General features: G+C 58.1%; 69 protein-coding genes and 1 pseudogene (1 of these 70 only partly in view). 46 read left to right on the top strand and 24 right to left on the bottom strand.

Translation table 11 applies throughout. From position 1 onward, the window contains the following. The 5 genes in view from FHS72_RS15110 to FHS72_RS15090 are tightly spaced (at most 28 nt apart) and all read right to left on the bottom strand, a layout consistent with a single transcriptional unit that may run on beyond the window. A protein-coding gene (locus tag FHS72_RS15110) for an SCO family protein (RefSeq protein ID WP_183530511.1) crosses the window boundary here: on the bottom strand, window positions 1-440 show its 5' portion. It extends 187 nt beyond the left edge of the window; only the first 440 of its 627 coding nucleotides appear in the window; the start codon lies at window positions 438-440; its stop codon lies beyond the left edge, outside the window. Continuing rightward, the gene (locus FHS72_RS15105; RefSeq protein WP_183530510.1) at window positions 440-907 is read right to left on the bottom strand and encodes a copper chaperone PCu(A)C; all 468 of its coding nucleotides are present in this window, start codon (window positions 905-907) and stop codon (window positions 440-442) included. The genes FHS72_RS15110 and FHS72_RS15105 overlap by 1 nt, the downstream gene beginning before the upstream one ends. A gap of 28 nt (window positions 908-935) precedes the next feature. Further along, window positions 936-1,595: a DsbA family protein gene (locus FHS72_RS15100; protein WP_009824436.1), complete on the bottom strand. Its 660-nt coding sequence runs from the start codon at window positions 1,593-1,595 to the stop codon at window positions 936-938. Beyond that, complete coding sequence (locus FHS72_RS15095) at window positions 1,592-2,014, bottom strand: disulfide bond formation protein B (protein ID WP_009824437.1); 423 nt, start codon at window positions 2,012-2,014, stop codon at window positions 1,592-1,594. The genes FHS72_RS15100 and FHS72_RS15095 overlap by 4 nt, the downstream gene beginning before the upstream one ends. 5 nt (window positions 2,015-2,019) lie before the next feature. After that, the gene (locus FHS72_RS15090) at window positions 2,020-2,586 is read right to left on the bottom strand and encodes an SCO family protein (RefSeq protein ID WP_037953551.1); all 567 of its coding nucleotides are present in this window, start codon (window positions 2,584-2,586) and stop codon (window positions 2,020-2,022) included. Between the two features lie 213 nt (window positions 2,587-2,799). On the opposite strand from FHS72_RS15090, the gene FHS72_RS15085 reads away from it, so the two are divergent. From FHS72_RS15085 to FHS72_RS15060, 6 genes are all read left to right on the top strand, one after another. Beyond that, window positions 2,800-3,228 carry a MerR family transcriptional regulator gene (locus tag FHS72_RS15085; RefSeq protein WP_007803476.1) on the top strand — a complete coding sequence of 143 codons (429 nt, stop codon included), beginning with the start codon at window positions 2,800-2,802 and terminating at the stop codon, window positions 3,226-3,228. A gap of 82 nt (window positions 3,229-3,310) precedes the next feature. Continuing rightward, entirely contained in the window at window positions 3,311-3,931 is a 621-nt protein-coding gene (locus tag FHS72_RS15080; protein ID WP_074637764.1) for a cation efflux transmembrane domain-containing protein, read from the top strand. 69 nt (window positions 3,932-4,000) lie between these two features. Then, window positions 4,001-4,771 (top strand): transglutaminase domain-containing protein, encoded by a 771-nt coding sequence (locus tag FHS72_RS15075; protein ID WP_183530509.1) that lies wholly within the window; start codon window positions 4,001-4,003, stop codon window positions 4,769-4,771. Next, complete coding sequence (locus tag FHS72_RS15070; RefSeq protein ID WP_007803480.1) at window positions 4,761-5,726, top strand: cation diffusion facilitator family transporter; 966 nt, start codon at window positions 4,761-4,763, stop codon at window positions 5,724-5,726. The genes FHS72_RS15075 and FHS72_RS15070 overlap by 11 nt, the downstream gene beginning before the upstream one ends. Then, window positions 5,698-6,060 carry a SpoIIAA family protein gene (locus tag FHS72_RS15065; RefSeq protein ID WP_050532584.1) on the top strand — a complete coding sequence of 121 codons (363 nt, stop codon included), beginning with the start codon at window positions 5,698-5,700 and terminating at the stop codon, window positions 6,058-6,060. The genes FHS72_RS15070 and FHS72_RS15065 overlap by 29 nt, the downstream gene beginning before the upstream one ends. Before the next feature lie 302 nt (window positions 6,061-6,362). Continuing rightward, window positions 6,363-7,058 (top strand): hypothetical protein, encoded by a 696-nt coding sequence (locus FHS72_RS15060; RefSeq protein WP_183530508.1) that lies wholly within the window; start codon window positions 6,363-6,365, stop codon window positions 7,056-7,058. Between the two features lie 187 nt (window positions 7,059-7,245). Here FHS72_RS15060 and FHS72_RS15055 read toward each other — a convergent pair whose 3' ends face one another. Beyond that, entirely contained in the window at window positions 7,246-7,596 is a 351-nt protein-coding gene (locus FHS72_RS15055; protein ID WP_183530507.1) for an ArsR/SmtB family transcription factor, read from the bottom strand. Window positions 7,597-7,659: 63 nt separating this feature from the next. On the opposite strand from FHS72_RS15055, the gene FHS72_RS15050 reads away from it, so the two are divergent. Beyond that, a complete protein-coding gene (locus tag FHS72_RS15050; RefSeq protein WP_038068544.1) occupies window positions 7,660-8,511 on the top strand; it encodes a cation diffusion facilitator family transporter in 852 nt (283 codons plus the stop codon). Between the two features lie 452 nt (window positions 8,512-8,963). Here the strand turns inward: FHS72_RS15050 and FHS72_RS15045 are convergent, their stop codons facing one another. Continuing rightward, window positions 8,964-9,440, bottom strand: a complete 477-nt coding sequence (locus FHS72_RS15045; protein ID WP_183530506.1) for an Lrp/AsnC family transcriptional regulator — start codon at window positions 9,438-9,440, stop codon at window positions 8,964-8,966. A gap of 94 nt (window positions 9,441-9,534) precedes the next feature. On the opposite strand from FHS72_RS15045, the gene FHS72_RS15040 reads away from it, so the two are divergent. From FHS72_RS15040 to FHS72_RS15025, 4 genes are read left to right on the top strand one after another with little or no spacing between them, the layout of a single operon-like run. Beyond that, the gene (locus FHS72_RS15040; protein WP_183530505.1) at window positions 9,535-10,734 is read left to right on the top strand and encodes a methionine gamma-lyase; all 1,200 of its coding nucleotides are present in this window, start codon (window positions 9,535-9,537) and stop codon (window positions 10,732-10,734) included. Window positions 10,735-10,747: 13 nt separating this feature from the next. Then, complete coding sequence (locus FHS72_RS15035; RefSeq protein WP_183530504.1) at window positions 10,748-12,070, top strand: trans-sulfuration enzyme family protein; 1,323 nt, start codon at window positions 10,748-10,750, stop codon at window positions 12,068-12,070. Continuing rightward, window positions 12,063-12,614, top strand: a complete 552-nt coding sequence (locus FHS72_RS15030) for an OsmC family protein (RefSeq protein ID WP_183530503.1) — start codon at window positions 12,063-12,065, stop codon at window positions 12,612-12,614. The genes FHS72_RS15035 and FHS72_RS15030 overlap by 8 nt, the downstream gene beginning before the upstream one ends. Before the next feature lie 48 nt (window positions 12,615-12,662). Next, on the top strand, window positions 12,663-15,032 hold the full coding sequence (locus tag FHS72_RS15025) for a 1-deoxy-D-xylulose-5-phosphate synthase N-terminal domain-containing protein (RefSeq protein WP_221235442.1): 2,370 nt from the start codon (window positions 12,663-12,665) through the stop codon (window positions 15,030-15,032). A 191-nt stretch (window positions 15,033-15,223) separates the two neighbouring features. On the opposite strand, the pseudogene FHS72_RS15020 reads toward FHS72_RS15025, so the two are convergent. From FHS72_RS15020 to FHS72_RS15010, 3 genes and pseudogenes are all read right to left on the bottom strand, one after another. Further along, a pseudogene (locus FHS72_RS15020) lies at window positions 15,224-15,855 on the bottom strand (tyrosine-type recombinase/integrase). Between the two features lie 233 nt (window positions 15,856-16,088). Beyond that, window positions 16,089-16,445, bottom strand: coding sequence for a response regulator (locus tag FHS72_RS15015; RefSeq protein WP_183530502.1), 357 nt, complete (start codon window positions 16,443-16,445; stop codon window positions 16,089-16,091). 34 nt (window positions 16,446-16,479) lie between these two features. After that, window positions 16,480-17,709: a sensor histidine kinase gene (locus tag FHS72_RS15010; protein ID WP_183530501.1), complete on the bottom strand. Its 1,230-nt coding sequence runs from the start codon at window positions 17,707-17,709 to the stop codon at window positions 16,480-16,482. A gap of 582 nt (window positions 17,710-18,291) precedes the next feature. Between FHS72_RS15010 and FHS72_RS15005 the strand changes: the two genes are divergently transcribed. Continuing rightward, window positions 18,292-19,368: a Hint domain-containing protein gene (locus FHS72_RS15005; RefSeq protein ID WP_183530500.1), complete on the top strand. Its 1,077-nt coding sequence runs from the start codon at window positions 18,292-18,294 to the stop codon at window positions 19,366-19,368. Between the two features lie 117 nt (window positions 19,369-19,485). Here the strand turns inward: FHS72_RS15005 and FHS72_RS15000 are convergent, their stop codons facing one another. Beyond that, entirely contained in the window at window positions 19,486-20,334 is an 849-nt protein-coding gene (locus FHS72_RS15000; protein ID WP_183530499.1) for a cation diffusion facilitator family transporter, read from the bottom strand. 63 nt (window positions 20,335-20,397) lie between these two features. On the opposite strand from FHS72_RS15000, the gene FHS72_RS14995 reads away from it, so the two are divergent. Next, window positions 20,398-20,748 carry an ArsR/SmtB family transcription factor gene (locus FHS72_RS14995; RefSeq protein ID WP_074637868.1) on the top strand — a complete coding sequence of 117 codons (351 nt, stop codon included), beginning with the start codon at window positions 20,398-20,400 and terminating at the stop codon, window positions 20,746-20,748. Between the two features lie 4 nt (window positions 20,749-20,752). Here FHS72_RS14995 and FHS72_RS14990 read toward each other — a convergent pair whose 3' ends face one another. Next, window positions 20,753-21,688: a cation diffusion facilitator family transporter gene (locus FHS72_RS14990; RefSeq protein ID WP_074637867.1), complete on the bottom strand. Its 936-nt coding sequence runs from the start codon at window positions 21,686-21,688 to the stop codon at window positions 20,753-20,755. A gap of 74 nt (window positions 21,689-21,762) precedes the next feature. Between FHS72_RS14990 and FHS72_RS14985 the strand changes: the two genes are divergently transcribed. The 4 genes from FHS72_RS14985 to FHS72_RS14970 all read left to right on the top strand — a co-directional run bounded on the left by FHS72_RS14985 (window position 21,763) and on the right by FHS72_RS14970 (window position 23,663). Next, window positions 21,763-22,188 (top strand): MerR family transcriptional regulator, encoded by a 426-nt coding sequence (locus FHS72_RS14985; protein WP_074637865.1) that lies wholly within the window; start codon window positions 21,763-21,765, stop codon window positions 22,186-22,188. A gap of 114 nt (window positions 22,189-22,302) precedes the next feature. Continuing rightward, the gene (locus tag FHS72_RS14980) at window positions 22,303-22,614 is read left to right on the top strand and encodes a hypothetical protein (RefSeq protein WP_183530498.1); all 312 of its coding nucleotides are present in this window, start codon (window positions 22,303-22,305) and stop codon (window positions 22,612-22,614) included. A 93-nt stretch (window positions 22,615-22,707) separates the two neighbouring features. Then, window positions 22,708-23,202 (top strand): DUF411 domain-containing protein, encoded by a 495-nt coding sequence (locus tag FHS72_RS14975; protein ID WP_074637863.1) that lies wholly within the window; start codon window positions 22,708-22,710, stop codon window positions 23,200-23,202. Then, window positions 23,199-23,663 carry a c-type cytochrome gene (locus FHS72_RS14970; RefSeq protein ID WP_074637861.1) on the top strand — a complete coding sequence of 155 codons (465 nt, stop codon included), beginning with the start codon at window positions 23,199-23,201 and terminating at the stop codon, window positions 23,661-23,663. Before FHS72_RS14975 ends, FHS72_RS14970 begins: the two co-directional genes overlap by 4 nt. Window positions 23,664-23,757: 94 nt before the next feature. Here the strand turns inward: FHS72_RS14970 and FHS72_RS14965 are convergent, their stop codons facing one another. Beyond that, window positions 23,758-23,997, bottom strand: coding sequence for a metal-sensitive transcriptional regulator (locus FHS72_RS14965; RefSeq protein ID WP_281378337.1), 240 nt, complete (start codon window positions 23,995-23,997; stop codon window positions 23,758-23,760). Between the two features lie 80 nt (window positions 23,998-24,077). Here FHS72_RS14965 and FHS72_RS14960 point away from each other — a divergent pair, with 80 nt between their 5' ends. Beyond that, window positions 24,078-24,629, top strand: a complete 552-nt coding sequence (locus tag FHS72_RS14960; RefSeq protein ID WP_229836946.1) for a DUF305 domain-containing protein — start codon at window positions 24,078-24,080, stop codon at window positions 24,627-24,629. Window positions 24,630-24,646: 17 nt separating this feature from the next. After that, entirely contained in the window at window positions 24,647-25,435 is a 789-nt protein-coding gene (locus FHS72_RS14955; protein ID WP_183530497.1) for a MauE/DoxX family redox-associated membrane protein, read from the top strand. Between the two features lie 139 nt (window positions 25,436-25,574). On the opposite strand, the gene FHS72_RS14950 is transcribed toward FHS72_RS14955, so the two are convergent. Both FHS72_RS14950 and FHS72_RS14945 read right to left on the bottom strand, forming a co-directional pair. Further along, complete coding sequence (locus FHS72_RS14950; RefSeq protein WP_183530496.1) at window positions 25,575-26,459, bottom strand: ArdC family protein; 885 nt, start codon at window positions 26,457-26,459, stop codon at window positions 25,575-25,577. 625 nt (window positions 26,460-27,084) lie between these two features. Next, complete coding sequence (locus tag FHS72_RS14945; protein WP_050525650.1) at window positions 27,085-27,426, bottom strand: ArsR/SmtB family transcription factor; 342 nt, start codon at window positions 27,424-27,426, stop codon at window positions 27,085-27,087. Between the two features lie 56 nt (window positions 27,427-27,482). Here FHS72_RS14945 and FHS72_RS14940 point away from each other — a divergent pair, with 56 nt between their 5' ends. From FHS72_RS14940 to FHS72_RS14930, 3 genes are all read left to right on the top strand, one after another. Further along, window positions 27,483-28,331: a cation efflux transmembrane domain-containing protein gene (locus tag FHS72_RS14940; protein ID WP_050525651.1), complete on the top strand. Its 849-nt coding sequence runs from the start codon at window positions 27,483-27,485 to the stop codon at window positions 28,329-28,331. Then, entirely contained in the window at window positions 28,328-28,837 is a 510-nt protein-coding gene (lspA, locus tag FHS72_RS14935) for a signal peptidase II (RefSeq protein ID WP_050525652.1), read from the top strand. The genes FHS72_RS14940 and lspA overlap by 4 nt, the downstream gene beginning before the upstream one ends. Before the next feature lie 101 nt (window positions 28,838-28,938). After that, window positions 28,939-29,406: a DUF411 domain-containing protein gene (locus FHS72_RS14930; RefSeq protein ID WP_050525653.1), complete on the top strand. Its 468-nt coding sequence runs from the start codon at window positions 28,939-28,941 to the stop codon at window positions 29,404-29,406. 343 nt (window positions 29,407-29,749) lie between these two features. On the opposite strand, the gene FHS72_RS14925 is transcribed toward FHS72_RS14930, so the two are convergent. The 3 genes from FHS72_RS14925 to FHS72_RS14915 all read right to left on the bottom strand — a co-directional run bounded on the left by FHS72_RS14925 (window position 29,750) and on the right by FHS72_RS14915 (window position 30,787). Then, on the bottom strand, window positions 29,750-29,977 hold the full coding sequence (locus tag FHS72_RS14925) for a hypothetical protein (RefSeq protein WP_183530495.1): 228 nt from the start codon (window positions 29,975-29,977) through the stop codon (window positions 29,750-29,752). Window positions 29,978-30,144: 167 nt separating this feature from the next. Beyond that, entirely contained in the window at window positions 30,145-30,402 is a 258-nt protein-coding gene (locus FHS72_RS14920) for a helix-turn-helix domain-containing protein (RefSeq protein WP_183530494.1), read from the bottom strand. A gap of 124 nt (window positions 30,403-30,526) precedes the next feature. After that, window positions 30,527-30,787: a hypothetical protein gene (locus FHS72_RS14915; protein WP_183530493.1), complete on the bottom strand. Its 261-nt coding sequence runs from the start codon at window positions 30,785-30,787 to the stop codon at window positions 30,527-30,529. Window positions 30,788-30,989: 202 nt separating this feature from the next. On the opposite strand from FHS72_RS14915, the gene FHS72_RS14910 reads away from it, so the two are divergent. The 15 genes from FHS72_RS14910 to FHS72_RS14840 all read left to right on the top strand — a co-directional run bounded on the left by FHS72_RS14910 (window position 30,990) and on the right by FHS72_RS14840 (window position 42,557). After that, complete coding sequence (locus FHS72_RS14910) at window positions 30,990-31,358, top strand: hypothetical protein (protein ID WP_183530492.1); 369 nt, start codon at window positions 30,990-30,992, stop codon at window positions 31,356-31,358. Between the two features lie 43 nt (window positions 31,359-31,401). Beyond that, complete coding sequence (locus FHS72_RS14905; RefSeq protein WP_183530491.1) at window positions 31,402-32,016, top strand: lytic transglycosylase domain-containing protein; 615 nt, start codon at window positions 31,402-31,404, stop codon at window positions 32,014-32,016. Window positions 32,017-32,087: 71 nt separating this feature from the next. Then, window positions 32,088-32,408, top strand: coding sequence for a TrbC/VirB2 family protein (locus FHS72_RS14900; RefSeq protein ID WP_134016936.1), 321 nt, complete (start codon window positions 32,088-32,090; stop codon window positions 32,406-32,408). Beyond that, window positions 32,401-32,679 carry a VirB3 family type IV secretion system protein gene (locus FHS72_RS14895; RefSeq protein WP_183530490.1) on the top strand — a complete coding sequence of 93 codons (279 nt, stop codon included), beginning with the start codon at window positions 32,401-32,403 and terminating at the stop codon, window positions 32,677-32,679. Before FHS72_RS14900 ends, FHS72_RS14895 begins: the two co-directional genes overlap by 8 nt. Further along, window positions 32,669-35,032 carry a VirB4 family type IV secretion/conjugal transfer ATPase gene (locus FHS72_RS14890; RefSeq protein ID WP_183530489.1) on the top strand — a complete coding sequence of 788 codons (2,364 nt, stop codon included), beginning with the start codon at window positions 32,669-32,671 and terminating at the stop codon, window positions 35,030-35,032. The genes FHS72_RS14895 and FHS72_RS14890 overlap by 11 nt, the downstream gene beginning before the upstream one ends. Next, window positions 35,029-35,196 (top strand): hypothetical protein, encoded by a 168-nt coding sequence (locus FHS72_RS14885; protein WP_170317860.1) that lies wholly within the window; start codon window positions 35,029-35,031, stop codon window positions 35,194-35,196. The genes FHS72_RS14890 and FHS72_RS14885 overlap by 4 nt, the downstream gene beginning before the upstream one ends. Then, window positions 35,186-36,340, top strand: coding sequence for a lytic transglycosylase domain-containing protein (locus FHS72_RS14880; RefSeq protein WP_183530488.1), 1,155 nt, complete (start codon window positions 35,186-35,188; stop codon window positions 36,338-36,340). Before FHS72_RS14885 ends, FHS72_RS14880 begins: the two co-directional genes overlap by 11 nt. Then, on the top strand, window positions 36,340-37,149 hold the full coding sequence (locus FHS72_RS14875) for a type IV secretion system protein (protein ID WP_183530537.1): 810 nt from the start codon (window positions 36,340-36,342) through the stop codon (window positions 37,147-37,149). The genes FHS72_RS14880 and FHS72_RS14875 overlap by 1 nt, the downstream gene beginning before the upstream one ends. Before the next feature lie 14 nt (window positions 37,150-37,163). Then, entirely contained in the window at window positions 37,164-37,820 is a 657-nt protein-coding gene (locus FHS72_RS14870) for a VirB8 family type IV secretion system protein (RefSeq protein WP_183530487.1), read from the top strand. Window positions 37,821-37,822: 2 nt separating this feature from the next. Continuing rightward, window positions 37,823-38,518 (top strand): TrbG/VirB9 family P-type conjugative transfer protein, encoded by a 696-nt coding sequence (locus FHS72_RS14865; protein WP_183530486.1) that lies wholly within the window; start codon window positions 37,823-37,825, stop codon window positions 38,516-38,518. Continuing rightward, complete coding sequence (locus FHS72_RS14860) at window positions 38,515-39,894, top strand: TraB/TrbI/VirB10 family type IV secretion system protein (protein ID WP_057821935.1); 1,380 nt, start codon at window positions 38,515-38,517, stop codon at window positions 39,892-39,894. Before FHS72_RS14865 ends, FHS72_RS14860 begins: the two co-directional genes overlap by 4 nt. A 4-nt stretch (window positions 39,895-39,898) precedes the next feature. Beyond that, complete coding sequence (locus FHS72_RS14855; RefSeq protein WP_183530485.1) at window positions 39,899-40,885, top strand: ATPase, T2SS/T4P/T4SS family; 987 nt, start codon at window positions 39,899-39,901, stop codon at window positions 40,883-40,885. Further along, window positions 40,882-41,070 carry a hypothetical protein gene (locus FHS72_RS14850; RefSeq protein ID WP_183530484.1) on the top strand — a complete coding sequence of 63 codons (189 nt, stop codon included), beginning with the start codon at window positions 40,882-40,884 and terminating at the stop codon, window positions 41,068-41,070. The genes FHS72_RS14855 and FHS72_RS14850 overlap by 4 nt, the downstream gene beginning before the upstream one ends. Then, complete coding sequence (locus tag FHS72_RS14845; RefSeq protein ID WP_183530483.1) at window positions 41,067-41,471, top strand: hypothetical protein; 405 nt, start codon at window positions 41,067-41,069, stop codon at window positions 41,469-41,471. The genes FHS72_RS14850 and FHS72_RS14845 overlap by 4 nt, the downstream gene beginning before the upstream one ends. Before the next feature lie 6 nt (window positions 41,472-41,477). After that, window positions 41,478-42,557, top strand: a complete 1,080-nt coding sequence (locus tag FHS72_RS14840; RefSeq protein WP_183530482.1) for a TrbL/VirB6 family protein — start codon at window positions 41,478-41,480, stop codon at window positions 42,555-42,557. A 328-nt stretch (window positions 42,558-42,885) separates the two neighbouring features. Here FHS72_RS14840 and FHS72_RS14835 read toward each other — a convergent pair whose 3' ends face one another. The 3 genes from FHS72_RS14835 to FHS72_RS14825 all read right to left on the bottom strand — a co-directional run bounded on the left by FHS72_RS14835 (window position 42,886) and on the right by FHS72_RS14825 (window position 44,410). Continuing rightward, window positions 42,886-43,749 carry an ImmA/IrrE family metallo-endopeptidase gene (locus tag FHS72_RS14835; RefSeq protein ID WP_221235439.1) on the bottom strand — a complete coding sequence of 288 codons (864 nt, stop codon included), beginning with the start codon at window positions 43,747-43,749 and terminating at the stop codon, window positions 42,886-42,888. Window positions 43,750-43,766: 17 nt separating this feature from the next. After that, window positions 43,767-44,108: a helix-turn-helix domain-containing protein gene (locus FHS72_RS14830; protein WP_183530480.1), complete on the bottom strand. Its 342-nt coding sequence runs from the start codon at window positions 44,106-44,108 to the stop codon at window positions 43,767-43,769. Between the two features lie 122 nt (window positions 44,109-44,230). Then, window positions 44,231-44,410 (bottom strand): hypothetical protein, encoded by a 180-nt coding sequence (locus FHS72_RS14825; protein WP_183530479.1) that lies wholly within the window; start codon window positions 44,408-44,410, stop codon window positions 44,231-44,233. 119 nt (window positions 44,411-44,529) lie between these two features. Between FHS72_RS14825 and FHS72_RS14820 the strand changes: the two genes are divergently transcribed. The 5 genes from FHS72_RS14820 to FHS72_RS14800 all read left to right on the top strand — a co-directional run bounded on the left by FHS72_RS14820 (window position 44,530) and on the right by FHS72_RS14800 (window position 47,387). Next, window positions 44,530-44,793 (top strand): DUF3892 domain-containing protein, encoded by a 264-nt coding sequence (locus FHS72_RS14820; protein ID WP_047997948.1) that lies wholly within the window; start codon window positions 44,530-44,532, stop codon window positions 44,791-44,793. A 102-nt stretch (window positions 44,794-44,895) separates the two neighbouring features. After that, window positions 44,896-45,183 (top strand): DUF3892 domain-containing protein, encoded by a 288-nt coding sequence (locus tag FHS72_RS14815; RefSeq protein WP_183530478.1) that lies wholly within the window; start codon window positions 44,896-44,898, stop codon window positions 45,181-45,183. An 840-nt stretch (window positions 45,184-46,023) separates the two neighbouring features. Further along, window positions 46,024-46,338 (top strand): hypothetical protein, encoded by a 315-nt coding sequence (locus FHS72_RS14810; protein WP_183530477.1) that lies wholly within the window; start codon window positions 46,024-46,026, stop codon window positions 46,336-46,338. A 96-nt stretch (window positions 46,339-46,434) separates the two neighbouring features. Further along, window positions 46,435-46,929 (top strand): DUF411 domain-containing protein, encoded by a 495-nt coding sequence (locus tag FHS72_RS14805; protein WP_183530476.1) that lies wholly within the window; start codon window positions 46,435-46,437, stop codon window positions 46,927-46,929. After that, on the top strand, window positions 46,926-47,387 hold the full coding sequence (locus FHS72_RS14800; protein WP_343042700.1) for a c-type cytochrome: 462 nt from the start codon (window positions 46,926-46,928) through the stop codon (window positions 47,385-47,387). The genes FHS72_RS14805 and FHS72_RS14800 overlap by 4 nt, the downstream gene beginning before the upstream one ends. 31 nt (window positions 47,388-47,418) lie before the next feature. On the opposite strand, the gene FHS72_RS14795 is transcribed toward FHS72_RS14800, so the two are convergent. After that, window positions 47,419-47,691: a metal-sensitive transcriptional regulator gene (locus FHS72_RS14795; RefSeq protein WP_183530475.1), complete on the bottom strand. Its 273-nt coding sequence runs from the start codon at window positions 47,689-47,691 to the stop codon at window positions 47,419-47,421. Window positions 47,692-47,778: 87 nt separating this feature from the next. On the opposite strand from FHS72_RS14795, the gene FHS72_RS14790 reads away from it, so the two are divergent. From FHS72_RS14790 to copM, 3 genes are read left to right on the top strand one after another with little or no spacing between them, the layout of a single operon-like run. After that, the gene (locus tag FHS72_RS14790) at window positions 47,779-48,303 is read left to right on the top strand and encodes a DUF305 domain-containing protein (RefSeq protein WP_246414757.1); all 525 of its coding nucleotides are present in this window, start codon (window positions 47,779-47,781) and stop codon (window positions 48,301-48,303) included. Window positions 48,304-48,326: 23 nt separating this feature from the next. Continuing rightward, entirely contained in the window at window positions 48,327-49,142 is an 816-nt protein-coding gene (locus FHS72_RS14785; protein ID WP_246414755.1) for a MauE/DoxX family redox-associated membrane protein, read from the top strand. Beyond that, window positions 49,139-49,666, top strand: a complete 528-nt coding sequence (gene copM / locus FHS72_RS14780; protein ID WP_281378336.1) for a CopM family metallochaperone — start codon at window positions 49,139-49,141, stop codon at window positions 49,664-49,666. The genes FHS72_RS14785 and copM overlap by 4 nt, the downstream gene beginning before the upstream one ends. A gap of 84 nt (window positions 49,667-49,750) precedes the next feature. Here the strand turns inward: copM and FHS72_RS14775 are convergent, their stop codons facing one another. Then, window positions 49,751-50,299 (bottom strand): methyltransferase family protein, encoded by a 549-nt coding sequence (locus FHS72_RS14775; RefSeq protein ID WP_246414753.1) that lies wholly within the window; start codon window positions 50,297-50,299, stop codon window positions 49,751-49,753. A 5-nt stretch (window positions 50,300-50,304) separates the two neighbouring features. Next, window positions 50,305-52,545 carry a heavy metal translocating P-type ATPase gene (locus FHS72_RS14770; protein ID WP_246414751.1) on the bottom strand — a complete coding sequence of 747 codons (2,241 nt, stop codon included), beginning with the start codon at window positions 52,543-52,545 and terminating at the stop codon, window positions 50,305-50,307. Between the two features lie 81 nt (window positions 52,546-52,626). Here FHS72_RS14770 and FHS72_RS14765 point away from each other — a divergent pair, with 81 nt between their 5' ends. Beyond that, window positions 52,627-53,043, top strand: coding sequence for a MerR family transcriptional regulator (locus FHS72_RS14765; RefSeq protein ID WP_183530474.1), 417 nt, complete (start codon window positions 52,627-52,629; stop codon window positions 53,041-53,043). Window positions 53,044-53,304 lie beyond the last annotated feature (261 nt).

Genomic DNA, 53,304 nt, shown 5'->3' with positions numbered 1-53,304 from the left:
CCTTCTGCAGCGCGGGCAACCTGGTTTGCCGGCCCCGTCCAGCCGCGAATAGCCGGATGAAAATAGCCGACATATTCGGCCATGGCCTCGACCGTGTCCCGCTCCGGATCGACTGTGATGAAGACCACGTTCATCTGCGCGGCTTCGTCTCCGAGATCTTCAAGCCAACCTGAGATATCCGATAACGTCGTGGGGCAGACATCCGGGCAGTAGGTGAACCCGAAGAACACCATGGTCGGGCGTCCAATCAGGGTTTCTGGGCCCACTTCATTGCCTTCGTGATCGGTCAGTCGGAAATCCATCGCCGACAGGGGGAGAGGCCTTTGGCCGGCCGGTTTTGGTGCACCGGGACCATCCGCCCGCCACCAGCCGACCCCGAGCATCAGAGCGACAGCGCCTACACCGGCTGCACCGTATTGGACCACATGCCGACGTTGCATCAGCTCTCCGGCCCGCGCGCGGCGATCCCCAGAATTGGGACCTCGACAGCCACTTCACCACCGTCCGAGAACGTCAGTGTCAGCGGGAAGGTCTCGCCTTCGATCATCAGATTTTGCAGCATCATGAGCATGGCGTGCAATCCGCCCGGTTCCAATGCTACGCTTTGGCCCGGTTCAATCGTGATCTCGCCTGCAGGCGCCATTGAACTGACGCCATTGGAGTTGGTTTTCGACTCATGGATCTCGGGCATCATTGCTAGCGGTGTCGCAAGTCCGGTCAACGTCACAGCGTATTCGCCCGTGTTGCGCACGGTCATATAGACGGCACCAGGGCGGTTTACCCCGATTGAAGCACGGGACCACGCGTTTTCGACGACCACATCCTCCGAACCGGCAAATGCCGGAGACGACATGCCCGAGAGTAGCAAGACAAGGGGCAAACCATTGATGTAAGATAGTTTGGTCATGAAGAATTCTCCTGTATCTGGCCGAGCATCAACTTTGGCTGGCCGCAACTTCCGCCCCCACCAGTCGCCGCAGTTCCGCCTCACCGAACGGGTCTAACGGCTTGGCGTTGACGAAGAACGTGGGCGTTTGTCGCACGCCTACCGCTTCGACATCAGCGCGGTCTTGATTGAGCACCGCCACGACACCGGGGGCCAGCATCTGTGTCCGAGCAGCTTCGACATCCAGACCACCGCTTGCGGCAATCTCAAGGATCAAACCCGGTGCCGGAGTGCCATGGGACGCCCATCGTGGCTGCTCGCGCAAGACCGCTTCCAGCACGGGTTCGAACACATCCTGCATCCGCGCAGCTTCGAGAACACGGATCGCTTCCACCGAAGCTTCACCGTGAAAGGCAGTGTATCGAATGACGACACGGACCGCATCACCGTGCTCAGCCATGATATCCTTGACCACGGGATAGAAGGCGCGGCAGGCCTCGCAAGCTGGATCGAAAAACTCGACAATCGTGACAGGTGCCGTTCCGGGGCCAAGGATTGGGGAATAGGACCGGATCAGCACATCGTTCACTTCGGGCGCGACAGGGACTGCCTCTGCCACGGGTTGGGGGCGGGTGGCATACCAGGCCGCGCCGCCAAAACCTACGGCACCAACAGCCAGAACGGATAGAACGAGACCGCGTCGATTCATGTTTGTTTTTCCTTCAGTGAAATGGCCGCCAGCACCCCGATCATCGTGAAGGCGACAAGCGCCATCAGCGGAATCGGAATGCCGAAGACCACCTGGTTGTCGTCGGTACAAGAGGGACCGGTCGCAGTGCAGGGCTGAATCGCCTCGGGGATCAGCCCGACATAGAGGCCGAGGTGATACAACGCCACTGCCGCCCCCCCAAGCGCCAGCGCAACGCCATAGCGCCCCACGCGGGGATCCTGCCACCACAGCCCGAGCCCAAGAACAATAGCCAAGGGAAACATGAAGGCGCGCTGGAACCAGCAAAGGATGCAAGGCGTTTGACCCAGTACCTCGCCAATGAAGAGCACGGCAAGCGATGCGCTAAGCGCAATGATCCAAGCAAAAACAAGGGCCGTTTCTCCGGAAAGTCGGGTCATGGCGATCAGATCCTCTCTCTCAGATCCGCAAGGATCTCTTCGGCAGGTGTGCCGTAGGGCCAGGAATTAGCGAAGCCCGCCTGCGGATCAAAAAGAAACAGGTTTGATGTGTGCCCCATTGTATAGCCATCCGGCGCGCTGGCCTCGTCGATTTGTTCGTAGTAGATCGGAAAGGTTTCAGCGGTCTCAGCGATCTGATCGGATGTTCCGGTCAGACCCATGATACCTGCATCAAAGCGCGGCACAAAGTCGGCAAGAGCCATTGGCGTATCACGTTCGGGATCAATCGAGATGAAGATCGGCTGCACTTTTGCGGCATCCTCGCCAAGTCCGTCCATCACGGCCGCGACTTCGGCCAGTGTTGTCGGACAGACGTCAGGGCAATTGGTGAAGCCAAAGAAGACCAGCATCCAGCGCCCTGCGAAATCTTCCTCCGTTTGGACCATGCCGCGATGATCCGTGAGTTCGAACTGCGCAAAGAAAGGTTGTTCGTCTTCGGTTTGGGCACGGTCGGCGCGGTAGTCCGCCCACAGTAACAGCCAGATGAAAACGAACGCCGCCGCGCCCGCCAACACCCACAATACCTTCTGAAGACCTAAAAGCCTCACGCCGCTCCGCCCGAACTTGATTCTATATTTTGAGTGCGTCTACATCCTCTAGCTACTGTAGGTTCAAGCGTGATTGTCATTGATTGGCCAACAATCACCGATTTGTGAAGCTCAGGTGAAACTTGTGATGCGCACCGCATAAAGCTACACCCACTGTAGGTAATGTGGGGAGCGGAAATGCTGACGATTGGGACGCTGGCGAAGAAGACCGGAACAAAGGTGCAGACCATCCGGTATTACGAGCAGATCGGACTTATGCCTGAGCCCGGCAGGACCGAGGGGGGCCAACGACGCTATGGCGACGCCGAACTCGACCGCTTGTCATTTGTCCGGCACGCACGGCAATTGGGATTCTCGTTGGACGCGATCCGTGAGCTCCTCGATCTCAGCGATCATCCGGGAAAGTCCTGCGCGGAGGCGGATGCAATAGCCCGTCGGCAACTCAAACAGGTCGAGCAACGATTGGCGCGGCTCGAGGCGCTGCGGACGGAATTGAAGCGGATGGTGCATGAGTGCAGCGGCGGGCAGACTTCAGACTGCCGTGTGCTCGAGGTACTGCGCGACCATTCCGAATGCCTGACCGACCATGAAGAGATCGGCGCCTGAGCAATTTCGACGACCTTTGATCGGAACGCAAAAAGCCCGACGTTAGTTACTCATTGGCAATTCACTAATTTGGATACCTGACATGGCGGAGCAGAGAAACGCAACGGAAAGACGCACACTCTGGATCGTGCTGGGTCTCAACATCGGGCTGGCAATCGCTTTCTTCGCCTCGGGCGCATTCGGCGATTCAAGCGCGCTTATCGCCAATGGCCTCGACAATCTTTCGGACAGTTTCGTTTACGCGATCAGCCTCTTCGCGCTGTCCCGCTCCGCCAAGTGGAAGCGCGGAGCGGCGAACGTTTCGGGCGGCCTGCTGATCCTCTTCGCTCTTGGCATCCTGTATGACGCCTGGCGCCGCTACGTAGGCGGATCGGATCCTCTTGGCACGATCATGATTGTTATGGCGCTGGTAGCGGCGTCCATCAATGCACTTTGCGTCTGGCTGCTAGCACGGCTTCGCGATCCAGACGTGAACATCCGAGCGGCGAATACCTTCAGCTGGAACGACTTCGCGGCCAATCTCGGAATCGTCGTCGCAGGCGGGCTCGTGGCTTGGCTCGGAACGAACTGGCCGGACCTTGTCGTGGGCGTGATTGTCGCCGGCATCGCGGCCTGGGGTGGCGTCGGAATCCTGAAAGACGCGCATGGTGAACACCGTAAGGCGGTGCACGATGACAATCAGGCAAGTGAGGACATCGCCTGAAATCGGGGCTTGAAGCTACAGTGACTGTAGCAACTACATATTCTCGTGAACGATTCGAGGAGATATCCCGTGAACCCCGCCGACCCTCATTTGGCCAAAACCCAGCTGCTGGATTTTGACGCGACCTCAATTGCAAAACTGATCGAGGAGCGCGGCTGGGCAGACCTTCCCAGCGACGACCGAATTGGGGCCATCTACGATTTCGTCAGGAACGAGATTACCTTCGGCTACAACCGCGCCGACGACATTCCGGCGTCCGAGGTCCTCGCAGATGGCCACGGGCAGTGCAAAACCAAGGGCACGCTCCTCATGGCCCTGCTGCGTGGCGTGGGAGTTCGCTGCCGACTGCACGGGTTCACAATCCACAAGGCGCTTCAGAGAGGCGTCGTTCCGGAACTCGTCTATCCCCTCGCGCCGTCCGAAATCCTCCACTCCTGGGTCGAGGTGGACTTGGGCGACGGATGGGTCAATCTTGAAGGCTTCATCCTGGACGCGCCTTTCCTGCAGACGCTGCAGCAGAAATTCCGCGAGACGGATAGTCTGTGCGGCTACGGAGTTGGAACGGAGTGTCTGAGCGCCCCGCCTGTCACTTGGTCCGGCAATGATACCTACATCCAGAAAACCGGTATTGTTCGCGATCTTGGAACCTTCAACGCACCCGACGATTTTTACTCAAAGCACCGCCAGAACTTCGGATTTGTGCGCGACTTGCTCTATCGCCACGTCATCCGTCACTGGATGAATGCCAGGGTTCGCCGCATCCGCCGCGGAATCTTGCCGCCGGTCCCCGGATTCGATCGGCCGAACCACCGCCATGAGGAGACGAACCGTGCCGCATGATCACGGCCACGCCCACATCGATCCTCAATCCGGTGATCGTCGCGTCTCCATCGCCATCTGGGCCAACGGCCTCCTGACGGTCGCGCAGATCGTCGGCGGGATCCTTTCCGGCAGCCTCGCGCTGATCGCGGATGCCCTCCACAATTTCTCGGACATGGCGTCGCTAGTGATCGCCTTCTTCGCGCGTAAGATCGCTCGCCGCCCGGCGGACAAGCGCATGACCTTCGGCTATGGGCGGGTAGAAATCGTCGCAGCGCTCATCAACTACACGACACTTATCCTGATCGGCTTCTACCTGATCTACGAGGGTGGCATGCGCATGATCGACCCACCAGAGGTACAGGGCTGGACGGTGGTGATCCTGGGCGGTGTGGCACTGGTCGTCGACACGTTGACGGCGCTGCTCACCTATTCGATGCAGAAAGGCAGCGTGAACATCCGTGCGCTCTTCCTGCACAACCTATCGGACGCTTTGGCCTCCGTGGCGGTCATCATCGGCGGCTCGCTCATCCTCCTCTACAACATGCGGTGGGTCGACCCGGCGATCACCATCGGCATCGCTCTCTACATCCTCTACCTCGCATTTACCGAGATCGGCGGTCCGATTCGGACGCTGATGCTCGGCAGTCCACCGGACATCGATAATGAAACCGTCGTTCAGGCGATGCGGGGTGTGGATGGTGTCGCGGACGTTCATCACGTGCATCTGTGGCAGATGCAGGAGCACGAGGCGGCTCTGGACTGCCACGTCGTGCTGACAGCGGACGGCTGGGGTCAAATCGAAAAGATCAAGGCCGCGATCAAGGACCGGCTGAAGGACGATTTCAGCATCGGTCATTCGAGTCTGGAATTTGAGCACGAAGACCGCGCACACGAAAACGCTGACCTTTACGGTCACGGCAAACCGGAAAAAGAGGAGGAAAACCATGTTCACCGAGACACTGACAGCTCATGACGACACGATTGGCCTCGCCTGCGAGGGCAAGCTCAGCGAAAGCGACCTGAAACGGATGCACGCCCTGCTTCATGAGCGCCTGCAAGAGACAAGTAAGCCCGGCCTGGTTCTCGATCTCACGAGGTTCGAAGGCTACGATGGGCCGTCCGCTCTGCTCGAAGATCTGAAAATCGACACAGCCCATAGGAATGACTTCCGCCGCGTCGCTGTGGTGGGCGAAGGGGCTTTGTTGGAGTGGGGAACCAGGTTCGCCGACGTGCTGACCACGGCAGAACTCCGTCAGTTCGACCCGGCGGAAATGAAGGCGGCAATCGCCTGGGCAAGTGAAAGGTAGAGTAGCTTTCAATCAGATGCCTTCGCAGAAGACAGCATCTGTTCGAAACCATAAACAAAAGAGCTACAGCAGTTGCGAGACCCAAGAGCAATCCGAAAGTTCTGAACATGGTCGCTCCTTTCGCAAAGGAGTAACTTTGGTACGGTGGCACTGCCCTTGCCGGGGCATTATCAAATCGTAATGTTTTAGCGGCTCAGGGCGCCAGTTGGTTAACATAAACTTCATTATGCGTTTTTATACTTAGTGTTGCGATAGTATATTATCGTATGTATGCTGAACTCCTGTCACGGAGGTTTCTCAGCATGCGCCATCCAATCAAGAAGCTCCTCCCCTCGGTCGCAGTCGCTTTGACCGTGACAGGCCTTTCGCTGCCTGCACCCGCCCGCGCGCAGACATACCCGATCGATTGCGCGATCCTCTTGTGTCTGTCTGGCGGCTGGCCTGCTTCCGTCCCTTGCGCCCGGGCCCGCGCTGAATTCATCAGGCGTATCACGCCCTGGCCGGTGGAACCGCCGCTGCAAATCTGGCGCTGTCCCATGGGCGCCTCCTATGAGGGCGATCGGCCATCAAACAACGCTGGCCACATCCTTGAAGCCTTGTACCAGGCTGACAGCCGTCGACCGCTCCAATCCTTGCTAGTGGACAATTTCGTTCCCACCGACCAGGCACTCCGGCTCGTTCAGGATCGCGCGAACATCGATATCAGCGGACCTGAGTTCAATTTCGTGCGGTCAATTCGCGTCTTTGATGTTCGCTATGCCCGCCAGTATCACGCTGGCAGCGAAGGAGACTGTGAACGTAGTGCAAGCGTTTATATAGGCACATATGGCACCCAAGGTGACTTCACTTGGCAACGATCTTCCATAACTGCCCTGCCCGAGGCCCATGTGGGACTTGAACGTTGGGGCCAGAATTGCCCGGGTATCTATCAACGATCTGTCTTCGTCGATTGGCGTGACTATGAGGGAAACTACGGCTTCGAACAGGTGAACTACTAGCGCCGACAATGACAGCGGTGCCATAAAACTGCCGAAATTTGAGCATGCTGAGCTACGCAAGTAGCGGCCGTTCGCTGCTGTCGGTGGCAAGGTCCGGAGAGCGGACAAAGCGCCATTTTGCTGCGGCTGCGCAAATGGCTGCTTTAGGCCTGGCGCACCAATAGAACATTGCAGCAGGACACGTCGGTTAACCCGTATAGCTTCGGCAGGCATCGACCCCTACGGCTGTCGAGGCAAGTAGTTGATCTGCGTCGCGGATGAGATCAGCGATCCGCCTGTCCGCAAGGCGATACCGGACGAACCGACCTTCGTTCCTGCGACTGACCAGACCGCAATCCAAAAGGCAGCGCAGATGGTTCGAGACATTGGGCTGACCAAGCCCTGTTTGGGTAACGATTTCCTGCACGCTGCGTTCGTCCGACAGTAGCGCATCGAGGATCGCAAGACGGCTGGGGTCGCCGAGACCCCGGAAGAGCTTTGCCCGCGGCTCAAGGGTGTCAGCTGCCGAAAGATCGTCTTGAATGTTTTGCAATGTCATATCATTATCCACTGATACGTTAGCGGCGACTTCTTTCGCACGCTACCTTCAAGAGGATCGCATATGAGCCGAGCAGATAACACCACATTGCCTACAACGTCTTTGCCGATCCGGATGCGGGTGCATGGCATGGACTGCGCCAAGGATGCCGCCGAGATCGAACGGGCCGCTCGGTCTGCGGGCGTGGCTGAAGGCGATGTGAAGGTGTCTGCCGCAACCCATGTCATGACATTGCGGATCGCCGAAGACGACTTGCCGAAAGTGCGTCCAGCACTGGACGCAACCGGCTATGGCTTTGAGCTGATCAAGAGCGGGGATACATCGTCCGATCCGGCTTACAAAGACCCGAGCTATCGCCGCGCGCTCTGGATCGTGGTCCTGCTCAATCTCGGCTACGGGGTGATCGAGATGTTCGGCGGGTTCCTGTCCGGATCGCAAGCTTTGAAAGCAGATGCCCTGGATTTTTTGGGCGACGGCGCAATCACCTTTCTGGGCCTGCTCGCTATCGGTTGGAGTCTGACATGGCGGGCGCGGTCGGCGATGATCCAGGGCGTGTTCTTGGGATTTCTGGGGCTTGGCGTTGTCGGCAGCACAATCTGGCGTGTCCTGAATCAGACGACACCAGAGGCCGGGTTAATGGGAGCCTTCGCCGTGGGCGCGCTGATCGTAAACATTCTTGCGGTGCTGCCGCTGCTAAAACACCGCAAGGGCGACGCCAACATGCGGGCCGTATGGCTGTTCTCCCGGAACGACGCCATCGGCAACCTCGCCGTGGTGATCGCTGCCGGACTGGTCGCCTGGCTCGGCAGTGCCTGGCCTGACCTCATCGTTGCTTTCGCCATCGCAGGGCTGTTCCTGCATTCGTCATGGATGATCATCCGGGATGCGCGGAGTGATCTGTCAGAAACCGAGTGATCTGGCGGAAAAGCTGACGTGCGAACCGGAAACCGACATTCGCCACTGCGCAGCGAGTCCGGAACTTTGGGCTCTTCCAGCACTTTCGCCGCGCAGATCATGAAAGGCCGATCTGGGACACATCGCCTTTCGCTGCACCGCGCATGAACTGGTAACATGCGGGACGAAGCTGCCGTCGAACTTATGACTTCGAATGGCTGCTTTTATGTGTGGCCCCAATATCGGAGCCATAGCAGTTTGGCAGGTAATAAAAGCTGCTCACTTTTGGTGCATTTGCCTGCACTTGTCCAAATTCCACTAACCACGACTATTTTGGCTATGAGCTTTGACACCCAACGGAGCGCTGTGTAAAATCACATTCTGAAAGATCTCGGCAGTCAAATCACACCCAAAACTCAGTTACCTCACGCCACGACCATGATCGATCCTCGTTCAATACCTAACACCATAGTCTAATCCACAGTTGGGAATACATTCGTCCGTTTAACGACGCCATAGACAAAGCTGGTGTCAATCGAACCGATGCCGCCAATGGGATGAAGCCGTTCGCGCACAAACCGTTCGTAGTCTTCCAGATCGCTCACTACCACACGGAGCAAATAATCAGAATGTCCGGTCATCACGAAACATTCCAGCACCTCGGGAATGTCGCGCATACGCGCCTCAAAGCGCGCGACGGTTTCCTTGGTGTGCTTATCAAGGCGGATCTGAACCATGACCTCGACAGGTAACCCGTAAGCCTTTGAGTCCACGTTAACGCTGTAGCCTTTTATCGCGCCGTTGGCCTCAAGATTGCGTAGCCGACGCAGGCACGGCGAGGGTGAAAGGTTCACTTCTGCCGCGAGATCAAGGTTCGTAATGCGACCATTGCGTTGCAGCGCCCGCAGGATTTTACGATCTGTAGCGTCAATTTGGGTCTGCGTTGGCATATTATGCTAATCTCTCATAATTTTGGGGTCAACTTAGCAACTAAAAGCCTGACGAGCTAGTGGATAGTGGTCTTGTCACTTTAGGGAACATGTCATGGCCAACACCTTCGATTTTTCAACGCGCGCAATTCACCACGGATATGACGCCAGATCGGCACAGGGAGCATTAAACCCGCCGATTTACATGACGTCGACTTTTACGTTCGAGACGGCCGAAGACGGCGGGGCGATGTTTGCAGGTGAAAAAGAAGGGCACTTTTATTCACGGATCTCCAACCCGACCTTGGATCATCTTGAGCAGCGGATCGCTAATCTTGAGGGCGCTGAGGCAGGCCTATGCACCGCATCGGGCATGGGGGCGATCACCTCGACGATGTGGTCGTTTCTTGCTGCGGGTGACGAGGTGATCATCGACAAAACGCTTTATGGCTGCACCTTTGCGTTCATGACGCATGGGCTGCCACGGTTCGGGGTAACGGTGACTTTGGTGGATATGACCGACCCTGCAAACCTAGCGGCGGCCATCACTGCCAAAACAAAAATCGTGTATTTCGAGACCCCTGCGAACCCGAATAACCGGCTGGTTGATATCGCTGCAGTGTCCGAGATCGCGCACCGTGCAGGCGCCAAGGTGGTGGTCGATAATACCTATGCGACCCCTGTTTTGACGCGCCCGATTTCACATGGGGCGGACATCGTTGTGCATTCTGCCACGAAATTTCTAAGTGGTCATGGGGATGTTGTTGCTGGTCTTGTCGTCGGGTCACTCGCGGATATCACGCAGATCCGGTTGGTCGGCGTGAAGGATATGACAGGTGCGGTGATGTCGCCGCTGACGGCGATGCTCTTGCTGCTCGGGATCAAAACCCTGGAACTGCGCATGGAGCGGCATTGCCAATCGGCACTCAAGGTTGCGCAGGCATTGGAAGCCCACCCTGCAGTGTTGAATGTCTCTTACCCCGGGCTTGACAGCTTTCCCCAGAAAGAACTGGCGCGTCGCCAAATGACGAACTTCGGCGGCATGATCCCGTTTGAAGTGAAAGGCGGGAAAGCGGGCGGCATTGCGATGATGAACCGGCTGAAATTAATCCAGCGCGCAGTCAGCCTTGGCGACGCGGAAAGTCTTATCCAGCACCCCGCAAGCATGACCCACGCGACTTACACCCCCGAAGAACGCGCTACACACGGGATCGCGGAAGGCTTGGTGCGGCTTTCTGTCGGCTTAGAGGGCGTAGGCGACATCATCGACGACCTGACCACAGCGCTGAATGCACACAATCAATTCACTGAATGATCCGGAGCGACACATGTCCAACGCAAACATCTTAGGCGATCCAAACAGCACCACGCCTGCGCGCACATCTGGTGGCTGGATAGCTGATCTTGACCGCACACGGCACGCAGGCCCTTTTCTGGCTGGTCACGCATCAGCGGGGCAAGGCATGTCAACCACTGCCGTGCATGCGGGCACGCATGACGATCCACGCACAGGCGCAGTTGGAACGCCCATCTATCAAGCCTCTACTTTTGTGCTGGGTGAAAACCAATATCAATCGGTAGAGGAAGGTTTCGCGCGCGACCGCTTTATCTACTCGCGCTACGGCAATCCATCGCAATGGGCTGTGCAAGAGAAACTGGCAGCACTTGAGGGTGCGGAGTCCGCGATTGTTTTTAGCTCAGGCATGGCCGCGATCACCAGCACAGTCATGGCGTTAATGGACAAGGGCGCGCATGTTGTAGCCTCCAGCGATCTCTACGGCGGCACCTACAATCTGTTCAACCAAGAGTTTCCGACCTTCGGGATGTCCTGCACGATGGTCGACTCGTATGATTTTGTAGCGATCGAGGCCGCGATCCAGCCCAATACACAGCTGATGTATTTCGAGGCGATCACAAATCCCTTGCTGAAGGTCATCGACATCCCACGCCTTGCTGAAATTGCAAAGCGCCGCAATGTGCGACTGGTTGTGGACGCGACCTTTGCGCCACCGATTTCCATGCGTACGCTGGATCACGGCGTTGATGTGGTGATCCATTCCGCGTCCAAATATCTGAACGGACACAGTGACCTGATCGCGGGTGTGGCGGCGGGTTCGCGCAAATTGATCGATATGATCTGGCCGCGGTTGCTGAACTACGGCGGCTCGCTTGATCCCCACGCCTGTTTCCTGCTGGAGCGCGGGCTGAAAACCCTCGCAATTCGTATGCGTGCGCATGAAGAAAGTGCGACTGTCTTGGCGCATTACCTTGAGGCTCATCCGCAAGTTCAAAAAGTGTTCTACCCGTTTTTGGAAAGCCACCCTGACTATGCGACCGCCAAGCGCCTGCTTAAGAATGGCACGGGCAATATCACCTTTGTCATTGAAGGTGGTGACGCGGCGGCGCTGCGACTGGTCAATGCGCTCCAAATTCCAAAACAAGCAACCAGCCTTGGTGGCGTAGAAAGCTTGATTAGTCTGCCGTTCAACACGTCTCAGGCAACATTCACATCGCGCCAGCGCAGTAACGTCGGCATCGATCCGGGCTGTGTGCGCTTGTCGGTGGGCATCGAAGACGCGGCCGATCTGATCGCTGATTTCGAACAAGCTTTGGCCGTCACCTATTCACAAAAGGAAATGTCACATGCGTAACAGCATTCCCACTGCCGCTTTAAGCGAATTCGTGAACGAAGTCGCAGCCTCGCCCGAAGAGGCGCTGATGGACTACGGTATTGAGATCAACTGGGAGAGCGGCACACGGTCACGCACCGAGACCAAACCGATGAAGGTTGGTCCACATCAGGTCAGTCGCTCCTTTAGCTGGAAGTCAGATGAACCGCGTCAGCTGATGGGCAACAACCACGGACCAAATCCGCAAGAACTGCTTTTGTCAGGTCTGGGGTCTTGCATGATGGTCAGCTTTATCGCGGGGGCGACGGCTGAGGGAATTCAGTTGGAAACGGTCAGGATCGACTTTGATGCAACATTGGATCTGCGCGGTTTTATGGGGTTAAGCACAAATACTGCCGTAGGCTTTCCGAATATCAGATACAAAATTCACGTCACGGGCGATGCGACCCCCGAACAGTTTGCCGAGCTGCATCGCAAATCCGTGGCACATAGTCCGAATGCGCAAACCATTCTCAATCCCGTTGGCTTGCAGGGTGAAATCATCAGCACCCAAATCGACAAGTAAGCAATGCACGCCAGTCTTTCCGTCCGCCCAGAACAAATGGAGCCGCACATGTCTCTTCGTGATCAAACCCACCTGAAAGCAATCGAACAACGCCTGTTGTGGCTGTCCCACTGGATGATCCACAACGCCAATCACATTCGGCCCAAGGTGGACGGGATCAAGGTTGGTGGGCATCAGGCATCGTCTGCGTCGATGGTTTCTATCATGACAGCCCTATATTTTAATGCGCTGCGCCCCGAAGATCGCGTCGCGGTCAAACCGCATGCCTCGCCGATATTTCATGCGATCCAGTATATGATGGGCAATCAAACCCAAGAGAAAATGGAGAACTTTCGCGGGTTCCATGGCGTGCAAAGCTACCCTAGCCGCACCAAAGACATCGACGATGTGGACTTCTCCACTGGCTCCGTCGGGCTTGGCGTTGCGATTACATCATTTGCGTCCATCGTGCAGGACTACATCACCGCGAAAAGCTGGGGCAAGGACGTGCCGCTTGGACGGATGGTGGCGCTTGTGGGTGACGCGGAACTGGACGAAGGCAACATCTACGAGGCCTTACAAGAGGGTTGGAAAAACGACCTGCGCAATACGTGGTGGATCATCGACTATAACCGCCAGTCGCTAGACGGGGTGGTGCGCGAAGGATTGTTCAAGCGGATCGAGCAGATATTCGATGCGTTTGGCTGGGATGTCGTGCGGGTCAAATACGGCGCATTGCAACGCGCGGCTTTTCTTGAGCCTGGTGGTGAACAGCTGCGTGAATGGATCGATAACTGTCCCAACCAACTCTATGCAGCGCTGACATTTATGGGGGGTGCTGTTTGGCGGAAACGCCTGCTGGATGCGCTCGGCGATCAGGGTGATGTGACGGCCTTGATCGAGGCCCGCTCGGATGCAGCGCTCGCTGACCTTATGGAAAACCTTGGTGGCAACTGCGTGCAGACAATGGCCGAGACTTTTGACGCTATCGACCACGACCGGCCGGTCTGCTTTCTGGCCTATACCATCAAGGGATGGGGCACGCCGATCGCAGGTCACAAGGACAACCATGGCGGTTTGATGAACAAGACGCAGATGGCCGCGTGGCAAGACCACATGGGTGTGGCGCAGGGGCAGGAATGGGAGAAATTCGCGACGATTAAAAAGCCGGAAATCCTGCAAAAATTCCTTGATGAAACGCCATTTTTCTCCAGGGGCCGCCGTCGGTATTCCGACAATATACTGGAAGTGCCGCTGATAGAACTCTTGACAGACCGAGAAATCTCGACCCAGATGGCGTTTGGTAAAATCCTCGACGATCTCTCCAAAGGCGACAGCGATCTGGCCACGCGGATCGTCACCATGTCGCCCGATGTGACCGGCACCACCAATCTTGGGCCATGGGTCAACCGGCGCAAACTGTTCGCACGCAAGGCGCAGGCCGACACGTTTATTGACGAGAAAATTCCATCGACAGCAAAGTGGGAGTTCACCCCCGAAGGACAACACATCGAGTTGGGCATTGCTGAGATGAACCTGTTCTTACTGCTTGGCGCGGCAGGGTTATCGCACTCGATCTTTGGCAAGCGGGTGATCCCGATTGGCACGGTCTACGACCCGTTTGTGGCGCGCGGCTTGGACGCGCTGAACTATGCCTGCTATCAAGATGCGCGTTTTATGATCGTGGGCACACCGTCTGGCGTAACACTCGCACCTGAAGGCGGCGCACATCAATCCATCGGATCGCCCCTGATCGGAATGAGCCAAGACGGGCTGGCAAGCTTCGAGCCTGCCTTCGCCGACGAGTTGGCCGTGATCATGCAGTGGGCCTTTGACTACCTGCAAAAAGACGGGGCAGGCGATCCTGACGAGCGCACATGGCTGCGTGATGAAACGGGCGGGTCTGTTTATCTACGCTTGACGACCAATCCGATTGAACAACCTGGAAAACGGGTCGATGAGGACTTCAAACAAGGCGCAATTGACGGGGCCTATTGGCTGCGCAAACCGGGGCCAAACTGTGAAGTTGTGATCGCCTATCAGGGTGCCGTTGCCCCCGAAGCCATAAAAGCGGCAGGGATTATTGGTGAGGGTCGACGAGATGTCGGTGTTCTTGCCGTGACCTCAGCGGATCGGTTGAACGCGGGATGGACAGCGGCACAACGCGCCAGATCGCGCGGTCAGGATATGGCCGAAAGCCATATTGAAACACTGCTTGCTGGCGTTTCGGACCACTGTAAAATTGTGACGGCCATCGACGGGCACCCCGCTACGCTTGCATGGCTTGGGTCTGTGCATGGGCACCAAACCATTCCGCTTGGCGTCGAGCACTTCGGGCAAACAGGCACCATCGGCGACCTCTACAGCCACTTCGGAATTGACGCCGCTTCTATCGTTGCGAAAGTTGCCAGTCTGACGTCTGGGAGGCGACGCCTATAGCGCGTGGGCTGCCAGCACGTGACGCGCGTTTTGCACGTTCCTTACGAAAACAACCTGCATCGGCTAGCGTGTAAACCAGACGTTAGCCACCGCGCAGCAATTTGGTAATAAGGGCTCCTTGCCGTCATCTGACGCCAATCGATGCATGGCTGCTTTCAGAAGGCGAACGGCTTGAGCCGCTCGCCTAAAGTTCAGATGTCGATCTTCTCCGCGATGCTTAGGGCATCTTCGACTTCGACGCCCAAGTAGCGCACCGTGCTATCGATTTTTGTGTGGCCAAGAAGCAGTTGTACCGCCCGCAAGTCCCAGTTTTGCGGTAGATTTCAGCGGCCTTCGTGCGGCGCATAGAGTGCGTGCCGTAGCCACTTGGTTCTAAGCCAATTGCTGCGACCCAGTCCCTGACAAGCCGACCATATTGACGTGTCGAAATGTGTGGATGGTCGTGGAACCGACTTGGAAACATGAATTTGCCTCTCAACATTTCGGGACTTCTGACCCAGTCGAGAACGGAAACACGTGTATTCTCAGTCATTTCAAACTGAACCGGCCGCTTTGTTTTACTCTGTACGACGGAAACACGTTCGCGAACTTGATCTGCATTGACGAGGTCGCTCACCTTGAGACAGACCAAGTCGCACCCCCGCAACTTGCTGTCGATTGCGACATTGAAGAGTGCCAGATCACGCAAATTATTTGCCAATTCGAGACGTGCTCGGATGGCCCAAACCTGTTTTGGCAGCAGTGGTCGCTTTTGGCCGATTAGGCGACCTTTGTTCCAGGCTCGGTGTTTTGGGGTGGTTGCTGGAAGTTGTACTCTAGGCATGTCTTGCCCTCCATACCTCCCTCCAAACCCAAACGTCGGCACCGCGCCCACGATGGATTATAGCACAATCTGCTATGACTGCTTTGGACCTGTCACGTAGATGAACCATGCCGCGTGTGCATCAGACCGCTTTGAGCCCACTTTAACCGATGCTGCGGGCGGCATGAATGACCGCTCTACGGAAATTGGAATCTACGCCATTATCAAACTTGGATAGAACCTACACGGTGTAATTAAGCCGCAATCGTTTCAACGGTTCGCACCAATTCATCACTGCCGTAAGGTTTGGACAGCATGGCAATTGGCTTTAGCTCCTCTAGGCGCGTTCGCATGGTTGGATCAAGATTACCGCTGGCAAAAATTACATCGACGTCCAGGGTCTTACGAATGCGCTGAACCGCAGCGCGGCCACATCCACCGCCTGCCAAGCGCAGATCGACGATCATAAGCTCAGGTTTTTGGCTTAGGGCCATCTTCACGGCTTGTTCTTCCGTGGTAGCGGTTCCAACAATATCGTGTCCCGCGTCCTGCAACGCCATTTCAGCATCGAGGGCGATCAATAATTCGTCTTCAACAATCAGGATGCGCAATGGATGATCCTGCGAACCGTCCTCCCCGAAGTGATCAGGGTTCGAACTCCAATTTGACGATCCATCCATCGACCTGCTTCTTCTCTACCGTGGCACCCAGTTGCTGAGCCAAAATTTTAGTGAGCTTCGTGCCCAACCCCGATGTTTCATTACTGCTTATATCTTGCTCAATAGTGAACGATTTCAGGGCGGGCTGGGTTCCGGTACCGGTGCCATTATCAGCGACTTCCACGCATACGGTTCCGCTATCGTTGCTGAAAAGTCGCACTGTCACTGTGGCACTATCATCTTTTCCTTCGCTACCGATATATTCATCGGCGAAGGCATATTTGAAAGCATTGGTGACCAGTTCGTTTACAATGAGTGAGAGTGGAACTGCTTTGTCTGCTGACAGAACAATCTCTTCTGCCTCAACCTGAAGGGAAATCTTCCGCTCTCCGGCACCCACTGCATCCGCTAATCGGTCGCAGAACCGACGCAGGTAGCCGCCAAACTCAACGGTTCGAACATCATCATCGTGATAGAGCCCGGCATGAACGGAGGAAATGGCTTGCACGCGCGCGGAGGCAGCCTTCAACAGTTCGGCAGCATCGTCTGGAGCCGCTCGGGCCTGTAGGGACAGGATTGAGCTGACCAGTTGCAGGGAATTTTTTACTCGGTGGTTCACTTCACCCAGCAAAATCTCTTTTTCCTCCAGCAACCGTACCTCATCTTCGATATCAACAAGCGCAACCGTCGCACCGATTGCTTCTCCATTGCTGTTGCGAACTGGCTCACCGATAACCCGCATCCAGAACATGGTTCCATCGCCGCGCTGGTAATTTACATCAAGAGTCGAATGATCTTCACCGTCCTTGATTACCCGAGACAGGGGATATTCGTGGCTTTCCACCTGCCGTCCGTCAGAATGAAATGACACCCATTCGCCATAAGACGCGGTATCGGCCGAATGAAGTACCGGATGTCTGAGATTACGCTCGATCCAAGAATTGCCATGAACAATCCGTCCGGTCGCGTCTGCAAGAACCACGCCCACAGGTACGGTCTCCAGCATGGCTTCCAACAAGGCGGTGCGATTGGCGGTTTCGTCATCGTTCACGATTATGCCGTTTTCGCTATCGGATCCAAGCGTCGCGCGTATGGTGGTAAGCTCGCGGCGTAGGCGAGCGATTTCTTCCTGCGCGCCTGCCGGGGTGCTTGTATCGTTCGATTGAACGCCAAGGGAAGATATCGAAACGTCTTCGAGATTTGGTTCGCCTTCCAAGTCACACCCCCAAGGACAATGCAGATCAAACTTAGGTTACTATGATAGACTGCTGTGTAGAAGATGTCGTTTGACAATTCAAGTGCGACCTTTTGGGTGAGTAGCCGACGTTGGGGAAGCTGCAGCGAAATGTTGCTTTGTCCCGCACTGTGTAAGTTCGACCTCTAAACTTTGCTGCACTTTGCACGAATGGCTGGTTTCCCCTCTGCGCGGCAGCATCGAATTTTACGCTGACGCAGCATTTTCCACGCTGCGAGCGCACGCAGCAAGAAATCCGAACTCACGGAATGGGCTCAAACCGGACTTTTGCCGCGCAAAGCGCGGATGACAGCTACGCTGCTTCCAGCACCAGCCTACGCCACTTGGCCATAAAGAAAGTGCGCCAAACATCGCGGAAGATCACAAGGTTCTGGGAAGAGGTTTTTGTCGAAGCACAGGGTGAAGCTGGCTTTGATCCGGCTGTCTCAAGACTTCCTTCATTCAGAAGCGGTATCACGCCGAGTGCATCTATGCAGGTGTACAGATGTTTGGACAACGCGTTCAAAATGCTATGTTTCAAACTGCCAACCAGGAGCGATTCGTATGCCCACGGTGACATTGACCCTCCGCGGCGATCAGATTGGCCGCTATTCCAGCTTCTCCGGCACAGGAAATGGGCCTGATCGGATTGTGACGGTCGATGGCGTCGAGGCTATAGGAACGGCCAATCAACTCTTCACAGTTGTCGTCGAGCAGGTGAATACTGGCGTTACAGAATTCCAGAATGGCCAGTTTATCACGATCCTCGACTCGGACAATAACGTAGTCGTCCCCAGAACAAGCGTACAGCCAGATATCGAGCAAGGGCGCGGTGCAGGGGACGAACATCTCTTGCTCAACAACCAGCCCTTTCTTATCGATTTAGGCGGTGTTCCCGCCGGACCGTCGACGGTCACGTATACGGAAGCTGATGAAGCTGCAGGTGTTGGTGGCGATGACGACGGGCAGCTCGATTTTATGGACTTTCCGTGTATTACCCCGGGCGCGATGATCACGACACCGGATGGTTTTACGGACGTCGCGGCGTTAAAAAGCGGCGATTTGGTTGAGACACTGGATCACGGAACTGTCCCGCTCGCTTGGGTTGGAAGACGTACGCTTGACTTGACCAATCGCGCGACAGGCAAACCAATTCTTATCAAGACTTCATTTTTCGGAGAACAGCAGCCGAGTCGTGACCTGATCTTGTCACCAGATCATCGGATTCTCGTGAATGACCCGGCATGTAAATTTCTGTTTGAGACGTCTGAGGTCCTTGCTCCGTCAAAGGGGTTGGTGGGGCTGCCGCGAATTCGAGAAATGCGCGGCAGGCGGCATATCGAATACATTACCTTGTTCACGGAGCAACACGAGATCATCTTCGCCAACGGCTTGGCGGTCGAAACTCTGTATCCCGGCCCCGAGGCGCTGCATCGTCTCGGGGCTCTAGGCCGTGCAAAAATTCTTTCGGTTTGTCCGGCCCTGCGACACCAATCTCCGTCGGTCGTCTATCCGGGAGCGCGCCGTCTCCTGTCGGTTCGCGAAAGCAAAGTGCTTTCTGACGCGCTTCGTCTGGAGCGTCAGGTAGGAATTGAAGAAGGCGCGGCAGAACCTTCAGCGAGACTTCGGGTAGTAAACTAGCGCCTTGGAAAGCTTACGTCCGCCGGAGGACGTGTCAAAACTCATACGTTTCTGTCACCGGCAGAAACAACCGTTTTCGCCCACGCAGTTCTGGCAAGGGGTTTCTGTCCGACCCTCCTAAGTCTCAGCCAAATCGCTCCGCGCATCTCGAATGATCATCCACGAGGAATGCAGGAACAGCCCTGCAATGGCGAAAGCAACAATCAGGTCGGGCCAGGCGCTGCCGAGCCAAGCGACCAGCCCAGCGGCGATTACTACGGCGAGATTGCCGATGGCGTCGTTGCGCGAAAAAAGCCAGACGGCCCGCATATTGGCATCCCCCTTGCGGTGCTTCAGCAGCGGCAGCACCGCGAGAATGTTCACGATCAGCGCCCCTACAGCGAAGGCTCCCATCAACCCGGCTTCGGGCGTCGTCTGGTTGAGAACGCGCCAAAACGTGCTGCCGACAACGCCAAGCCCCAGAAGCCCCAAAAACACGCCCTGGATCATCGCGGATCGTGCCCGCCATGTCAGGCTCCAGCCGATGGCGAGCAGGCCCAAGAAGGTGATCGCACCGTCCCCGAGGAAATCGAGCGCATCCGCTTTCAGTGCCTGCGATCCGGACAGGAACCCACCGAACATCTCGACTACGCCGTAGCCGAGATTGAGCAGGACCACGATCCAGAGCGCGCGGCGATAGCTTGGGTCCTTGTAGGCCGGATCGGACGATGTATCACCGTCCTCCATCTTCTCGAAACCGTAGCCGGTGGCGTCGAGGGCGGGCTGCACTTTCGGCAGGTCGGCCTCCGCGATCCGCAATGTCATGACATGGGTGGCAGCCGATACTTTCACATCGCCTTCGGCCACACCCGCCGACCGGGCCGCGCGTTCGATCTCGGCGGCGTCCTTGGCGCAGTCCATGCCCTGCACCCGCATCCGGATCGGCGAGGATGCTGTTGGAAATGTGCTGTTCTCGGCCTGGTTCATGTGTAATTCTCTTCAAGTTAACGGGCGAAAGATGTCGCCAATAACGTATCAGTGGATAATGATATGACGGCGAGAGACATTCAAGACGATCTTTCGGCATCCAACGCCCTGGAGCTGAGGGCAAAGCTCTTCCGGGGCTTAAGTGATCCAAGCCGCCTTGCCATCCTTAATGCGCTGGTATCGGGCGAACGCAGCGTACAGGAAATCGTCGCTCACTCGGGCTTGGGGCAGCCCAATGTCTCGAACCATCTGCGATGCCTGCTCGACTGCGGGCTGGTCAGCCGCCGCACCGAAGGTCGATTTGTTCGGTATCGCCTGGCAGACAGGCGGGTCGCCAGCCTGATCCACGATGCGGATCGGCTTCTTGCTGCGACGGGGGCCGGGATCGACACCTGCGAGCGCTACACAGAATAGTCGCTCATCCGTGCCGCTCCTCGCCATGCCCGCGCCCGCCGAACTCGGACGGGTCATCGCAGGCGTGGCGCGCGCATTCCAGCTCCAGCGTCGTGTGCTCGATGTCAAAGCGGTCGGCCAGTGCGGTTTTGATCCGGTCCTTCAACGCGTCGGCTTCGCTCCAGCGACCCTCGGCGATGACGATATGGGCGTCCAGCGCGGCGCGGTGTTCGTCCATCTGCCAGAAGTGCGCATGGTGAATCCCGGTCACGCCGTCAATGCCGCGCACGGTATCGAGGACGGCCTTTGTCTCTAATTCGGGCGGCGAACCCAACATCAGGATACGGATCACGGGGCCGATCTCGCGGAAAGATTGCCAGAGGATGTAGCCCGCAATCAGCACGGTCACGAGCGGGTCGATCAGCCGCCAGTCAAAGAGTAGGATCAAGGTGCCCGCAACGATAACGGCGACTGAGCCGAGCGCGTCGGCCACGTTATGCAGGAACGCCGCGCGGATGTTCACGCTGGATTTCGACATGGCGTAGGTCAACGCGGCGGTCGCTGCGTCCACGATCAGCGCAATGCCCGCGATGATGACGATGAGCCAGCCCTCGACGGGTTGCGGGTCGGCAAAGCGCATCGCCGCTTCATAGAGCAGGTAGAGTCCGATCACGATCAGCGTGGTGTAATTAATGAGCGCGGCCACGACCTCAACCCGGCCATAGCCAAAGGTCATCTCCGCGTCTCGTGGCCGCCGCGCGATCTTGCGCGCGCCGAACGCAATGATGAGCGATATCGCGTCTGAGAAGTTGTGCAGCGCATCTGCAATCAACGCGAGCGAGCCGGACAAGATACCGCCGACGATCTGCGCGACCGTCAGGCCAATGTTGACAGCGATGGCGGCGACGACCCGGCGGTCGCCTGCTTCAGGATCGACGTGGTGGTGGTGACCGTGCCCCATGTTGCAAAACCCTTTCGATTCGTCTTGGTTCCAGATAGATACGATCTACAGCGACTGTAGGTTCAAGGGGTAACATGAAGGAATATTCTATCGGGCAGATGTCTCGCCGGACGGGCGTAAAGGTGACGACGATCCGCTATTACGAAAGCCGGGGGTTGATCCCGTCGCCAGCGCGCACGACAGGCGGGCAGAGGCGCTACGATGAGGCGGCGCTCGAACGGCTCGCCTTCCTGCGCCACGCACGGGAACTGGGCTTTGGTCTCGAAGATATTGCCGATCTGATGGCTTTGGCCGAAGCGCCTGCCGAAGACTGTGCCCCCGCCCATGAGATCGCGCGCAAACAACTCGCGGCGGTAGACCGACGCCTGACTATTCTCGCGCAGCTTCGCCAAGAACTCGCACGGATGGCTGAGGCAGACGATCCAGGGCGGGCCGGGGAGTGCCGCGTCATTGAGGTTCTGGGGGATCACCGGCTCTGTATCGGCGCGCATGAAGCGTAAGGGAAAAACGGTGGGTGAGGCTGATGGTCGAAAACACGCACATTGATGGCCGCGACGGAATGTATCGCAGCTTGCAGCTTGCAAATATCCATATACCCCATGTAGGTATTCGGCATGGGTTTGATCCGACTTCTTCTCGTCGTCATAGCAACGCTGTCCGCTTCGGTTTCTGGAGTGATGGACGCAGGCCATGCGGCTATTGTGGAGCATGGCCACGCATCCGCAGAAATGGCCAACGATAAATCGGTTTGCTGTTCGGAAAGCTCTGAGCGCTCCCAAACCTGCCATGTCCTGCCTGCGTTGGTTCCTGGTACAGACGACCATGATGCCGGTCCCGCTACTTGCGAGGATGTATTCTTCGGTGCTGGCCTGCTGCTGACAGGTATTGAGCCTTCCGGCCCTCTTGATCCACCCCGCGTGGTGTGATGCCCTTCTGCGTCCATCGGGATGCAGCATCCAAATCTGCAATCACACCAGAACGGGCTTTGCCCGTGCGTAATCCTATCGAGAGGAAAAGACATGAAACCGATCAAGACACTACTCGCCTTCACGCCCGCCGCCGCACTTGCGCTTAGTCTCGCCTCATTTGGCGCAGCTGGTATGGCCCACGCTGATAATCATTCCGGCTTGGCCGATCACGGCACGATGCACGTGACCAAAAGCCCGACCTGTGGCTGTTGCGGTGCCTGGGTCGCCTTGGCGCGCGAGGAAGGCTTTGACATTGAGGTCACGGACACCCGCGATGTCACCAGCGTGAAGCTGGAAAACGATGTGCCAGGCACGATGTGGTCCTGCCATACCGCGATGATCGACGGCTATGTGGTCGAAGGCCATGTGCCGTTCGCGGCACTAGCGAAACTGCTGGAAGAACGTCCCGAGATTGCCGGTATCGCGGTTCCAGGAATGCCCGGTGGCTCCCCCGGCATGGGGAACGATCATACCGCGCGGTACGATGTGCTGGCCTTCGGTGGCGACGCAGGTGAGGGCGAGGTCTTCTATCAGGCCGGTCTGTGAATCGGATTGTAGCGCTCGGTTTGGGGGCAGCGGTTCTTGCGGGAGCCGCTGCCCTCGCCTTCGGGTGGGGCACCTCGGCACCGGCCCAGACCGTGCTGATGCCGTCCGACCCGGACGTGGTGGCACTGGGACAGGCGGTCTACGTCGAGAACTGCGCCTCGTGCCACGGTGCGAACCTCGACGGTCAGCCGAACTGGCGGTCGCCCGGCCCGGACGGGCGGCTCCCTGCACCGCCGCATGATGAAACCGGGCATACGTGGCACCATGACGGCGACACGCTGTTTCAGCTGACCAAATACGGGACCGGGGCTTTGATCGGCGATCCTGACTACCAATCCAATATGCCGATCTATGAAGGCGTCCTGACGGATGAAGAGATCATCGCTGTCCTCAGCTACATCAAGTCAACATGGCCGCAGGACATCCGCGACCATCACGACGCATTGGCGAACAGACAGTGACGCCTGGCACGCTGGCCGTCTCAATGATGTTCTGCCAAAGACGAGCGCTTGACTAAAAATTTACCGTGACGCCTTTTGTAAAAGCCCGATCAGCTCATCGAACTTGGCGCGCTGTTCTTCCGGGTCGCCGCTTTCGATCGCAGCCTCGACGCAGTGCTTCGCGTGTTGTTCGAGGATCAGCTTTTTCGACCCCAAGAACCGCAGACCGGATCGCCGCCGTCTGCGCCAGAATGTCCATGCAGTAACGGTCGCTTTCGACCATTTTGGCGACCCCACGCACCTGTCCTTCGAGCCGTGACAGACGGTCCAGCGTTTTATCCTTGTTGGCCTTCATGCGGCGGCGCTCCCTTTTTTGGAACCTTTGGCTGACATTTTCGTTGTATACCCCATATGGGTATATTGAAGAGGCAGACAATGGCACATCAGGACGACACTACAATGGTTTCGCACAACGCGCATCATGATAGCAAAACCGGCAAAGGCAGTGGCTATGGCCGGTTCTTTGCAATGATCGGCACGTCGACAGTGGTGATGTATGGCCTGATGTATCTCAACACATATGCCCTCGATCACGTCTTCTTCTCGCAGACGCGAATGTGGATGGCGCTCTACATGGGCGGGATGATGGCAATCATCATGCTCGCTTTCATGCTGGGCATGTATTCCAACCGGAAAACCAACATCGCGATCTTTGCAGGCGCAGCCATCGCCTTTGCCGCCGGGATTTACCTCGTTCGGTCGCAGGACACGGTGGGCGACGTGGCGTGGATGAAAGCGATGATCCCGCACCATTCCATCGCGATCCTGACCAGCGAACGAGCCAATATTTCCGACCCTCGGGTACGCGAGCTGGCCGATGCAATCATCGAGGCACAGCGCAGCGAGATCGCGGAAATGCAGCGATACATCGCAGACATTGAAGAAAATGGGGATGCGGCCCCCGGCACATCTCGAACAGAACCCTGAGACAAAGGAAGCCAATCATGCCAAAGGATACTCGCGACGTTGCAAACGTAACGACCGACCCTGTCACCGCCGCGACCGGAAAGACTGCCGTTCTCTACCGCATGGCACTGCCGAACCATCTGTGTCCGGCAGGGCAGAAAGCGCGCTGGCTTCTGAAGTCCAAAGGCTATGATGTCGATGATCGACTGTTCCGCGAGCGCCCCGAAGTGGATGCGTTCAAAGAGGAATATGGCGTCCCTACGACCCCGCAAGTGTGGATCGAAGGTAAGCGCGTCGGTGGCTATGATGCCCTGCGCCAGAAGCTCACCGATTACGATCCCGACGCGACGACCTACACGCCGGTGATCTACCTCTTCGCGGTCGCCGCCGCGACGGCGCTCGCGCTGTCCATCAGCTTTCTCGGCACGATCTCGTGGCAGACGCTCGGTTGGTTCATCTCCGTCTCGATGATCCTGCTGGGTATGCAGAAATTGCGCGACATCGAAGGCTTCACGACGATGTTCCTCAACTACGACCTGCTCGCGCGGAAGTGGGTGCCCTATGCCTATGTCTATCCGTGGGTTGAGACGGGGGCAGGTATCCTGATGACGGGCATGCTGCTGACCCCGCTTGCCGCTCCTGCGGCGCTTTTTATCGCCACGGTGGGTGCCGCAAGCGTGATCAAGGCCGTCTATATCGACACGCGGGAACTGAAATGCGCCTGCGTGGGCGGCAACTCGAACGTGCCGCTCGGGTTCGTGAGCCTCACCGAAAACCTGATGATGATGGGCATGGCCATCGTCATGCTAGTCCAGATCATAGTCTGAAGCCGGTTTGGGCAAAAAAGGCTTTGATTTGTCGCACGAAGCGCCGACCCTGAAAACGCCCCATTATCGTAATTGAACCGCCACGCAATAAAGCCCCCGTCTGCTGACGGGGGCTCCGATCATTTGCCCGCGCTTGCCGTTACTCTGCCGCCATCCGCTCAAACTGTGCGGTGCGGTCCATGATGTAATCCACGGCCTTCTGCGCCTCAGATGCGGCGCGGAATATCGCGCGGCTGTCTTCCTTCATCGCCTCAAGCCATCCTTCGACATAGGCCGCGCTCTGGTCGAATTCCGGCTCCACCCCGATCTGCGCGCAAAGCATGCAGTTGCCGATTTCCGCAACCAGCTCCTCGAACGCGTAGGCCTTGCGGTCATTGAACCGGCCCAGACGGTCAAGCCGCTTTGTCGCCCCTGTCCAGTGGGTCAGCTCATGCGCCAAGGTGCCGTAATATCCTGCGGCCCTGTGAAAGGTCGCGATCGGCGGCATGTGGATGCGGTCGGTCTTGATGTTATAATAGGCGCGGGGTTCCTCGGTCACGTCGATTTGCGCGCCGGTCCCGGCAAAGAACGCTTCAAGCTCGGGGTCGGCCACGGTGCCAAGATCGCGCGGCGGATCGGGCAGGATGTAGAATTCAGCGGGCAAGCCCTCGATCTGGTCGGCGTTGAACACGCGGTAGGCCTTGGCATAGGGGATCTGGCGTTCCTCGCCGTTCTCGTTTTCCCGCTCGACAGTGCCGTATTTCACGACCGTGGCGGATTTCTCGCCCTTGCGAACATGGCCCCCAAGCTGCTTGGCCTGATTGAACGTCATCCAGCGGGCTGAGCTGCAATCCTTGGCCATTGCCGTGGCCCAAAGCATCAGGATGTTGATGCCCCGATAGGCCTCACCATTGAACCGTTCCGGCAAGCTGACCGATACCCCGCTACCGGTCCACGGCTTACGCCAGGGCGGCGTTCCAGCCTCGATCTGCGCGATGATCTGATTGGTGACATGGGAATAAACGTCAAACTTCTCTGCGGTCATTTGTGACCCTCCTTCGCGTGACGCGGGCCGGGTCTCTTTCCCTTTCCGCCGATGGGCGGGCCTTCCTGTTCTGATCTTTGGAATGCCCATGCATTCCGAAGGGCAGAGCAGGTAAGGGCAAAGCCCGTCCTGCGGCCTGACGGGGCCGTGACAACCGGGTGGAGGGCGTGAATTTGGGAGGGAACCGCGTGCCTGCGCGTGGGAGGAACCGGAATTCTCGACCGGAACCGACGCCAACGGCGGCGCTTGCCGGTTTTCCCGGACCTGCCGGGATGGCAGGCGGATCAATAGAATTTGGAAACTGTCAGGGTTGGGGTGAGCGGGCGTCAGCCCGTCGATGCCCTGCCCTGTCTATCGCTCGAAGCGAGACCGGCGCACTGCCGGGATCACAGCTATGCTTTTGCAGCATACGCGTCGTCTTGCCTGTCCGGTGTGCGGACAAATGGTGATTTCGCTGCGGATGCGCCAACGTCCGGTTCGGCGGACCGTTCAACGAATGGTGGATGCCCCCCAATCTTACGTCCTCCGGGATGCATGACCTAGCGTCGGCAGAACCTGCAAGTGTAACCGCTTCGGCCTTGGCAGGTTTATGACCAGCTTTCTTTGCTGCCAAAACGACCGTTTGTCACTCGCGATAGTTGCCGCACGCCTCAACACCCTCTGCGACCAATTCCAGAAGTGCGTCCACATCATTCAAAAGGGCTGTAATGCGCGGGCTGCTGATACGGTAGCGAATGAAGCGTCCATCGCGGTCGCTGGCGACAAGCCCACAATCCAAAAGACATCGGAGATGGTTGGAAACGTTTGGTTGCGATAATTCCGTGCGTTCGACGAGTTCGTGAACAACCAGCGGCCCCCCGCACAAGGCACCGAGAATAGCCAAGCGGCTTGGGTCGGCGAAGCCGCGGAAAAGCTTTGCGCGTTGTTCAATGGTAGCGGTCTTGCGGTCGGTAACGATCTGCGTCATATCATTATTCACTGATATATTATCCTTTGATCCACTTTAGCAGGAGAACTGCGACCATGGCCAACGCAGAAAACGCGATAGCAGATATTCCATCCTTCCGTTACCGCGTCTCCGGCATGGATTGCGCCAAGGACGCCGCACAGATTGAACGAGCGGCGCAGTCTGCCGGGGTCGCGCCCGACGCGGTGAAAGTGTCGGCGGCGACCCATATCATGACCTTGAAGGCCCCTGAAGCGCGGTTGCCGGAGATCGAAAAAGCCGTTGAGACAACTGGGTATGGGTTTGACCGTATCGAGAGCGACGAGGATATTCAGCAAGGTGCGGCCCATCAGGACCCGGCCTACCGACGCGCGCTCTGGATCGTCGTAATCCTAAACGTTGGTTATGGTGTCATCGAGATGGTCGGCGGGTTCATCTCCGGATCGCAGGCTGTGAAGGCCGATGCGCTCGATTTCATCGGCGATGGCGCAATTACCTTCCTCGGACTTCTGGCCATCGGCTGGAGCCTCGCCTGGCGAGCGCGATCAGCCCTGATTCAGGGCATCTTTCTCGGCTTGCTCGGTCTTGGCGTCCTTGGCACAACCATCATACGGGCATTCGAGCCGACACCGCCAGACGCCACTCTGATGGGGATACTGGGCCTTATTGCTCTTGTCATCAATGTCATCTCCGTGTTGCCCCTGCTGAAATTCCGCAAAGGCGACGCGAACATGCGTGCCGTCTGGCTGTTTTCGCGCAACGACGCCATCGGCAATGCGGCAGTCGTTATCGCCGCCGGTCTGGTGTTTTGGCTGGGTAGCGCATGGCCCGACCGAATCGTCGCCTTCGGCATCGCAGGATTGTTCTTGCATTCTTCCTGGGCGATCATCCGCGATGCGCGTTCCGATCTGAAAGTGGCGGCATGAACAGCCGCATTCTGGGGGCGGTCTGCACGATTGCAGCTTTCGGTCTCGATCAGGGCACCAAGGCGCTTGCCCTGAACACCCCGGCGCTTGAGCATGGGGTCGAGGTTCTGCCCTTTCTCAATCTCGTTCGTGTCCTGAACGATGGGGTCAGCTTCGGCATGCTCGGTGGGATCGTGCCCTGGTGGGGTCTCGTCGTGCTTGCTACCGCGATCATGGCATGGCTGCTGATCTGGTTATGGCGCGCGCCGAACAGGCTGACGGCTGCTGCTCTCGGTCTGGTCATCGGCGGTGCGCTCGGCAATGTCATCGACCGGCTGCGTTATCAGGCGGTCCCTGACTTTCTGGATTTTCACTTCGGAACATACCACTGGCCGTCCTTCAACCTCGCTGACGTGGCGATTTTCTGTGGGGCGGCACTGCTGTTCTGGGACGGCTTTCGCGCGACGAAAGACAAGCCGGGACATCAGGAACAAGACCAACGCGAGGGAAATATCACGGGGAGATAAACGATGTCCGCATACCATCCGCAAAGGGCTTCGACAGCACGTTCGCCCAACTGCGCAACCCAAGTCCCGCCCAAGGCATGCTATTCAAAAGGAGAAATGCGATGCACATAACGCGCCGCCAAATTTTGACCGCCGTCGCTGGCATTGCCAGCGCCGCGCCGCTTGCGGCATTTGCGCAAGCTGCACCAACAATCCACGTTCTCAAAGACCCTAATTGCGGCTGCTGTCGCGCCTGGGTCGCCATTCTTAGGCAGGAGGGCTTTCGCGTCACCGAGGAGCGGAGCTTTGGGACCCTCATGATGCGTCACAAGCTGGACAATGGCATCCCGCAAAGAATGATATCGTGCCACACGGGCGAGATTGAGGGTTACATGATCGAAGGTCACGTGCCGGTTGCCGACATCCGCCGCCTGTTGGCTGAACGGCCAGATGCTGTCGGTCTCGCTGTTCCTGGCATGCCTTATGGGTCGCCTGGAATGGGCCCAGAAGATCAGCGTGAAGCTTATGATGTGTTCTTGATCCGCCGGGATGGTAGCAGCGAGGTCTTTACGAGCTATTCCGCAGCTTAGAACTCCAATGACCTCTGGGTCAGAGTCTTTATGAGAAATGACCGTTTTGATTGTGTCCTTCTGACAGAACTTATCCAAAAACGGTGATGCACGTTCCGATCTGAAGGCGGCGGCATGAACAGCCGCATTCTGGTTGGGTTCCGCGCAACGGAAGACACACCGAAAAAGCCTGAACAAGGCAACCGCAAAAATAGTGCACAGCAAAGACCGAGAAGCGGCCATTCAGTTATTCTGCAGCATCTGTCGAAGTGGGCTCCTTCGAGACCTTCGCTGCATCTGCTCCAACGGCTGGTACGCGCGCGGACACTTTCCATGAATATAAGATGTAGGCGGCCTGAGAAGCCTAGCTGCTGTCGCCTCTTCCTATCTGTGTGAGCGCGTCGAAGTCGATTTCCTGCTTCTGTTCCGCAGTGATATCCGGTCGGATTTCCGATATCGGCTGGGGCCCGTAGACGTCCCACATCACCGCATGCGCGCCTGTAGTCCAGCGAAATACCCAACCAACAATGCTGTACCCATCGGTCCCGATCAGATTGGCGATCGCGACGCCCTCACCGTTATCATCGTTCACTGTTTACTGACTTCCTGCACTGTGGCGCTGAATTTGCGGCGTGGTGTCATAGTGCGCTGGCACCGCTGACCGCACGTGGTGGATGTTTTGGCTAACTGCTCTTCCTTGAGGGAAGCTGATCTCACGAGGGGATAACCAAAGCGGCACGCCCCAAAAATGCATTGTTCTCAAATTCTATGGTCGGGCTCCGTGGCAGCTTCGACGATCGCCAGAACCTCGAACGGGTCAAAGCCGATCGCACGCGCCAAAACGACCAGCTCGACAACGTCGACCCGGCGTTCGCCGCTTTCGAGGCGCGCCACGAGAGACTGATGGCACTTGAGCCTGTCCGCCAAATCGTCCTGGCCCAAGCCTGCGCTTTTACGCGCGTCGACCAACGCACGGACGAGCGCCAACTGGCCATTTGTTCTGATTGTTTTCGCCACGCGTCACATACCTTTTGTGACGTCGCTAGCGGATGAAATCTGTTATCTAAAAAGTAGATATTAGAGGTTGTTATCAGCGTCTGGTTTCCATGGGCTGCACGTCTGATGCTCCCGAGGTTGCCCATCAATCCCCTACCAATTGCAGAAATCGGCCGTAGTCCTCACTGACTTCGCGCGCTTCCTCGAAGGCGCGGGCGCGTTCGCCGTCGAGGCACCGGAAGTAGCTCTGGATATCCTGAATGTAATCTTCGAAGTCCCCGCGGATGATATCCGCATAGTCCCGTGTCGCCTGCGAATCGCTTGGCAGGAAGGGGCGGGATGGCGCGAAGCAGGCCTCGGCATGGTCCGCGACCTGAGCGAGCATAAAAGCGATCAGCACTCGCATTGCTAGCACCTTCCTCAACCTAAGGTTTGTAAAACCTTTTATCTCCTTGATAGACACCAAGGGCCATGCCTAGAGTCTGTGTAATCGAAATACATCTGTATCTGCCGTAATATAACTTGCGGTTGATATTATACTATCGTAACTCTGGGCTTCAAGTGGGAATGCCTGGGGTCGCGCCATTGGAGAAAGCGTGAGCCGGGCCATGAACTGGGACATCGAAGCACCAAATGTGGTTACGGAAGCCAGGTTCCGCGAGCTCGTGGAAAGCGGCTATAGCGCAGAAATCCTGTGCCAGGAGTCGGCACACAAGAAAGGCCCCAGCTATTACGGGGTCTGGATCATGCGCGTTGTCTCTGACGACGGGGTGGAAAAGCTCCTCGTCACCGCCCGCACGCGGACGACCTACAACGATATCAAGATCCGCGAGTTCAAGACGATCTCCGGCGTGGTGTCATTCTTCATTGGCCTTGGCTTTGCGCATGTCGATCTGCCGCTTGAGGCGGGGACAAGCCGTACGCACAAACTCGCCCCGGCAGACAAAGCCCCATCAGACAAGGGCACTGACACCTAACCTCGTCTGTCTCTGGCTGGTCGCAGCACCTGCCTCCGCACAGATGGTCCTGGTCATGGAGAGCGACGGCTCCCTGATCCCGTCCCGCTGCCAAAACAGCTTTGCTCGAAACTACAATGACGGCATCGGTCAGGGTTCGGCCTCCGATGGGATCGCGATCTTCGGCGAGGTAGAGGCCGAGCAAGAGGGCGTCCAAGTCGCGGCCCTTGCCCGCCCGGCTCCCCTGCCCCGCGCCGATGTCCTCTCCGGGATTCAGACAACGGCCTTGCGCTATGCCGGCCATTCCGGCCTGCGTCGCGCGGGGCTTTCCGTGACGGATTGGCTGGCTCTCTATCGAGCCAATATCGAGGTTGAGAGCGCCTACCGGCAGGATGCGATTTCAAGTGCAGGTGCCATTGGCCTTGGTCAATTGACGCCAGCGACGGCGCGTGATCTGGGCGTCGACCCGCGTGATCCGCTGCAAAACCTCGACGGCTCCGCCCGCTACCTCGCGATGATGCTGGAGCGCTTCGGCGATCCGCATCTGGCGCTGGCGGCCTACAACGCGGGGCCGGACGCCGTGCGCCAATACGGCGGCATTCCCCCTTACCGAGAAACCCAGAACCACGTGGCCCGTGTCATGGCCGTCGTGGCCCGATTGGAAGGATCAAATTCATGATGTCCCAACCTTTTTGGAAATCATTCCTCAAAACACTTATCGGCAATGTCACGAGAGCGCGCAGCGCGGCAGTGCATTGGCGATACCGCTTTTTCCAAACAAGTTGGTTTTCAAACCTCTTTGTCGCCTCGCTGGCGCTATTCCTGTTCATTGCCGAGCCCGCCCTTGCACAGAGCATCGATCTCTCCCCGATCCAGAGCTTGTTGCAGGGCATTGTCGATGCGCTGACCGGACCTCTTGGTGTGGTCATCGCCACACTCGCGGTTCTCGGGGTCTTTCTCAGCTGGTTCTTCAACATCATCGATCTGCGCCAGGCGCTCTGGGTCCTCGTGGGCATCGCTGGTGTTGCCGCCGCCCCCACCATCGTCGCCGCGGTCTTTGCCGGTGGCTGAGCGCGCGCCTCTCTTTCTCGGCCTCGTGCGCCCGCCCAAGCTTCTGGGCCTGCCCATCATGTATGCGATGGTCTGGCTCTTCGGTTCGGTGCTCTTGTTCGTCTGGGTCCAGCACATCGCGGTGTTGGGTTTCGCCGCCCTGCTCTATCCGGTGCTGTGGAAGGCCGCGGATTGGGACCCGCGTTTCATCGACGTGATGGTGACCGCGCTGCAGGAGACGCCACCCACGCGCAACAGGTCCATTCATGGCGGGGACAGCTATGCCCCGTGATGCTGCGCTCGATGCCCGCACAATGACGCCAGACTGGTATGCGCGCGAAACCCGCCTCGCGCATATGCTGCCCTATGTAAGCCTCGTTGACGACCAGACTGTGCGGACCCGGGTGAACGAGCTCTTCCGGTGCATCCGGCTCGAGGGGATCAACAGCTACACGACCGACGATGCCTATCTCGACAAGGTGACGGCACTTTTTGCCCGCATCGTCGCGCAGCTCGGGCCGGAATTCAGCTATTACGTCCACAAGGTCTCCAAGGCCATCAAACCTGATCTCGACCCGATCCGTGAGGACAGCTTCGCAGGCGAGGTCGACCGGCGCTGGCGCGCCAAGCTCGAAACCAGCGGGCTCCGCGACAGAACATTGACGCTCACCGTCATTCACCGCCCACCCCCGAAAGGCCTCCTGCCGTTCCTGAGCCGCAGCGCGCCGGACCGACTGAAGGAGGAGACCCGCAAACGCCTGCAGCGCCTCGGTGAGGCCGTGAACGTCTTCCTCTCGGGGCTTACCGAGCTAAAGCCGCGCCTGCTCTCAGCCGGATCGGGAGAGTTGGTGGGATTTTTGGGCGCGCTCAACACGGGCACCGAGCTGCCGCTCTACCCTGCAAACACCTACGGCTTTTTGTCCGTCAACGTCGCCAATACCCGCGTGACCTTTCACGGAGACCATTTCGAACTCTCGGAAGGCGTCGTGGGCCATCGCTACGGCAAGAGTTTCACCATCGGGGAATACTCGGAAGGCACCTCCTGCACCATGTTCGACATGCTGAACCTGCCGGTCGACATGATCGTGACGCACTCCTTCACGCCGATCAATTCGAACCTCATGGCGGGCCGCATCAAGCGGCAAAAGCGCCAGATGCAGGCCAGCCAGGACGCAGCCCTCTCGCTCCTGGAAGCCCTCGACATCGCCGCCGATGATCTCGAGGCCAAGCGCCAAAGCTTCGGCGAGCATCACATGGTCGTGACGCTTTTTTGCGACACGCTCGAAGAACTGCAAACCCTCAGCGCCGAGATCGTGAACGCCGCCGCAACCGAAGGCGTGAAGATGATTGGCGAGCGGGTCGCGGCCAAGGCGCATTACCTCAGCCAGCACCCCGGCAACCAACCAAAGCGCGTCCGCGCCAGCGCCGTCACCAACCGCAACTTCGCGGATTTTGCGGCCTTCCACCGGACACAGCTCGGTAAACCTGCAGCACTTACCCCCTGGGGCCGGGTCGTCACATATTTGCCCACGCCGGAGCAGAGCGCCTACCGGTTTTCCTATCACGAGCAGGGATCGCCCGACAAAGAACCGACCAGCGGCCATACCCTGATCATGGGGCGGCCCGGGTCCGGCAAATCGGTACTGTCAGCCTTTCTGATGACCCAGGCCCGTCGCGCAGGGGCGCGGATCTTCGTCTTCGATTACCGTCTTGGCATGGAGATGGCGGTGCGCGCCAATGGCGGGCGCTACGCCTCCCTGAACGCCGGCCAGCCCACGGGTCTAAACCCGCTCTGGACAGAGACCGATGCGCGCGGCACCGCCTGGCTCTCGGATTGGCTCACAACCCTGCTCTACCGCGCCGACAAGCCCCTGACCCCGGCGCAGACCAACCGCATCCAGGAGGTCGTGCGCCAGAATGCCCAGGCCACCAATCCGGCCCTGCGGAACTGGCGGGATTTCGCATCGCTTTTTGTGTCTACGGATGACGGCGGCGATCTGCACCAGCGCCTGCTCGAATGGTCTGAGGACGGCCGCTATGGCTGGATCTTCGGGCAGAGCCTCGAGGACACGTTCTCGCTCAAAGGCGATGTGGTGGGCTTCGATCTGACCGGCATTCTCGACAGCGAGGCCGACAAGGAGCGGATGGCGGTTCTCTCCTATCTTTTCCGCCGGGTCGAGCGCGAGATCGAGGACCGCCGCCCCACCATCATCGTGATCGACGAGGCCTGGAAGGCGCTCGACAACGTATATTTCGCCGAACGGTTGTCGAACTGGCTCGTGACTGCGCGCAAGCAGAACACCGTCGCGGTGATGATGACGCAATATGCCAGCCAGCTTGAGCGCACCCGGACCGGCAAGACCATCGTCGAGGCGGTGCCGACGCAGATCCTGCTGCCCAATATCCGCGCGCAGCCTGCGGACTACGCCATGCTGAACCTCACGGAGAAGGAGCTCGACGTCCTTCTCAACACGGGCAGCAACAGCCGCCTCGCACTGATCCGCGACGATCAGGGCTCGATCGTCGTCGATGCCGATCTGAGCGCGCTTGGACCCAATCTCACCATCCTTGGCGGCATGGAAAAGGGCGAAGCGCTTGTCGGCGCCGATTACCGCGACCGCCCATATTTTTGGAGACTTTCATGATCCGTATTCTTGTCGCTTTGGCTGCGCTCGGCGCGCTGGCCTCCTGCACCCAGTACCGGGAGCCGCAGGCGAACTGCTTCACATTCCTTGCGTCCACGGCACCCGTCGCGCCTGATTGCGATTTCACGCCCCTTGGCACCCCGGAGGGGGACATTGAAGTCTAGCCTGCCTCATATCCTAGCGCTTTGCCTGCTGCCAGGTCTCGCCTTGTCTCAGGGCGTGCCGACCAATGACAGTGGGCTGACCGCGCGTGACATCGTCGAGACTGGCGATCGCGAGGCTGACTTGGCCGTTCAGGCGGAGAAGCTTGCCGTGCGCGAACTCATCGCCGAGATCGAACGGGAGCAGCTGGAAACCCTGCAACGCATCCTCGATGCCCAGACCAGCTTCGGCGGTCAGGGCCTGCCCGCCATGGTCTCGGGGCTGGAAAGCGGCAGCGGCGATCCCGACCGCGCCGTGGCGGCGGTCTATGGCACGGGCGAGATCGATCCCAATCCCGGCGGTGCGCAGATGTTCGGGGACGCCGCCGAGAACATCGAGCAGCTCATCATCCGCGTGGCTCAGGAGACCAGCGGCTTTGCGGGTGTTGGACGCGCAGGACTCTCCCCCGTCCAATGGCGCGCGCTGCTGCAAGCGCTCATCTGGCAGGAAAGCCGGTTTACGATTGGGGCACGGTCTCCCGTCGGCGCCTATGGTCTCACACAGATCATGCCTGGCACGGCCAGCGATCTCGGCATCAACCCGGAATACTATGACAGCCCCTACCTGCAGGTGCATGGCGGCGCGCGCTATCTCGCGACCCAGCTCAACACATTCGATGGCAATATCATCAACGCGCTCGCGGCCTATAACGCCGGACCAGGCCGGGTTTTCGAGTATGGCGGCGTGCCGCCCTTCCGCGAGACCCAGCACTACGTCCAGGTGATCCCCGAACGCTATAACCTCTATTTGACCCGTATCGGCGGGATCGAAGCGCTCGGCACTATTGACCCTGCTCTGCTGGCCAATGCGAACCTTTCGATGACCGGGCATGGCGCGGCCTTTTATGGCAGCAACTCACCAGCCGCGATCCGCCAAGCCGCCCTGCGCATCCGCGATATCGTCGAACGGATTTCCGAGACCGAGGACGTGCAGGAGAGCGTCGCGCTCAACACCTATGCCCGCGCCGAACTCGTGCGTCTCGTGGCCGCCCGCATCCGGCTTCAGGCCGCCCGCACCCGCGTGCTCTCCGCCGAAGAGCTGGCCCAGGTCAGCGCCCGCATGGCCGAAGGCGCGTTCATGGATTTTACGATCAGGGAGATTGAATGATGGGACATCTGCTCTTGAGGACGGCCTTGGCCACAACGCTTGGGATTGGCCTGCATCTGGACGCCCTATCCCCTGCCCTCGCGCAAGGCGTGCCCGTCGTCGACACCCAGAACATCACGCAAAATATCCAGCAGCTCCGGCAGATGATCGAGGACGAGATCCTGCAGAACGAGCAGCTGACGCAGCTCCGCGAACAGCTCGGCCTGCTCACGGACCAACTCGCGGAGCTGCAAAGAACCTACGAGGCCCTCACCCGCCTCGCCGAGCTTCCAGAAATCATCCGCACCGAGATGGAAGACGAGTTGAACGGTCTGCTCGACCAGGAGTTCGGGGACATCCTCGCCACGATTGAGGCGATCAAGACTGGGGATTTCTCCGGCCTGTCCGGTTCTGGCGCAGGCGAGATCGAAACCCAGATGGATCGGGTGCTGGCCGATCTCGGATTTGACGATGACACCCTCTCGGAAATGGCCACGAGCGGCAATCCCGGGGCCAACCGCGTGGCGACGCAGGCCACCACCGGTGCCCTTGTCTCGGCGGCGGCCCAGAACAGCTATGAGGATGCCGGCCAATCGCTCGAGCGGGTAGACCGCCTTGTCGGACTCATCGACGACATGGAAGAGCTCAAGCAAAGCATCGATCTCAACACGCGCGTGACAGCTGAATTGGCCATCGCCCTCGTGGCGATGTGGCAGCTGGAAGCGATTCAAACCGTGGGCGATGGCACCGGCGGCGTGATCGACGCCGCCACCATCGCCGAAGAGCAGCGCTTCATGGATTTCACGTTACCGGACCTCCGGGCAGACTGACCGTGGGGGCATGAATGGTGGCGAGTGAACAAGAGATCATCGAGGAAGAACTGGTCTACGGTGCCTTGCGCCGCGAACGGCTTTGGCAGCGTCTTGGTCTGACAGGTCTTGTCTTCGGTATCATCGGCTGTCTGAGTGCCGCGGCTGTCTCGATCCTCGATGTCGACCCGCCCCCCGTCGTTGTCCCCTATGATCCCGCCACCGGCTTTGCACTCCCCGAAGCCTCGGTGGGCGCCTCCTCGGTGACCGCCAACCAGGCGATCATCGAGGCGGAGGTGTTCCGCTATGTGACCGACCGGGAGGTCTATAACCAGCTCGACAACGATCTGCGCATCGGCAGCGTCCTGCGCCGCTCGGACGGAGCTGCCGAGAGCGGGCTGCGCCAGATCTGGAACAGCGCAAATGAAAACTACCCGCCGACGGTCTATGGCCCCAATGCGCGGCTCGACGTGGAGATCCTCAGCATCAACCGGATCGGAACCAACCGCTCGACGGTCCGCCTGCGCAAGCGCCTGACCTCCATCAATGGCGTCCAAACCGGGCTCTTCACCGCGACGCTTCTCTTCGAGTTCCGCCCGGAGACCCGCCGCTCCATCGATGAGGTCTGGACCAATCCATTCGGCTTCACCGTCCTCGAATATTCCATCCGCTCCGACAGATTGGAGAACTGAATTTGTTCCCTGTTCGACTTTTCATATTGCTGATTGCCCTGTTGCCCGGCCTTGCTTTCGCCGAAGCCATCCCGCGTGGCGGGCCCAATGACAATCGGGTGCGGCTGGCAACATATCAAGAAGGTCAGGTCTACCGGCTCAGCGTGTCGCTCACCCATGTGACCACGGTCGAGTTCGGGGAAGGCGAGAGCATCCGCTCGATCATTGCGGGCGACACGGAAGGCTTCGAGATCGACGGCGTACCCGGGGGTCAGGCCTTCGCGATCAAGCCGGTGGCGCGCGGGGTGCATACCAATGTGACCGTCTACACGAACAGGCGCAGTTATTACTTCAACGTCGAGGAGACCCGCAGTCCGACCTTTTACGTGGTCCAGTTCCGCTACCCCGAAGACAATACGCGGCCCACACGTGCCATCGCGGCCCAAGCGCCGAACTATAATTACGGTGCCAGCGCGCGGACCGAGTTCACCCCCACCCGTGTCTGGGATGACGGGACGTTTACGTATTTCGAATTTCCGCGGAACGCGCCGGTGCCTGCGATCTTCCGCTACGCCAATGGCCGTGAGCACACGGTCAACACGCAAGCCACCGAGGACAGCGTGATCCGGGTTTCAGGCGTGAACCGACAATGGGTGCTGCGGATCGGGGAGGAGGTGGTCTGCATCGAGGCCACCCCACCTGCGGGGGTAGGCTCATGAGCGATACTGGAAACGCAGACCTCGAGAAACGCCTCGCTGCTCTAGAACAAGGCAAGGGCGCTGGTTCGCCCCCTGCCCCACGGCGCTCACCGCTGCTCGCTTTGGTCGTCGTCCTCGTGATCGGCGCGGGCGGTGCGTTGCTCTATCTCATGTCCCAACCCGAGGAAGAGGAAGTCCTTCCCACGGCCACGCCGGACGTGTTCCAGAACGAAGGCGACGGGTTCGGCGCCATCGAGACCTTGCCCCCGCCCGAGCCCGAGGTTGTGTTCGTCGCACCCGATCCGGTCGAGCCCAATGCTGAGCTTCTGGCACAGCTCGCAGCCCTTCAGGCCCAGATCGAGGAATTGCGCAACGCCCCTGAACCGGTCGTCGAGGAAGACACCGCCGCCGCAGAGGCGATCGACGCGCTGACCGCTCAGATCGCTGCGCTCCAAGCCGCCTCGGAAGCCGCACAGCAACGATTCCAGGACGAACTGACGGCGCGGGATCGCAGCCTTGAGCAACTCCGCATGGATCTGGAACTGGCCCAACTCGAGGCCAACCGCCCCCTCCCCGCACCCACCGGGCCCACCGAGGACGAGTTGCGCGCGCGGGAAGAAGAACGGCTGCGCCGCGAGGAAGAAGCACGACGGCTCGCGGAACTTGAACGCCGCGCTGCTGAGGAGCGCGCGTTTCAGGAGCGCCGCATCACCTCGCCCACCATCGCCTTTGGCGGCACCTCAGGCGCAAATGAAACTGCTTTGACCGAACGGACTTTTGGGGAAGTGACGGATTTTGTGCTGAATGGTGCGCTGCCCACTTCGGTGACGCAAGCTGAGGTCATCGCCAACCCCTCCAACACGATCATCCAGGGCACGATGATCCAGGCCGTCATGGAAACCGCCCTCGACAGCTCTCTGCCCGGCCAGACCCGGGCCGTTGTTTCCGAAGACGTGTTCAGTTTCGACGGTTCTCGGCTCTTGATCCCGCGTGGATCCCGCCTCATCGGGCGCTATCGTTCGGGCGTTGATATCGCGCAGCGCCGGGTCACGATCGCTTGGGACCGGATCATTCTGCCCGACAACCAGACCATCCAGATCAGTTCTTTTGGGGGCGATGAATTGGGTCGCTCCGGCGTCACCGGCTTTGTCGACACGCGCTTTGACGAGCGCTTCGGCTCGGCCGCGCTGATTTCACTGATCTCCGCCGCGCCTAGTGCAGCCGCTGCAAATGTGCAGGACGAAACCGCCGCGGATGTGCTCGAAGACGTGGGCGATGATCTTGCCGATGCCACGGACAGTGTGATTGGCGATTACCTCTCGATCGGCCCGGTCATCTATGTCGACCAGGGCGCCCGCGTCACGGTCATGGTCGACCGCGATCTGGAGATATTCTGAGCCCATGTCGCTGAGCTATCTTCAAACCTCGCTCGACCGGATCGACGCCGCCGCCCGCGACGATGTCATCGAGATTTGCATCAACCCAGACGGAACCTGCTGGGGCGAGTTCCAGGGCGATCACTTCATGAGAAAGCTGGACCAGAAGCTGACAGCAACCGAAGTGAAGGACCTCGGCAACCAGATCGCCTCCTCTGCCAACACCACGATGAGCAAGGACCGCCCCATCGTCTCGGTCTCGATCACTTACAAGGGCCGTCCGATCCGCGCACAGGTCATCACCCCGCCTGCCGTGCTCTCGGCCATGTCGATCAGCCTTCGGTTCTTCTCAAGCCTGCCGCTCGAGGGAATTGCGCTTGATTTCCTTTTTGGCAAGGAACGCAAGCTTGAAGAACTCCGCCTCGAGAAAACCCACGAACTGCGCGAAGTGGTGGTCGCGGGCGTGATCGACGATGCGCTGGCCTTTTGCGTCGACAACAAGCTTAACATGATCGTCTCTGGCGGCACCTCCACCGGCAAGACCGTGGCTGCACGCAAGATCCTCTCGCACGTGCCATCCGAGGAACGCATCGTCACCATCGAGGAAGCCGCCGAGCTTCTGCCGACCCAGCCCAATGCCGTGACCCTCATCGCCAATCGCGATGCGGAGTTCCAGACCGCCGATGTGCTGCTCACCGCAACGTTGCGCATGCGCCCCGACCGGATCATCCTGGGCGAGGTGCGCGGCAAGGAAGCCATGACCTTCCTCGAGGCGATCAACACTGGCCATGGCGGCTCAATGACCACGCTGCACGCAGAAACCCCGCAACTTGCCGTGCAGCGTCTGGCCATCGCCGCACTCAAGACCGAGATCCCGATGACCTATGCCGACATGATCCAGTACATCGAGAACTCCATCGACGTAATCATCCAGGCCGGTCGCCATGATGGCAAACGCGGCATCACCGAATTCTACCTCCCCGGCGCAACTGAGACTGGAACTTCCCCATGAAAACCTTTGAATATGACATCCTGTTCTTTCCGGTGAAGAAGCAAAAGGACTACGACGAGGTGCGACGTGCTTTGAATGAGCGCGGCGCGGAAGGGTGGGAGGTTATCACCGCCGAAGCCGGCGACTACGGCTACACCACTTTCTTGAAGCGTGAGACTGGTGCAATGAAGACGGCATCCGAATGACACGGGCTATTGCAGTCGCTGGCCTGCTCTTGATCTTTGGCACAACTGCTGGCGTAGCAGAGCGGAACCTGATCCCGACGCTCGACAACCACCCAAATGTTTGCTCAGATCAACCATCCGAGCCGGAATGGATGCAGAACATCAATGTGCGCGAATCCTATAAGCGCCTTTTGATCCAACAGATATATCGGGCTCAAAGCATGGAGCGCATCGTAGACTCGCAAAACTGCGACTGTCCCACACGGTATCCAACTTGGGAGGACGCCGTACGCTTCTACACCGAGCGCTATGCTTCATCTGAATACTGGGACGTGGTCGAAGCGACGTCCGAATACCGACGGCAGGCAAATGAACTGCGCCGCGCCGCCATGCCAATCTGCGAAGCAGTTGGCAATTGGTAGCAATCCATGAGTGTCGTCACCTACTTCGTTGAAACGGCCGAAGGGTATCTAGATACCGCTGCCGAAACTCAGTTTGGTGCGGTCGCAGCAACGGTCGGCACGTTGCTGGTTCTGGGAACGACACTGGTTGTCATTTTGGTTTTCATCAACACGATCTACCAATATCGGGCGATGGACGGGCGAACGGCCTTTTGGCTCGCCGTGAAAGTGGGGTTAATAGGTGTCTTCGCGACAAACTGGGTCCAGTTTAATGCGCTTGCCTCAGCAATACTGAACGGAATTGACAGCATTGCCGGGGCACTTGTGGCTTCTGTCGGCGGCGGATCACCTGGTCCGTCCGGTACCTTTGCGGAGGAATTTGACGAACTGATTGCAGCGCTCGGGGACTATCTGAATGCTGCGGGATCTGAGCTGAACTGGATGGCGGGTGCCTTGCTTGACACACTTGGGGTTCTGCTGCTCTCGATTCTTGGCGGGTTGGCGGCGTTCATTGTTGTGGCGTCCCGGCTCATGATCGCTCTGCTAATTGGCATTGCGCCAGTGATGATCTTCTTGACCCTGTTCGAGGTGACCAAGGATTATTTCGCGCGCTGGTTATCCGCGCTCATTTCATTCGCGATGTATCCGATCGTCGTCGCCGGAGTGTTCGCGACGATCACGGGGGTCTCTCGGGCGCTTCTTGCCGAGCTTGGCGACCCGGGGGGAGCCTCGAACATAGGGGCCCTTATCCCATTTTTCATGATGGTGCTGATGGCAAAGGGTTTCATCATAGCAACGCCTTTCTTGGTTCGGGCAATTTCCGGAAACATCATGATGCCAGCACTCTCAGCCGGGTTCGGGGGAAGCTATGCCTTCGCCAGAGGGCTTGCAGGTAGCCAACAAGTTTACAATCGCTATGCCATCGGTGGCGCAACTGGGGCTGAATACGCAGCCCTTCGAGCGCGACAATTCTTTGGCGTGCAAGCCTTGCCGAGCCGACCAAATACTGCTGGAGGGCCAACTGCGGCTCGTCCGGGTGACGCAAACGGAACAGGCGCACGAATGCTGGCACTGCTTTCAAGACTTGGTAGATTGGGCAAGCGGTGACAGACCGGTGCTAAAAACTTGCCAAAACAGCAAAGGGTTTGCCTGGGGCTTTTGTCATAGCTAACCGCTTGATCCTTCGCGACGCATGGCGAGCGGCCAGAAACGACATCGTGTAATTGCGGCGGACCGTTTTCTCGGACCTGACAGGACCGCAGGCGGATCAACATGATAGGGAAAATGTCAAGGTAGGGGTGGGCCGGCGTCAGCCCGTCGATCCCCTGCCTTACCTATGCTCAAAGCGAACTCGGCATAGACGTCGGGGTTGCGGGATTTCTATAGCTACTTCATTTCTGTAAAATGAAGCTGACTTAAACGACGAAAATCAAAACTACCGGCCATAAGCAAATCTAGGCGTCCAGCTTGCTACAAGCTTTTCTTCTTCATCCTCAAATTCATCTGGATCATCGGGAAGCATGTCACTCGATAGGACTGTCAACGTATAGCCATAACTGCCCAGGCCTACGATCTCTTCCTCAAGCGCAATCGTCTTCTCTCCACTAAACCATTCGGCCAAGCGTGTTGAATCACAGATGGACTTTCGACTTGAGATGTTTTCTTCCTCGGAATTGAAACTTCGCGTCGCAGTGTAGGGAAGGGGATCACCCTTCCTAAGAAAACGCAGGCGATCCAGTCGCTTGAAGCTTTCTGACATAAACCCGTAAGCAATCTGAGCGCCTTGGCTCACGACAACAGCCATAGGATATGGCGCGCACTCGGCAGCTCGAATTGCTGCCGATGTAAGCGACGTTTCAGCTTCCCCTGCCAAGTGCTGAATTCCTTCAAGACCAACCGGCGCACCATAAAGGGCTTCGCGTGTAAGTTGCGTAGGCATAAGCAATCCTGATGCAAAATGATCAGCTTCTATCTCAATGGAATTGTGCCCCTGCGTGAAACCCGCCTTGGAAAAGTGAACCGACGCAGTCTTCTGGATCTCTTCGGGATGTCCTTCAAGAAAGTAGTGTCCAAGTTCATGCGCAACCGTGAAACGCTGAAACCCTTTGTTGCGAATGTGTGTAGCGTAGATAATGCCAACGTCATCGCCATGAAAGACAATGCATCCACTCATCCCTTCACGTTCGGAATCTTTGGCTTCAACAACGATGGCCTCGTCTTCCGCAATCTTAAAAGGGTCGACAGGAAGCGCCTCAAACCCAAACTGGCTTGCGACTTGTTCGCCTTTCAGTCGAGACATTTTGAGTCTGAACTTACTCACTTCTCGCGATCCTCCCGCCGCCTTGCAAGTGTGTCGATCATCAGTTGAATGCTTTCACGATCAGCATGATTCAGGCTCTCTTCATTCCTAAATGCTGTCGTAGCCCCCTTGATGGTGTCTGCCCTGCCCAAGAGGTAGTCGGATGACACCTCAAGTGCTTTGGCCAGCGCGCGAATGTTAGCAAAGGACGGCTTCCGGCGGTTCGCTTCAAAGTGACCAATAGCAGCAGGCTGCAGGCCAGTTAACTTTGCAAGTTCTGTCTGGTTTAGCTCCCGTTGCTCGCGCGCGGCACGCAATCGGACAGCAAAAATACCATCAGTTTCATCGGCAGTTGACACTACGCCTATAACTCCTGTACTATGACGATATCGTAGGAATTCCTACTGGGCCATTTGGCCTTTTTCTTTACCGAACGATCCTACGTTTTCGTCATAAAAGCTATAACGTACTGGATTTTTGGTCAAGAGAGAATCGACCATCTCGGCAAAGTCCAGAGACAAGAGAAAAGGAAGGAGGTGAACAACATGGCAAAATCGAACAGCGAAGTAACGAGCGCGAAGGCTGCATCAGCGGCATCAAAAGTGCTCAGAAATCCAAAGTCCAGCCCGGCGGCAAAGACAGCGGCGGCTTCTGCGCTCACGCAGCGTCCGAACAAAAAACGACTCTGAAACATTGGGCGTGCCGGACGATACCCGGCACCCCTCCAAACAGGGATGGCACAAGCCATACTGAACTTTTTATTATCAAGGAGTGCCTCGGATGGCCGACAGAAAAGTAACTGCATCAGGAAAAGACAAGGACGGCGACATCACCAAGCTTTGCAAATCAGGCGAGGCATGGTCCCCACGGCAGAAGGCTGACGCGATCCGCGATATCGAAAACGGCACGCATACCTACTACGTCCAGCAGGCTGGCACGTCTCGTGTCGACATAACCGTGGTGAACGGAACGACCGGCAAATACCTTCGCTCGACCGCCGATAAATCTTCGAGCAACAACTTGGACAATCTTCCTGATTGCTAAGCCTATTACCCTACAAAATCAGGGCTCGCAGATAGCATCTACCTCTGCGGGTCCGTCTCAACCTAGCATCCTCGAATATCTTAAAAAGAAGGACATTACCTCATGCCACAGGATCATCAGATCACCTGCATTATTCCAGACGGCGCGGACTCTGACCGGCGTATTGACAGCATCGGCGGTGCTACTGGTTCCAAGAGTGGTGGTCCTTGGTGCATTAAGCTCGACGCTGCCATCAAAGGTATCGAAGACGGCACTTGGCGTTTTTGGACCAGCGTAAATGGCAACTCTGTCTGGGTCATCATCGCCAGGCGGAATGGAAGAAAATACCTGAAAACCGAGGCCGATGGAGCCGAACCGAATAACCTCTTGAGTTTGCCGCGCTGTAACTAGGTGGAGAAACACAATTCTTCGTTTCCGTCCAAGAGTGACGGTCACAGCGTCACGGCCTAGGTATGTGTAGGCGGCCTCCGATCATAGGGTCCGAGCCTGGCATTCGATACCCTCACTGACATGATAGGCCGCCGTCGTGGCAGAGCCGCCCGCCCTTGCGTTTGGTCGCCACAGGGAAGGCTGGTGTCGTTTTTCACAAATAAGTTCAGCAGCCTGTCACAGACGGTTCAGTGAACGGCCGCAGCGTCGAAGCAGCCGTTCGCGCAGATCGCAGCGAACGGCTTGAGGGAGCCCATTGTGTGAGTTAGGTTTTCTTGCTGCATGCGCTCGCAGCGTGGAAAATGCTGCGTCAGCGTAAAATTCGGTGCTGCCGCGCGGCGGGAAAACCAGCCATTCGTGCAGAGTGCAGCAGGGATCAGAGGCCAAATTCACAGACTGCGGGACAATTCGGACCTTGGCTCAATGTGTTTCAAGTTCCGCTTCGGTGAACCGTTCAACAAACGGTCGATATCGGTGAAAAACTCGAGCTTTAGACCATCATAATTTTTCGCAATCCTGCCGCCCGCTATAAAATTGACCCCACAATGCACACTGGAACCCATGAGCCCTTCGATAGGCTGCTATCACCGATAATGGGCCGACCCCCTCAGCCTAAATCGACAGCCCCGCTTTAGAAAGCAAAAATATCGCGGCGCAACGTCAAAAACGGAATTTTCACCGATATCGGTCTTTTTGGTGTATTTAGCAGGTTCAGAAAAGGTCGCTGTGAGCTCATCGTGACCGATTTTCCCCAGTCTCCGACTGCTTGTCGGAGCCATATACCTACTGTAGGTATATGGCATGTATTTCGTGCGCCTCCTGATGATCGCTCTGATCGTTCTCTCGACCACACTGTCCGGGGCGATGGCCGCGAGGCATTTAGGCCCGACCGACGTGTCCGTCGAAACTGCGGCCGTCATGTCAGCCGACCATAAAACCTGCTGCACCGACGGCACGGAGCAGTCGCAAGGTTGTCATGTCCTTCCGGCCATCCTTCCTGCGATGAAGATGGACAGTGGGGCGCAGAAACTGCTGCGATCCGTTACTTTCGGACCATCGATTCTGCCGACCGGCTTTGAGCCTGCCGGAACTCTCGATCCGCCACGCTTGGTGTGATGTCTCCTGCGCGCAGACGGGCGCGCATTTCCTGACAGTTTATCACACCCGCGACGGGGTTTCCCTCCGCGCACTCCATTCGAGGGGAACAACTCCATGAAACCGACCAAATCTCTATCGACCACTTTTTCTGCCGTTGCACTGGCCCTCGGAGCCGCGACCCTGATGATGCCAGACATGGCGCACGCCGACAGTCATGTGACCATCGCGGAGCACGGCACGATGCACGTCACGAAAAGCCCGACCTGCGGTTGCTGCACGGCCTGGGTCGCACTGGCGCGTGAGGCAGGTTACGAGGTCGAGACTACCGATACGCGTGACTATGTAGGTCCCAAGCAGGAGGCCGGGGTGCCGGGCGAACTGTGGGCCTGCCATACGGCGACAATCGACGGCTATATCGTCGAAGGCCATGTGCCCTTCGCGGCCCTTGCCAAACTGCTGGAAGAACGCCCCGATATTGCCGGCATCGCCGTTCCGGGGATGCCCGGCGGCTCTCCGGGCATGGGGAACGACCCGAGCGCGCGATACGATGTGATCGCCTTTGGTGGCAAGGAGGCAAATGGCAAAGTCTTCTATCAGGCCGGATTGTGAGACGGTTGGCAATCGTCGTGGCGGGGGTGGCCCTTGCGGGGGCCGCCATCCTCACATTCGGAACGGGGCCCGCAGAGTCTGATGGAATGGTTCTGCGCGATGGCGATCCGGAAACCGTGGCGCTCGGGGCGGAGGTCTATGCAGCCAACTGTGCCTCCTGCCACGGAGCCGATCTGGAAGGTCAGGCTGACTGGCGCATCGCGGGGCCGGATGGACGGCTGCCCGCGCCGCCGCATGACGAGACGGGGCACACATGGCACCATGATGGTGAAACACTGTTCAACCTGACCAAATACGGAGTGGGCAAGATGATCGGCGATCCGAATTATGCCTCTGACATGCCGGTTTACGAGGGCATCCTGAAAGACGATGAGATCGTTGCCGTCCTCAGCTACATCAAGTCGACATGGCCGCAGAAGATTCGCGCCCGCCACGATGACATGACAGCGCAGCAATGATTTTGCTGGCCGCGCGCAAGTAGAATACCTCTCAGGTCTGGGTTTTCTGGAGCAGGGCGATCAGTTCACTGAACTTCTTGCGCTGCTCCTTCGGATCGCCGCTGCCAATGGCGTCTTCGACGCAGTGGTGGGCGTGGTTCTCCAGCACCAGCCGCTCCACCCCTTTCAGGGCGGAGCGGACAGCGGCAGTCTGGGCCAGAATGTCGACGCAGTAACGATCCTCATCGACCATTTTCGCGATACCCCGCACCTGACCTTCCAGCCGGGCGAGCCGGTCAAGGGTGCGCTGTTTGTCCTGTTTCATATCGTCTCCATGGAACCCGATTTCAATTTCGGGGTTATTATACCTATAGGGGGTATCCTTAGCCTCAAGTAGAAAGGTTGACACATCATGGCAAAAAATATGGACAAACACGAGAGCGGCAGCATGGGCTATGGCCGTTTTGGCGCGATGATCGCAACCTCGACGGTTGTGATGTTCGGTCTGATGTATCTAAACACATATGCCCTCGACCACGTCTTCTTTTCGCAGACGCGGATGTGGATGGCGCTTTACATGGGCGGCGTCATGGCGATCATCATGCTCGCCTTCATGCTGGGCATGTATACGAGCCGCAAAGCGAACATTGCGATCTTCACTGGCGCGGCTCTCGCGTTCGCGGTCGGCGTAGGGCTGGTGCGCACGCAGGCGACAGTGGGCGATGTCGCCTGGATGAAGGCGATGATCCCGCACCACTCCATCGCGATCCTGACCAGCGAGCGTGCCAATATCTCCGATCCGCGCGTGCGGGCACTGGCTGACGCGATCATCGCCGCCCAGGAGGCCGAGATCGCTGAAATGAAGATCTACATCGAGGATATCAAAGCCAACGGTGACGCGCCTGCTGGCACGGAACGGGATAAACAATACGATTGACCTTTGACGAACGGAGCAACGCCATGACAGGAAATGACACAATCGACGGCCCCGACATTGCCCGCGAGAAAAGCAAGGGCACCGGAAAGACCGCTTCGCTGTACCGGATGGCGATGCCCGGGCACCTTTGCCCCTTTGGTCTGAAGTCAATGTCATTGCTGAAATGCAAGGGCTACACTATCGACGACAATCTGCTGGAAAGTCGCGACAAGGTGGACGTATATATGGCCGCGCACGACGTGAAGGCGACCCCGCAGACATTCATCGACGGCGAACGGATCGGCGGTTACACCGACCTCAAGAAACACTTCGGCATGAAGGTTCTCGGCGAGGACGAAACCACTTATCGCCCGATTATCGCGATCTTCGGCTCGACTGCGCTGATGGCACTGGCGATCATCCTGAACCTTTATGACGGCTTTCCTGTCCTGACATTCCTCAAGTGGTTCTTCGCGACCTCGATGGTGGCGCTGGCAATCCAGAAACTTCAGGACGTCAGCAGCTTCGTGAACGGTTTCCTAGGTTATGACCTGCTGGCGCGGCGCTATGTGCCATATGGCTACGCCTATCCCTTCCTTGAGCTTTACGCTGGTGTCGGGATGATGGCTCTGATCGGCACCGGCAGCGCGCTGATCTGGCTCGTGGCCCCGGTGGGCATCGTCATCGGCACCATCGGTGCGATCAGCGTTATCAAAGCGGCCTATATCGACAAGCGTGAGTTGAAATGCGCCTGCGTTGGTGGCGGATCGAACGTGCCGCTTGGCTTCATCTCGCTCACCGAAAACCTCATCATGGTGGGTATGGGCCTCTGGATGCTGACGCTTTGGATCGCATCTTGACGCCGTTCCGCCTGATCCCTCAAAAATCAGGAAAAACAGGAGAAATCAAAATGAGCATCGTAAAGACAATACTATCCACGGCTATCGTCGTCACAGCAATCTCGGCATCTGCTTTCGCGCAGGACGCAGCGTTCCAAATGCCCGAGCAATGTAGCACTTTGACTACCATGGGTGAAATGGACCACTCATCAATGGGCCACGCCAGTCCGAGCGTTGGCATGGGGGCCGAAATGATGGGATCTGATGGCATGAAGCTTGACGCCATGCCCGAGCATGTTCAGGAAAATATGCGCCGAATGATGATCACTATGCCGGCGATGCAGGAAGGTATGATGAGTGAGGATGCCGACGTGGCATTCGCCTGCGGGATGATTGCCCACCATCAAGGCGCAATCGACATGGCGCAGGTTCTGCTTGACTATGGTGATGACCCGCAAATGATCAAACTTGCCGGAAAAATCATAGCTGCACAGGTCGGCGAAATCGAGCAGATGACCAACTGGCTGGCCGAAAATGCTGACTGAGATGATATTGGCCGCACGGTTCAGGCGGAGCGGCCAATTCGAATTACTTCGACTGAAAATACCTTCATTTGATATTGCCGGATGTTATAGAAACCGCCTCACTTTGGCTTTGTAGTCGAGATACGCTTTCCCATATCGCTCGCTCAGCCAGCTTTCCTCGGCGAGAGGGAAGGCGATCAGAACGAGGACGCCTGTAATAACAGACGGCTGCGCCACAAATGATGCGCTCAACAAGGCCCAGCCGATCAGGATGGCGATGTCGCTGACATACTGGGGGTTTCGGGAAAAGCGATAGAGGCCGTCTGTCTTTAACTGTCCTTCAGCACCCATGGTCTGGTTCACACCAAAACCCATGACCTCGGACCATACCCCTGCATTTCCGGCAAGGATCAAGACCGCCCCCACACCGTAGCGCAACCAGCCTGGCACGGGGGCGTCTCCCCAGCCTATGACGCCGAGAGCGAACACGGTCGCAAAGAACGCGAATGTGCCGCCCCAGCCGATCCACGCTACTGCGGCGCTGAAGCGATGTGGCGGCCAAATTCGGCGGTCGGGCTGGGCTACGGACCACAGGATCGCCGCAAGTGTCATACTGGCGATTGCCAGAGCTACAGCTGTCAGTATCGCGACCAAAGAACTTATCCTTCACGTTCGGGGTTGAAGCGCAAAAGCCGAAGGGCGTTCAGTGTCACCAGCACGGTTGCGCCGGTGTCCGCAAGTATCGCAATCCACAGACCGGTGATTCCGAACACGGTCGTGACGAGGAACACGGCCTTGAGGCCGAGCGCGATCGTCACGTTCTGGCGGATGTTACCCATGGTTGCGCGAGCAAGCCGTATCATCGCAGCGACATCGGTGACGCGGTTGCGCAGGATCGCGGCATCCGCCGTTTCCAGCGCCACGTCTGTTCCCGACCCCATCGCAACGCCCACCGAGGCCTGCGCAAGTGCGGGCGCGTCATTGATGCCGTCACCGATCATCATAACGCCCTCGCGGGCTATGGACCGGATCGCCGCGACCTTGTCCTCGGGCATTAGGTCTGCCTTGAAGTCGATGCCGAGATGTCCGGCGATGGCGGCGGCGGTGCGGGTATTGTCGCCGGTCAGCATAACTCCGTCCACGCCCAGCACCTTGAGCTGGCGCAGGGCCTCCACCGCATCGGCGCGCGCCTCGTCGCGCATGGCGATCAGGCCAAGCGCGCGTCCCTCTCGGTAGACGACCACCACGGTCTTGCCTTCGTCTTCCATCCTGGCGGCGACGTCGGTGCCTGCGTCATCCAGCACGCCTGCGTCGGATGCAAAGCCCGGGGACGCAACCCACGCGAGCGCATCGCCCACCGTCGCCTCGACCCCTTTGCCGACGATGGCGCGGGCACCACTGGACGCGAGCGGCGCAATGCCTGCCTCCTGCGCATACGTCGTTATCGCCTCGGCCAGCGGATGCGACGATCCAGCTTCGACACCGCTCGCCACGGCCAATATGTCAGCCTCGGTTGTGCCGTTCAGCGGGACTACATTCGTGACGACAGGTCGCCCCGCCGTAAGCGTGCCGGTCTTGTCGAACGCGACATTCGCGATCTTGGCAGTGGCTTCAATCACCGCACCGCCCTTCATCAGCAGGCCGCGCCGCGCACCCGACGACAAGCCGGATGCAATGGAGGCCGGAACGGAGATCACCAGCGCACAGGGGCACCCGATCAGAAGGAGCGCCAGACCCCGGTAAACCCATGTCCCCCAGTCGCCCCCGGCAAAGAGTGGCGGCACCAGCACGACGAGTAGCGACAGACCAACGATGGTCGGCATATACCAGCGAGAGAAGCGGTCGATGAACCGTTCGGTCGGCGCGCGCGCGCTCTCGGCCTCCTCTACCAGCGCGACGATGCGTGAGATCGTGTTGTTCTCGGACGCCTTCGTCACGCGGATGTGCAACGCAGCCTCGGCGTTGATCGACCCTGCGAATACCGGATCACCCGGTTTGCGCGTGATCGGAACGCTTTCGCCCGTCACCGGGCTTTGATCCACGCCGGAAGTGCCTTCAGTTACCTCACCGTCCGCTGCGATACGGGCACCAGGACGTGCAAGGATGACCTGACCAATCTGCAAAGTTGCGGCATCGACCTCGCGCGTGGTGCCGTTTTCGACCAGAAGGGCAGATTTCGGCACAAGGTCCGACAACGCCCGGATCGAGGCCCGCGCACGGTCTGCAGCGACACCTTCCAGCACCTCACCGACGGCAAACAGGAATACCACCAATGCCGCTTCTTCAGCCGCACCGATGAACAACGCACCCACGGCGGCAATGGTCATCAGCATCTCGATGGTGAACGGCAAGCCTGCGCGCAACGCGGCGAAGGCGCGGCGCGCAACGGGGGCAACGCCGATTAGGCAGGCAAGGATAAACGCCCATAGTCCGATGTCCTGAGAGGTCAACAGTTCGATGCACCACGCGAGCGCAAGCAGCGCACCGGTCACGATCACCAGCCGCCCCTTGCCGGTTTGATACCATGATTTGCCTCTGTCGGCAGGATCATCGTGGGCGTGACCGATCCGGCCATGATCTTCTTCGCTTGCTTCGCTGTGATCGCCCTTGCCGTGTCCCGATGAAGCACCGGTGCCGTGCGTATCGTCAGCGGTACTCACCCCGTAACCCAGTTTTCGAACTGTCGCCTCGACCTTTTCGGGTGAGGTTCGGGAAGGATCCAGTGTCAGACGCATCCGTTCCCGCATCGGCAGCACTTCGATATCGCTAACACCGGACAGTCGCTCGACAGCACCTCTCACCTTGGTGGCGCATGAACCGCAATCCATGCCAGACACGGTCCACTCGAAGATCATGGTGTCGAAGGCGGCGTTTGCGGGTGTTTTCGTGTCACTGTTCATGGGAGTCTGCAATTCCTGACTTGATATGAGATATTCTTAACTTAATGTCTCTAGCAGCTAGAGGTTCAAGAGGTTGTTTTGATGTTTTCCATCGGCGCACTGTCACAGCATACCGGGGTCAAGGTTCCTACCATTCGCTATTATGAGCAGATGGGGCTGATGAGTGCGCCCGAAAGAACTGAAGGCAATCAGCGGCGCTACGGACGCGCAGAACGCGAGCGGCTCGGCTTTATCAAGCATGCCCGGGATCTCGGGTTCTCCATCGGAGCGATCTGTTCGCTGATCGAGTTGAACAACCATCCCAACCGTTCCTGTGCAGAAGCCTCCGAGATAGCCGCCAGCCAACTGGTGTATGTGCGCGAGAAGATCGCCAGCCTCACCCGGCTGGAGCGAGAGCTGGCACGCATATCAGACGGCTGCTCGGGGAACGGTATTGCCGATAAATGCTATGTGTTGGCATCATTGGCAGATCATGCACGGTGCGAGACCGACCATTAAAGGTGTGTGAGTAACTCGCAAAAACCCTCCATTTAGAACGACTGATAAATGACCAATTTTCCGCTGCCAAATACCAGTTCAAAACCGAAGTGGTTGTTGAAGATTTTTGGCTGTCTTTCGTTAGTGGACATCCGTGCGTAACGCAGCATTGGTCGGTCTGGGCTCCAAGCATGCGTAATTGGGCTACCCTCTGTTCTGAGGTCGAGCTCCCGATAAGATCACAGGATGACTGTGAACAAGGGAAAAAGAAGATGGAATATT

Origin of the sequence: Yoonia ponticola (assembly GCF_014199395.1) — a bacterium.
In the GTDB taxonomy this organism is placed as follows: domain Bacteria; phylum Pseudomonadota; class Alphaproteobacteria; order Rhodobacterales; family Rhodobacteraceae; genus Yoonia; species Yoonia ponticola.
The sequence above is the reverse complement of the archived record's forward strand: the minus strand, read 5'-3'. Positions and strand labels throughout refer to the sequence as shown.

Excerpts from the sequence above, each read along its gene's own strand:
- FHS72_RS15045 (WP_183530506.1), bottom strand. The coding sequence starts at position 9,440 with ATGCCAACGCAGACCCAAATTGACGCTACAGATCGTAAAATCCTGCGG.
- FHS72_RS14815 (WP_183530478.1), top strand. The coding sequence starts at position 44,896 with ATGCCACAGGATCATCAGATCACCTGCATTATTCCAGACGGCGCGGAC.
- FHS72_RS14985 (WP_074637865.1), top strand. The coding sequence starts at position 21,763 with ATGAAGGAATATTCTATCGGGCAGATGTCTCGCCGGACGGGCGTAAAG.
- FHS72_RS14940 (WP_050525651.1), top strand. The coding sequence starts at position 27,483 with ATGGCCAACGCAGAAAACGCGATAGCAGATATTCCATCCTTCCGTTAC.
- FHS72_RS14995 (WP_074637868.1), top strand. The coding sequence starts at position 20,398 with ATGACGGCGAGAGACATTCAAGACGATCTTTCGGCATCCAACGCCCTG.
- FHS72_RS14990 (WP_074637867.1), bottom strand. The coding sequence starts at position 21,688 with ATGGGGCACGGTCACCACCACCACGTCGATCCTGAAGCAGGCGACCGC.
- FHS72_RS15085 (WP_007803476.1), top strand. The coding sequence starts at position 2,800 with ATGCTGACGATTGGGACGCTGGCGAAGAAGACCGGAACAAAGGTGCAG.
- FHS72_RS14810 (WP_183530477.1), top strand. The coding sequence starts at position 46,024 with ATGTATTTCGTGCGCCTCCTGATGATCGCTCTGATCGTTCTCTCGACC.
- FHS72_RS14890 (WP_183530489.1), top strand. The coding sequence starts at position 32,669 with ATGCCCCGTGATGCTGCGCTCGATGCCCGCACAATGACGCCAGACTGG.
- FHS72_RS14765 (WP_183530474.1), top strand. The coding sequence starts at position 52,627 with ATGTTTTCCATCGGCGCACTGTCACAGCATACCGGGGTCAAGGTTCCT.
- FHS72_RS14950 (WP_183530496.1), bottom strand. The coding sequence starts at position 26,459 with ATGACCGCAGAGAAGTTTGACGTTTATTCCCATGTCACCAATCAGATC.
- FHS72_RS14915 (WP_183530493.1), bottom strand. The coding sequence starts at position 30,787 with ATGCGAGTGCTGATCGCTTTTATGCTCGCTCAGGTCGCGGACCATGCC.
- lspA (WP_050525652.1), top strand. The coding sequence starts at position 28,328 with ATGAACAGCCGCATTCTGGGGGCGGTCTGCACGATTGCAGCTTTCGGT.
- FHS72_RS15000 (WP_183530499.1), bottom strand. The coding sequence starts at position 20,334 with ATGAACCAGGCCGAGAACAGCACATTTCCAACAGCATCCTCGCCGATC.
- FHS72_RS15025 (WP_221235442.1), top strand. The coding sequence starts at position 12,663 with ATGTCTCTTCGTGATCAAACCCACCTGAAAGCAATCGAACAACGCCTG.
- FHS72_RS15040 (WP_183530505.1), top strand. The coding sequence starts at position 9,535 with ATGGCCAACACCTTCGATTTTTCAACGCGCGCAATTCACCACGGATAT.
- FHS72_RS15050 (WP_038068544.1), top strand. The coding sequence starts at position 7,660 with ATGAGCCGAGCAGATAACACCACATTGCCTACAACGTCTTTGCCGATC.
- FHS72_RS14860 (WP_057821935.1), top strand. The coding sequence starts at position 38,515 with ATGAGCGATACTGGAAACGCAGACCTCGAGAAACGCCTCGCTGCTCTA.
- FHS72_RS14845 (WP_183530483.1), top strand. The coding sequence starts at position 41,067 with ATGACACGGGCTATTGCAGTCGCTGGCCTGCTCTTGATCTTTGGCACA.
- FHS72_RS14785 (WP_246414755.1), top strand. The coding sequence starts at position 48,327 with ATGACAGGAAATGACACAATCGACGGCCCCGACATTGCCCGCGAGAAA.
- FHS72_RS14980 (WP_183530498.1), top strand. The coding sequence starts at position 22,303 with ATGGGTTTGATCCGACTTCTTCTCGTCGTCATAGCAACGCTGTCCGCT.
- FHS72_RS15060 (WP_183530508.1), top strand. The coding sequence starts at position 6,363 with ATGCGCCATCCAATCAAGAAGCTCCTCCCCTCGGTCGCAGTCGCTTTG.
- FHS72_RS15065 (WP_050532584.1), top strand. The coding sequence starts at position 5,698 with ATGTTCACCGAGACACTGACAGCTCATGACGACACGATTGGCCTCGCC.
- FHS72_RS14840 (WP_183530482.1), top strand. The coding sequence starts at position 41,478 with ATGAGTGTCGTCACCTACTTCGTTGAAACGGCCGAAGGGTATCTAGAT.
- FHS72_RS15055 (WP_183530507.1), bottom strand. The coding sequence starts at position 7,596 with ATGACATTGCAAAACATTCAAGACGATCTTTCGGCAGCTGACACCCTT.
- FHS72_RS15100 (WP_009824436.1), bottom strand. The coding sequence starts at position 1,595 with ATGAATCGACGCGGTCTCGTTCTATCCGTTCTGGCTGTTGGTGCCGTA.
- FHS72_RS14905 (WP_183530491.1), top strand. The coding sequence starts at position 31,402 with ATGGTCCTGGTCATGGAGAGCGACGGCTCCCTGATCCCGTCCCGCTGC.
- FHS72_RS14875 (WP_183530537.1), top strand. The coding sequence starts at position 36,340 with ATGGGACATCTGCTCTTGAGGACGGCCTTGGCCACAACGCTTGGGATT.
- FHS72_RS15095 (WP_009824437.1), bottom strand. The coding sequence starts at position 2,014 with ATGACCCGACTTTCCGGAGAAACGGCCCTTGTTTTTGCTTGGATCATT.
- FHS72_RS14855 (WP_183530485.1), top strand. The coding sequence starts at position 39,899 with ATGTCGCTGAGCTATCTTCAAACCTCGCTCGACCGGATCGACGCCGCC.
- FHS72_RS14885 (WP_170317860.1), top strand. The coding sequence starts at position 35,029 with ATGATCCGTATTCTTGTCGCTTTGGCTGCGCTCGGCGCGCTGGCCTCC.
- FHS72_RS14870 (WP_183530487.1), top strand. The coding sequence starts at position 37,164 with ATGGTGGCGAGTGAACAAGAGATCATCGAGGAAGAACTGGTCTACGGT.
- FHS72_RS14850 (WP_183530484.1), top strand. The coding sequence starts at position 40,882 with ATGAAAACCTTTGAATATGACATCCTGTTCTTTCCGGTGAAGAAGCAA.
- FHS72_RS14965 (WP_281378337.1), bottom strand. The coding sequence starts at position 23,997 with ATGAAGGCCAACAAGGATAAAACGCTGGACCGTCTGTCACGGCTCGAA.
- FHS72_RS14795 (WP_183530475.1), bottom strand. The coding sequence starts at position 47,691 with ATGAAACAGGACAAACAGCGCACCCTTGACCGGCTCGCCCGGCTGGAA.
- FHS72_RS14975 (WP_074637863.1), top strand. The coding sequence starts at position 22,708 with ATGAAACCGATCAAGACACTACTCGCCTTCACGCCCGCCGCCGCACTT.
- FHS72_RS15005 (WP_183530500.1), top strand. The coding sequence starts at position 18,292 with ATGCCCACGGTGACATTGACCCTCCGCGGCGATCAGATTGGCCGCTAT.
- FHS72_RS14805 (WP_183530476.1), top strand. The coding sequence starts at position 46,435 with ATGAAACCGACCAAATCTCTATCGACCACTTTTTCTGCCGTTGCACTG.
- FHS72_RS14955 (WP_183530497.1), top strand. The coding sequence starts at position 24,647 with ATGCCAAAGGATACTCGCGACGTTGCAAACGTAACGACCGACCCTGTC.
- FHS72_RS14835 (WP_221235439.1), bottom strand. The coding sequence starts at position 43,749 with ATGTCTCGACTGAAAGGCGAACAAGTCGCAAGCCAGTTTGGGTTTGAG.
- FHS72_RS14945 (WP_050525650.1), bottom strand. The coding sequence starts at position 27,426 with ATGACGCAGATCGTTACCGACCGCAAGACCGCTACCATTGAACAACGC.
- FHS72_RS14910 (WP_183530492.1), top strand. The coding sequence starts at position 30,990 with ATGAACTGGGACATCGAAGCACCAAATGTGGTTACGGAAGCCAGGTTC.
- FHS72_RS14820 (WP_047997948.1), top strand. The coding sequence starts at position 44,530 with ATGGCCGACAGAAAAGTAACTGCATCAGGAAAAGACAAGGACGGCGAC.
- FHS72_RS15030 (WP_183530503.1), top strand. The coding sequence starts at position 12,063 with ATGCGTAACAGCATTCCCACTGCCGCTTTAAGCGAATTCGTGAACGAA.
- FHS72_RS15035 (WP_183530504.1), top strand. The coding sequence starts at position 10,748 with ATGTCCAACGCAAACATCTTAGGCGATCCAAACAGCACCACGCCTGCG.
- FHS72_RS15105 (WP_183530510.1), bottom strand. The coding sequence starts at position 907 with ATGACCAAACTATCTTACATCAATGGTTTGCCCCTTGTCTTGCTACTC.
- FHS72_RS15080 (WP_074637764.1), top strand. The coding sequence starts at position 3,311 with ATGGCGGAGCAGAGAAACGCAACGGAAAGACGCACACTCTGGATCGTG.
- FHS72_RS14790 (WP_246414757.1), top strand. The coding sequence starts at position 47,779 with ATGGCAAAAAATATGGACAAACACGAGAGCGGCAGCATGGGCTATGGC.
- FHS72_RS14960 (WP_229836946.1), top strand. The coding sequence starts at position 24,078 with ATGGCACATCAGGACGACACTACAATGGTTTCGCACAACGCGCATCAT.
- FHS72_RS14770 (WP_246414751.1), bottom strand. The coding sequence starts at position 52,545 with ATGAACAGTGACACGAAAACACCCGCAAACGCCGCCTTCGACACCATG.
- FHS72_RS14930 (WP_050525653.1), top strand. The coding sequence starts at position 28,939 with ATGCACATAACGCGCCGCCAAATTTTGACCGCCGTCGCTGGCATTGCC.